Source organism: Streptomyces sp. NPDC050619, from assembly GCF_040654815.1.
GTDB lineage: Bacteria > Actinomycetota > Actinomycetes > Streptomycetales > Streptomycetaceae > Streptomyces.
Map to the genome: position 1 here is coordinate 1 of NZ_JBFAIR010000005.1, position 56,032 is coordinate 56,032.

General features: G+C 70.0%; 53 protein-coding genes and 2 pseudogenes (1 of these 55 cut by a window edge). 27 read left to right on the forward strand and 28 right to left on the reverse strand.

Going from position 1 to position 56,032, the window contains the following annotated elements:
* Positions 1 to 427: 427 nt before the first annotated feature.
* A complete protein-coding gene (locus AB0I77_RS10770; protein WP_363282092.1) occupies positions 428 to 1,069 on the reverse strand; it encodes a DNA-3-methyladenine glycosylase in 642 nt (213 codons plus the stop codon).
* 138 nt (positions 1,070 to 1,207) lie between these two features.
* Here AB0I77_RS10770 and AB0I77_RS10775 point away from each other — a divergent pair, with 138 nt between their 5' ends.
* The 3 genes from AB0I77_RS10775 (at position 1,208) to AB0I77_RS10785 (ending at position 3,224) form a co-directional block, all read left to right on the forward strand.
* A complete protein-coding gene (locus tag AB0I77_RS10775; RefSeq protein ID WP_363282093.1) occupies positions 1,208 to 1,990 on the forward strand; it encodes a sporulation protein in 783 nt (260 codons plus the stop codon).
* A 43-nt stretch (positions 1,991 to 2,033) separates the two neighbouring features.
* Positions 2,034 to 2,573, forward strand: a complete 540-nt coding sequence (locus AB0I77_RS10780) for a YbhB/YbcL family Raf kinase inhibitor-like protein (RefSeq protein ID WP_363282094.1) — start codon at positions 2,034 to 2,036, stop codon at positions 2,571 to 2,573.
* A gap of 144 nt (positions 2,574 to 2,717) precedes the next feature.
* Positions 2,718 to 3,224, forward strand: coding sequence for an HNH endonuclease (locus tag AB0I77_RS10785; protein WP_363282095.1), 507 nt, complete (start codon positions 2,718 to 2,720; stop codon positions 3,222 to 3,224).
* Between the two features lie 57 nt (positions 3,225 to 3,281).
* On the opposite strand, the gene AB0I77_RS10790 is transcribed toward AB0I77_RS10785, so the two are convergent.
* From AB0I77_RS10790 to AB0I77_RS10800, 3 genes are all read right to left on the reverse strand, one after another.
* Complete coding sequence (locus AB0I77_RS10790) at positions 3,282 to 4,214, reverse strand: SPFH domain-containing protein (RefSeq protein ID WP_363282096.1); 933 nt, start codon at positions 4,212 to 4,214, stop codon at positions 3,282 to 3,284.
* Positions 4,215 to 4,354: 140 nt separating this feature from the next.
* The gene (locus tag AB0I77_RS10795) at positions 4,355 to 4,786 is read right to left on the reverse strand and encodes an NfeD family protein (protein WP_363282097.1); all 432 of its coding nucleotides are present in this window, start codon (positions 4,784 to 4,786) and stop codon (positions 4,355 to 4,357) included.
* 83 nt (positions 4,787 to 4,869) lie between these two features.
* Positions 4,870 to 5,667, reverse strand: a complete 798-nt coding sequence (locus AB0I77_RS10800) for an ABC transporter ATP-binding protein (protein ID WP_363282098.1) — start codon at positions 5,665 to 5,667, stop codon at positions 4,870 to 4,872.
* Positions 5,668 to 5,817: 150 nt separating this feature from the next.
* Here AB0I77_RS10800 and AB0I77_RS10805 point away from each other — a divergent pair, with 150 nt between their 5' ends.
* Positions 5,818 to 6,606 carry a hypothetical protein gene (locus AB0I77_RS10805; RefSeq protein WP_363282100.1) on the forward strand — a complete coding sequence of 263 codons (789 nt, stop codon included), beginning with the start codon at positions 5,818 to 5,820 and terminating at the stop codon, positions 6,604 to 6,606.
* A 209-nt stretch (positions 6,607 to 6,815) separates the two neighbouring features.
* Here AB0I77_RS10805 and AB0I77_RS10810 read toward each other — a convergent pair whose 3' ends face one another.
* From AB0I77_RS10810 to AB0I77_RS10820, 3 genes and pseudogenes are all read right to left on the reverse strand, one after another.
* Positions 6,816 to 7,061 carry a chaplin gene (locus AB0I77_RS10810; RefSeq protein WP_363282102.1) on the reverse strand — a complete coding sequence of 82 codons (246 nt, stop codon included), beginning with the start codon at positions 7,059 to 7,061 and terminating at the stop codon, positions 6,816 to 6,818.
* A 157-nt stretch (positions 7,062 to 7,218) separates the two neighbouring features.
* Positions 7,219 to 7,860 (reverse strand): annotated as a pseudogene (locus AB0I77_RS10815) (response regulator transcription factor).
* Entirely contained in the window at positions 7,853 to 8,998 is a 1,146-nt protein-coding gene (locus tag AB0I77_RS10820; protein WP_363282103.1) for a GAF domain-containing sensor histidine kinase, read from the reverse strand. The pseudogene AB0I77_RS10815 and the gene AB0I77_RS10820 overlap by 8 nt, the downstream one beginning before the upstream one ends.
* A gap of 184 nt (positions 8,999 to 9,182) precedes the next feature.
* On the opposite strand from AB0I77_RS10820, the gene AB0I77_RS10825 reads away from it, so the two are divergent.
* The 3 genes from AB0I77_RS10825 to AB0I77_RS10835 all read left to right on the forward strand — a co-directional run bounded on the left by AB0I77_RS10825 (position 9,183) and on the right by AB0I77_RS10835 (position 12,040).
* Entirely contained in the window at positions 9,183 to 9,878 is a 696-nt protein-coding gene (locus tag AB0I77_RS10825) for an SDR family oxidoreductase (protein WP_363282104.1), read from the forward strand.
* Positions 9,875 to 10,963: an S-adenosylmethionine:tRNA ribosyltransferase-isomerase gene (locus AB0I77_RS10830; RefSeq protein ID WP_363282105.1), complete on the forward strand. Its 1,089-nt coding sequence runs from the start codon at positions 9,875 to 9,877 to the stop codon at positions 10,961 to 10,963. Before AB0I77_RS10825 ends, AB0I77_RS10830 begins: the two co-directional genes overlap by 4 nt.
* Before the next feature lie 297 nt (positions 10,964 to 11,260).
* On the forward strand, positions 11,261 to 12,040 hold the full coding sequence (locus AB0I77_RS10835; RefSeq protein WP_363282106.1) for a transglycosylase SLT domain-containing protein: 780 nt from the start codon (positions 11,261 to 11,263) through the stop codon (positions 12,038 to 12,040).
* A 104-nt stretch (positions 12,041 to 12,144) separates the two neighbouring features.
* Here AB0I77_RS10835 and AB0I77_RS10840 read toward each other — a convergent pair whose 3' ends face one another.
* Positions 12,145 to 14,670 carry an FHA domain-containing protein gene (locus tag AB0I77_RS10840; RefSeq protein ID WP_363282107.1) on the reverse strand — a complete coding sequence of 842 codons (2,526 nt, stop codon included), beginning with the start codon at positions 14,668 to 14,670 and terminating at the stop codon, positions 12,145 to 12,147.
* Between the two features lie 251 nt (positions 14,671 to 14,921).
* Between AB0I77_RS10840 and AB0I77_RS10845 the strand changes: the two genes are divergently transcribed.
* Positions 14,922 to 17,534 carry a streptophobe family protein gene (locus tag AB0I77_RS10845; protein ID WP_363282108.1) on the forward strand — a complete coding sequence of 871 codons (2,613 nt, stop codon included), beginning with the start codon at positions 14,922 to 14,924 and terminating at the stop codon, positions 17,532 to 17,534.
* Between the two features lie 145 nt (positions 17,535 to 17,679).
* Positions 17,680 to 18,894, forward strand: coding sequence for a phosphoserine phosphatase SerB (serB, locus tag AB0I77_RS10850; protein WP_363282109.1), 1,215 nt, complete (start codon positions 17,680 to 17,682; stop codon positions 18,892 to 18,894).
* Positions 18,895 to 18,955: 61 nt separating this feature from the next.
* Here serB and AB0I77_RS10855 read toward each other — a convergent pair whose 3' ends face one another.
* The 4 genes from AB0I77_RS10855 to AB0I77_RS10870 form a co-directional block, all read right to left on the reverse strand.
* On the reverse strand, positions 18,956 to 19,474 hold the full coding sequence (locus AB0I77_RS10855) for a histidine phosphatase family protein (RefSeq protein ID WP_363282110.1): 519 nt from the start codon (positions 19,472 to 19,474) through the stop codon (positions 18,956 to 18,958).
* Positions 19,475 to 19,539: 65 nt separating this feature from the next.
* Positions 19,540 to 19,746: a hypothetical protein gene (locus AB0I77_RS10860; RefSeq protein ID WP_363282111.1), complete on the reverse strand. Its 207-nt coding sequence runs from the start codon at positions 19,744 to 19,746 to the stop codon at positions 19,540 to 19,542.
* 183 nt (positions 19,747 to 19,929) lie between these two features.
* Positions 19,930 to 20,046, reverse strand: a complete 117-nt coding sequence (locus AB0I77_RS10865) for an SGM_5486 family transporter-associated protein (RefSeq protein ID WP_363282112.1) — start codon at positions 20,044 to 20,046, stop codon at positions 19,930 to 19,932.
* Between the two features lie 110 nt (positions 20,047 to 20,156).
* The gene (locus AB0I77_RS10870; RefSeq protein ID WP_363282394.1) at positions 20,157 to 21,752 is read right to left on the reverse strand and encodes an MFS transporter; all 1,596 of its coding nucleotides are present in this window, start codon (positions 21,750 to 21,752) and stop codon (positions 20,157 to 20,159) included.
* Positions 21,753 to 21,795: 43 nt separating this feature from the next.
* Here AB0I77_RS10870 and AB0I77_RS10875 point away from each other — a divergent pair, with 43 nt between their 5' ends.
* Positions 21,796 to 22,533 (forward strand): FadR/GntR family transcriptional regulator, encoded by a 738-nt coding sequence (locus AB0I77_RS10875; RefSeq protein WP_363282113.1) that lies wholly within the window; start codon positions 21,796 to 21,798, stop codon positions 22,531 to 22,533.
* A gap of 31 nt (positions 22,534 to 22,564) precedes the next feature.
* On the opposite strand, the gene AB0I77_RS10880 is transcribed toward AB0I77_RS10875, so the two are convergent.
* The 3 genes from AB0I77_RS10880 to fabG form a co-directional block, all read right to left on the reverse strand.
* On the reverse strand, positions 22,565 to 22,927 hold the full coding sequence (locus AB0I77_RS10880) for a hypothetical protein (RefSeq protein WP_363282114.1): 363 nt from the start codon (positions 22,925 to 22,927) through the stop codon (positions 22,565 to 22,567).
* Between the two features lie 189 nt (positions 22,928 to 23,116).
* A complete protein-coding gene (gene fabI / locus AB0I77_RS10885; protein WP_363282115.1) occupies positions 23,117 to 23,884 on the reverse strand; it encodes an enoyl-ACP reductase FabI in 768 nt (255 codons plus the stop codon).
* A gap of 5 nt (positions 23,885 to 23,889) precedes the next feature.
* On the reverse strand, positions 23,890 to 24,594 hold the full coding sequence (gene fabG / locus AB0I77_RS10890) for a 3-oxoacyl-[acyl-carrier-protein] reductase (RefSeq protein ID WP_363282116.1): 705 nt from the start codon (positions 24,592 to 24,594) through the stop codon (positions 23,890 to 23,892).
* A gap of 267 nt (positions 24,595 to 24,861) precedes the next feature.
* Between fabG and AB0I77_RS10895 the strand changes: the two genes are divergently transcribed.
* The gene (locus AB0I77_RS10895) at positions 24,862 to 26,388 is read left to right on the forward strand and encodes a TldD/PmbA family protein (RefSeq protein WP_363282117.1); all 1,527 of its coding nucleotides are present in this window, start codon (positions 24,862 to 24,864) and stop codon (positions 26,386 to 26,388) included.
* A 60-nt stretch (positions 26,389 to 26,448) separates the two neighbouring features.
* On the opposite strand, the gene AB0I77_RS10900 is transcribed toward AB0I77_RS10895, so the two are convergent.
* The 5 genes from AB0I77_RS10900 to AB0I77_RS10920 form a co-directional block, all read right to left on the reverse strand.
* The gene (locus AB0I77_RS10900; protein WP_363282118.1) at positions 26,449 to 27,576 is read right to left on the reverse strand and encodes a site-specific integrase; all 1,128 of its coding nucleotides are present in this window, start codon (positions 27,574 to 27,576) and stop codon (positions 26,449 to 26,451) included.
* A 167-nt stretch (positions 27,577 to 27,743) separates the two neighbouring features.
* Positions 27,744 to 27,905, reverse strand: a complete 162-nt coding sequence (locus AB0I77_RS10905; RefSeq protein ID WP_363282119.1) for a helix-turn-helix domain-containing protein — start codon at positions 27,903 to 27,905, stop codon at positions 27,744 to 27,746.
* Positions 27,906 to 27,925: 20 nt separating this feature from the next.
* Positions 27,926 to 29,419, reverse strand: a complete 1,494-nt coding sequence (locus AB0I77_RS10910; RefSeq protein WP_363282120.1) for a replication initiator — start codon at positions 29,417 to 29,419, stop codon at positions 27,926 to 27,928.
* A 1,091-nt stretch (positions 29,420 to 30,510) separates the two neighbouring features.
* Positions 30,511 to 30,792, reverse strand: coding sequence for a hypothetical protein (locus AB0I77_RS10915; protein WP_363282121.1), 282 nt, complete (start codon positions 30,790 to 30,792; stop codon positions 30,511 to 30,513).
* Positions 30,793 to 31,105: 313 nt separating this feature from the next.
* A complete protein-coding gene (locus AB0I77_RS10920; RefSeq protein WP_363282122.1) occupies positions 31,106 to 32,287 on the reverse strand; it encodes a helix-turn-helix transcriptional regulator in 1,182 nt (393 codons plus the stop codon).
* A gap of 339 nt (positions 32,288 to 32,626) precedes the next feature.
* On the opposite strand from AB0I77_RS10920, the pseudogene AB0I77_RS10925 reads away from it, so the two are divergent.
* The 3 genes and pseudogenes from AB0I77_RS10925 to tyrS form a co-directional block, all read left to right on the forward strand.
* Positions 32,627 to 32,893: pseudogene (locus tag AB0I77_RS10925) on the forward strand (metallopeptidase TldD-related protein); the annotation flags it as partial.
* Positions 32,890 to 34,284 carry a metallopeptidase TldD-related protein gene (locus tag AB0I77_RS10930; RefSeq protein ID WP_363282123.1) on the forward strand — a complete coding sequence of 465 codons (1,395 nt, stop codon included), beginning with the start codon at positions 32,890 to 32,892 and terminating at the stop codon, positions 34,282 to 34,284. The pseudogene AB0I77_RS10925 and the gene AB0I77_RS10930, both read left to right, overlap by 4 nt.
* Positions 34,285 to 34,341: 57 nt before the next feature.
* Positions 34,342 to 35,610 carry a tyrosine--tRNA ligase gene (gene tyrS, locus AB0I77_RS10935; protein ID WP_363282124.1) on the forward strand — a complete coding sequence of 423 codons (1,269 nt, stop codon included), beginning with the start codon at positions 34,342 to 34,344 and terminating at the stop codon, positions 35,608 to 35,610.
* Between the two features lie 114 nt (positions 35,611 to 35,724).
* Here tyrS and AB0I77_RS10940 read toward each other — a convergent pair whose 3' ends face one another.
* On the reverse strand, positions 35,725 to 36,000 hold the full coding sequence (locus AB0I77_RS10940; protein ID WP_363282395.1) for a GlsB/YeaQ/YmgE family stress response membrane protein: 276 nt from the start codon (positions 35,998 to 36,000) through the stop codon (positions 35,725 to 35,727).
* Positions 36,001 to 36,261: 261 nt separating this feature from the next.
* Here AB0I77_RS10940 and AB0I77_RS10945 point away from each other — a divergent pair, with 261 nt between their 5' ends.
* Both AB0I77_RS10945 and AB0I77_RS10950 read left to right on the forward strand, forming a co-directional pair.
* Positions 36,262 to 36,660: a DUF3099 domain-containing protein gene (locus AB0I77_RS10945; RefSeq protein WP_363282125.1), complete on the forward strand. Its 399-nt coding sequence runs from the start codon at positions 36,262 to 36,264 to the stop codon at positions 36,658 to 36,660.
* 246 nt (positions 36,661 to 36,906) lie between these two features.
* Positions 36,907 to 37,125 (forward strand): hypothetical protein, encoded by a 219-nt coding sequence (locus AB0I77_RS10950; protein WP_363282126.1) that lies wholly within the window; start codon positions 36,907 to 36,909, stop codon positions 37,123 to 37,125.
* 29 nt (positions 37,126 to 37,154) lie between these two features.
* Here AB0I77_RS10950 and moaA read toward each other — a convergent pair whose 3' ends face one another.
* From moaA to AB0I77_RS10965, 3 genes are all read right to left on the reverse strand, one after another.
* A complete protein-coding gene (moaA, locus tag AB0I77_RS10955; protein WP_363282127.1) occupies positions 37,155 to 38,144 on the reverse strand; it encodes a GTP 3',8-cyclase MoaA in 990 nt (329 codons plus the stop codon).
* A gap of 165 nt (positions 38,145 to 38,309) precedes the next feature.
* Positions 38,310 to 39,932 carry a cation acetate symporter gene (locus tag AB0I77_RS10960; RefSeq protein WP_363282128.1) on the reverse strand — a complete coding sequence of 541 codons (1,623 nt, stop codon included), beginning with the start codon at positions 39,930 to 39,932 and terminating at the stop codon, positions 38,310 to 38,312.
* Positions 39,929 to 40,285, reverse strand: coding sequence for a DUF485 domain-containing protein (locus tag AB0I77_RS10965; protein WP_363282129.1), 357 nt, complete (start codon positions 40,283 to 40,285; stop codon positions 39,929 to 39,931). The genes AB0I77_RS10960 and AB0I77_RS10965 overlap by 4 nt, the downstream gene beginning before the upstream one ends.
* A gap of 254 nt (positions 40,286 to 40,539) precedes the next feature.
* On the opposite strand from AB0I77_RS10965, the gene AB0I77_RS10970 reads away from it, so the two are divergent.
* The 7 genes from AB0I77_RS10970 (at position 40,540) to AB0I77_RS11000 (ending at position 48,749) form a co-directional block, all read left to right on the forward strand.
* Positions 40,540 to 42,069: a S8 family serine peptidase gene (locus AB0I77_RS10970; RefSeq protein ID WP_363282130.1), complete on the forward strand. Its 1,530-nt coding sequence runs from the start codon at positions 40,540 to 40,542 to the stop codon at positions 42,067 to 42,069.
* A gap of 93 nt (positions 42,070 to 42,162) precedes the next feature.
* Positions 42,163 to 43,740 (forward strand): S8 family serine peptidase, encoded by a 1,578-nt coding sequence (locus tag AB0I77_RS10975; protein WP_363282132.1) that lies wholly within the window; start codon positions 42,163 to 42,165, stop codon positions 43,738 to 43,740.
* 52 nt (positions 43,741 to 43,792) lie between these two features.
* Positions 43,793 to 45,181, forward strand: a complete 1,389-nt coding sequence (locus AB0I77_RS10980; RefSeq protein WP_363282133.1) for a CoA transferase — start codon at positions 43,793 to 43,795, stop codon at positions 45,179 to 45,181.
* Between the two features lie 128 nt (positions 45,182 to 45,309).
* Positions 45,310 to 46,296 (forward strand): CopD family protein, encoded by a 987-nt coding sequence (locus AB0I77_RS10985; protein ID WP_363282134.1) that lies wholly within the window; start codon positions 45,310 to 45,312, stop codon positions 46,294 to 46,296.
* A gap of 142 nt (positions 46,297 to 46,438) precedes the next feature.
* Positions 46,439 to 47,434, forward strand: coding sequence for a DEDDh family exonuclease (locus AB0I77_RS10990; RefSeq protein WP_363282396.1), 996 nt, complete (start codon positions 46,439 to 46,441; stop codon positions 47,432 to 47,434).
* Positions 47,435 to 47,513: 79 nt separating this feature from the next.
* On the forward strand, positions 47,514 to 47,747 hold the full coding sequence (locus tag AB0I77_RS10995; protein WP_363282135.1) for a hypothetical protein: 234 nt from the start codon (positions 47,514 to 47,516) through the stop codon (positions 47,745 to 47,747).
* Positions 47,748 to 47,951: 204 nt separating this feature from the next.
* Positions 47,952 to 48,749, forward strand: a complete 798-nt coding sequence (locus tag AB0I77_RS11000) for an SURF1 family protein (protein WP_363282136.1) — start codon at positions 47,952 to 47,954, stop codon at positions 48,747 to 48,749.
* 18 nt (positions 48,750 to 48,767) lie between these two features.
* On the opposite strand, the gene AB0I77_RS11005 is transcribed toward AB0I77_RS11000, so the two are convergent.
* The 4 genes from AB0I77_RS11005 to AB0I77_RS11020 form a co-directional block, all read right to left on the reverse strand.
* Positions 48,768 to 49,766 (reverse strand): hypothetical protein, encoded by a 999-nt coding sequence (locus AB0I77_RS11005; RefSeq protein ID WP_363282137.1) that lies wholly within the window; start codon positions 49,764 to 49,766, stop codon positions 48,768 to 48,770.
* A 141-nt stretch (positions 49,767 to 49,907) separates the two neighbouring features.
* Positions 49,908 to 50,117 (reverse strand): YbdD/YjiX family protein, encoded by a 210-nt coding sequence (locus AB0I77_RS11010; protein WP_363282138.1) that lies wholly within the window; start codon positions 50,115 to 50,117, stop codon positions 49,908 to 49,910.
* A complete protein-coding gene (locus AB0I77_RS11015) occupies positions 50,114 to 52,276 on the reverse strand; it encodes a carbon starvation CstA family protein (RefSeq protein ID WP_363282140.1) in 2,163 nt (720 codons plus the stop codon). The genes AB0I77_RS11010 and AB0I77_RS11015 overlap by 4 nt, the downstream gene beginning before the upstream one ends.
* 104 nt (positions 52,277 to 52,380) lie before the next feature.
* Entirely contained in the window at positions 52,381 to 52,599 is a 219-nt protein-coding gene (locus AB0I77_RS11020; protein ID WP_363282141.1) for a DUF3311 domain-containing protein, read from the reverse strand.
* Between the two features lie 164 nt (positions 52,600 to 52,763).
* On the opposite strand from AB0I77_RS11020, the gene AB0I77_RS11025 reads away from it, so the two are divergent.
* The 4 genes from AB0I77_RS11025 to AB0I77_RS11040 all read left to right on the forward strand — a co-directional run.
* A complete protein-coding gene (locus AB0I77_RS11025; RefSeq protein WP_363282142.1) occupies positions 52,764 to 54,326 on the forward strand; it encodes a sodium:solute symporter in 1,563 nt (520 codons plus the stop codon).
* Positions 54,327 to 54,397: 71 nt separating this feature from the next.
* Entirely contained in the window at positions 54,398 to 54,967 is a 570-nt protein-coding gene (locus AB0I77_RS11030) for a sigma-70 family RNA polymerase sigma factor (protein WP_363282397.1), read from the forward strand.
* The gene (locus AB0I77_RS11035) at positions 54,964 to 55,278 is read left to right on the forward strand and encodes a hypothetical protein (protein ID WP_363282143.1); all 315 of its coding nucleotides are present in this window, start codon (positions 54,964 to 54,966) and stop codon (positions 55,276 to 55,278) included. Before AB0I77_RS11030 ends, AB0I77_RS11035 begins: the two co-directional genes overlap by 4 nt.
* 33 nt (positions 55,279 to 55,311) lie before the next feature.
* Positions 55,312 to 56,032 carry the beginning of a glycoside hydrolase family 15 protein gene (locus tag AB0I77_RS11040; RefSeq protein WP_363282145.1) on the forward strand. Its footprint extends 1,067 nt past the window's final position, so only the first 721 of its 1,788 coding nucleotides appear in the window; the start codon lies at positions 55,312 to 55,314; its stop codon lies beyond the right edge, outside the window.

The window sequence follows — 56,032 nt, forward strand, 5'->3', positions numbered from 1 at the left end:
GACGGGAGAGACGGGGTATCAACATATCTGGCGTTGACTTTTGGCACGCTGTTGAGTTCTCAAGGAACGGACGCTTCCTTTGTACTCACCCGAGAAACTCTCTCGCGGCTTTCCTCCGGGCGCTTCCCTTCGGTTCTTGCGTTTCCGACTCTACCAGATCCTTTTCCGATCCGATTCCCTGTCGGCGGGATATACCGAAGACCCTTGGCTTTCGCCTGTCGGCCTTTCGACATTCACTACGTTAGCCGATTCCCCTCGCCAACTCATAATCGAGTCCCGCGAGTTCCGAATTCAGACATGCAAGCACGCCGAATAAGCCCCCGCTGAGGGGAAGTCGTAGGTAGTGGTTTGGCCGCTTCCGGCTGCTGGCGAACGCCGTACCCGGTTCAAGCGGCTCGGGCTACGTTACGCATCTTCCAAGAGCGAGTCAACTTGAGCGACGCCTGGGTACGTGAGCCCGATACGGGCTCACCGTCGGGTCGTTGGCGATCCAGTACCGCCATGGGTGGACGCCTCCGTCGCCGGCCACTCCGGTGCGTGGGCCGTTGTTCACCAGGTCGGAGGGCACGGATTCGCCGGTCAGGATCCGTAGGGGTGTGTCCTCGGCGGTACAGGCGTCCGTGCCGTCCAGGGCCCGGTCCACGCCCAGGGCCGTGGCCAGGCGGGCGGGGCCTTTGGCCAGTTCCTTGTCGTTTCGGGCCGAGAGCCGACGTTTGCGGGCCAGTTCGGCGCCTTCGACGATCTCCCCGGCGCGGAGCAGGACGGCGCTCGCCGTGCCCTCCGGGCCGCACACCAGGTTCATGCAGAACCACATGCCGTAGGTGAAGTAGACGTACACGTGCCCAGGCGGACCGAACATCACGCTGTTGCGGGCCGTGCGGCCGCGATAGGCGTGGGAGCCGGGGTCGTTCAGGCCGTCGTAGGCCTCGACCTCCGTGAGGCGCACCGCGATCGGACCGTCCGGCGTCGTGCGGACGAGGATGCGGCCGAGGAGGTCGGGGGCTACGTCCAGTACGGGGCGGTCGAAGAAGTCCCTGGGGAGTGGCATACGGTCCGGGGGCGCGATCATGGCGTCCGAGCGTAGTCCAGAGGGGTGCGTACCAAGGGGTGGTCAGGCTTCCTCCGGCTTGCCAGGGTGAGGGCGCGGAACCGGCCAGGGCCGGATCGCGTTTGTAGGGATCAAGGGTCCATCGGTAGAGGGAGAGACATGGCGTTCAAGAAGCTGCTCGCGAGCCTGGGGGCCGGCGGGGCTTCGGTGGAGACGGTGCTGACCGAGGTCAACGTCGTTCCGGGTGGTGTCGTCCAGGGTGAGGTGCGGATCCAGGGCGGGTCCGTCGACCAGCAGATCGAGGCGCTGTCGGTCGGGCTTCAGGCCAAGGTCGAGGTCGAGAGCGGCGACCAGGAGTACAAGCAGGACATCGAGTTCACGAAGGTGCCGCTCGGTGGGGCCTTCGAGTTGAAGGCGAATGCCGTGCACGCGGTGCCGTTCGGTCTTGAGATCCCGTGGGAGACGCCGATCACGATGATCGACGGGCGCGCGCTGCCCTCGATGCACATCGGTGTCAGCACGGAGCTGGCGATCGCCCGGGCCGTGGACTCCGGCGATCTGGACCCGGTCAACGTGCACCCGCTGCCCGCGCAGAAGGCGATCCTGGACGCGTTCATCCAGCTGGGCTTCCGGTTCAAGAACGCGGACATGGAGCGCGGCCACATCCGGGGTACACGGCAGAAGCTGCCGTTCTACCAGGAGATCGAGTTCCTGCCGCCGCAGCAGTACCGGGGTCTGAACCAGGTCGAGTTGAGCTTCGTCGCCGACGCGAACGCGATGGACGTCATCCTGGAGATGGACAAGAAGCCGGGTCTGTTCAGCGAGGGCAGTGACACCTTCCGCTCGTTCCAGGTGGGTCTGAACGACTTCCAGGGCACCGACTGGGTGGCCTACCTCAACCAGTGGCTGTCCGAGGTCGGCAGCAAGCGCAACTGGTTCTAGGCTCGGAACCACTGACTCCAGAACCGATCCAGGAGGTACCGAGGTGACCGAGCTCAAGCGGCGGCCGCTCCCGCACGACTTCCATCCGCCCGTGCCGTCGTTCACGGTGACGAGCGAGGACGTCGCGGAGGGTGCGACGCTCAAGGACGCTCAGGTCTACGCGGCCGGCAACACCTCGCCGCAGCTGCGGTGGGAGGGCTTCCCGCCTCAGACCAAGAGCTTCGCCGTGACCTGCTATGACCCCGATGCTCCGACGGGCAGTGGATTCTGGCACTGGGTGGTGTTCGACATCCCGGTCTCGGTCACCGAGCTGCCGGTGGGTGCGGGCAGCGGCAAGTTCGAGGGGCTGCCGGAGGGCGCGGTCCAGGCACGCAACGACTACGGGTCGAAGGAGTTCGGCGGTGCCGCTCCGCCGCCCGGGGACGGCCCGCACCGGTATGTGTTCACGGTGTACGCCGTGGACCAGGAGAAGCTCGGACCAGACTCCGATGCGACCCCTGCCTACGTGGGCTTCAACCTGCGGTTCCACACGCTGGCGCGCGCCCAGCTGATCGGTGAGTACGAGGTGCCCGCCGAAGCCTGACATTCATAGAACGTTTGCCCGCCTCTGGTCTTGGAATTGATCAGGGGCGGGCATTTTTATTGCGTTGTCCATCTCGGCGTGCCCGGCCAGAGTTGATCCAGCCCGCCACAGGGGTGGGCCGGTACGCACGGGAGGTGGGCTGACATGCGGGACACGCTGGTACTGAACGCGAGCTTCGAGCCGCTGTCCACGGTGACGTTGAACCGAGCCGTCGTTCTGGTGCTTCAGGACAAGGCCGTCGTCGAGCAGTCCCACCCCGAACTGCGTATGCGCGGAGCCGCGGTCGACATACCGGCGCCCCGGGTGATCAGGCTGTGCAGGTACGTACGGGTGCCCTTCCGAAGACAAGCCCCGTGGTCGAGGCGGGGTGTCCTGGTGCGGGACCGGCACAGGTGCGCGTACTGCGGCCGGCGGGCGACGACCGTGGACCACGTGGTGCCGCGGTCGCAGGGCGGTCAGGACACCTGGCTGAACACGGTGGCCTCGTGCGCGCAGGACAACCACCGCAAGGCGAACCGGACTCCGGAGCAGGCGGACATGCCGCTGCTTCGGCAGCCGTTCGAGCCGACACCGGCGGGCGCGATGCTGCTGTCGCTGGGCAATGACGACTTCCAGGCCCTGCCCAAGTGGCTGGCACAGCCGGCCGCCTAGTGCGTACGACGATGGGGCCCACCTCCGAGCGGAGGCGGGCCCCATCGTCGTATCCCGTCAGTCGGTGACGGAGGGCTTCTCGCGGCGCTCCGTGCCGCCGCCCGAATTGCCGCCCATGGGGCCGAAGTTGCCCATGGCGCCGCTCAGTCCCTTGAGCGCGTCGCCGATCTCGCTGGGCACGATCCAGAGCTTGTTGGCGTCGCCCTCGGCGATCTTCGGGAGCATCTGGAGGTACTGGTAGGCGAGGAGCTTCTGGTCCGCGTCTCCGGCGTGGATGGACTCGAAGACCGTACGGATGGCCTGGGCTTCGCCCTCGGCGCGCAGGGCGGCGGCCTTGGCCTCACCTTCGGCGCGGAGGATCTGCGACTGCTTCTCACCTTCGGCGGTGAGGATGGCGGCCTGGCGCGTACCTTCGGCGGTGAGGATCGCGGCGCGCTTGTCGCGGTCGGCGCGCATCTGCTTCTCCATCGAGTCCTGGATGGAGGTCGGCGGCTCGATGGCCTTCAGTTCCACGCGGTTGACGCGGATGCCCCACTTGCCGGTGGCTTCGTCGAGGACGCCACGCAGGGCGGCGTTGATCTCCTCGCGGGAGGTCAGGGTCCGCTCCAGGTCCATGCCGCCGATGATGTTGCGGAGCGTGGTGACGGTGAGCTGCTCGATCGCCTGGATGTAGCTGGCGACTTCGTAGGTCGCGGCCCGGGCGTCGGTCACCTGGTAGTAGATGACGGTGTCGATGTTCACGACCAGGTTGTCCTGGGTGATCACCGGCTGCGGCGGGAACGGCACGACCTGTTCACGCAGGTCGATGCGGTTGCGGATGGTGTCGATGAACGGGACGACGATGTTGAGGCCCGCGTTGAGCGTCCGCGTGTAGCGGCCGAAGCGCTCCACGATGGCTGCGCTCGCCTGCGGGATGACCTGGATCGTCTTGATCAGGGCGATGAAGACCAACACCACCAGGATGATCAAGACGATGATGACCGGTTCCATCGTGCTCCCCGTACCCTTCTCCGCCTCGGCGCTTTCGGAAGATCTTATGCCTGTTGAAGATCTTGCTGGTCGAGTGTGACAGACCGTCGCGTGCTCGTGGGGCGTTCCGTCCAGTTACGTCATGTCCCGAACCGGCAAGGTCACATGACGATCGCCGTGGCTCCCTCGATCTCCACAACATCCACTTCCTGGCCCACTTCGTAGGCGTGGTCGGTGTCGAGAGAGCGGGCCGACCAGACTTCTCCGGCGAGCTTGATCCGGCCGCCGGAGCCGTCCACGCGCTCCAGGACGACGGCTGGTCTGCCCTTCAAGGCGTCCACGCCGGAAAGGAGTTGGGGTCGCTGCGAGCGCTGCCGGGCGGCGATGGGCCGTACGACGGCGATGAGGGCGACCGAGACGACGGCGAAGACCAGCACCTGGACGACGAGGTCGCCGCCGATTGCGGCCGCGAGGGCGGCGGCCAGCGCGCCCACCGCGAGCATGCCCAGTTCCGGCATCGCGGTCACCACGAGCGGGATTCCGAGCGCCGCCGCGCCGACGAGCCACCACACCCATGCGTCGATGTCGTTCACATGGTCATGGTAGGTCCGCGGGTACCACCTCCGACAGGGCGCCGAGCCTGGAAACGGCCTTCTTGCCCGGGAGTTCGGCAAGTTCAGGACAGCGGCAGGCCCTGTGCGGTCCAGCGCTCGCCGTTCTGTTCGACGACGAGCGGGAGGCCGAAGCAGAGGGAGAGGTTGCGGGAGGTGAGTTCGAGCTCCAGCGGACCGGCGGCCATGACCTTGCCCTGGCGGATCATCAGGACGTGGGTGAAGCCGGGGGCGATCTCCTCGACATGGTGGGTGACCATGATCATCGAGGGGGCGATGGGGTCGCGGGCGAGGCGGCCGAGGCGGCGTACGAGGTCCTCGCGGCCGCCGAGGTCGAGGCCGGCGGCGGGCTCGTCGAGGAGCAGCAGCTCGGGGTCGGTCATCAGGGCGCGGGCGATGAGGGTGCGCTTGCGCTCGCCCTCGGAGAGCGTGCCGAACTTGCGCTCCAGGTAGTCGCTCATGCCGAGGCGGTCGAGGAAGGCGCGGGCGCGCTGCTCGTCGACCTCCTCGTACTCCTCCTGCCAGCCGGCGGTCATGCCGTACGCGGCGGTGAGTACCGTCTGTAGGACGGTCTGGCGCTTGGGGAGCTTGTCGGCCATGGCGATGCCGGCCATGCCGATACGGGGGCGCAGCTCGAAGACGTCGGTGCCGGGCTTGCCGAGGGTCTCGCCGAGGATCGTGGCCGTGCCCGTGCTGGGGTAGAGGTAGCTGGAAGCGACGTTCAGGAGGGTGGTCTTGCCGGCGCCGTTGGGGCCGAGGATGACCCAGCGCTCGCCCTCCTTGACCGACCAGGAGACCTGGTCCACCAGAGCCCGGCCCTCCCGGACCACGGATACGTCCTGAAGCTCCAGAACATCGCTCATGAGCGCGTTGTCTCCCCTTGCAGTCTGGCCGGTCTCGGTGTCGCGTTCGCCGGTGGCTCGATCCGCCGCGCCGGTGGGCGCAGCCCTCAAGGAAATCTACGCCACCGGTCGCCCGCTCCATTCCATCGGTCCGGTCCTTAGGGTGGAGGCATGCTTTCGGAACCACGTTCAGGACGCCTTGCCGCCTGGGGAAATGCCCTGTTGGTCGGACTTGTCTCGCCGGACGACGCCGTGCTCTCGATAGTCGGGGACGACGTGCTGCACCGGGTGGAGGGGCTGCCGGGTGAGTCGGCGCCCGTCGGTCTCACGCTCGCGCTGGGGCGGCTGCGGTCGCTCGGGGTGACGGGGCTGCGGGTCGCGCTGCCCGCGCCCGGGCACCCGCTGGGGCTGAGCGGGCCGCCGGAGTTCAACGCGCGGGCGCTGGACGCCGAGGAGGCCGTGATCTGTTACGGCGCCGCGCTCGGGTTGGTGCCCGAGGTGTACGAGGCCGGGCCGGACGGCGATGTGCATGTCGAGGTGGTGTGGCACTGCCTGGCGGTGCGGGAGGCGCCGCCCGCCGATGTGCCCTCGCTCGGGGAGGCCGAGCGGGAGCTGGCGGAGGCGCTCCGGGACGCGACCGAGGTGCTCACGCGGCTGGACGTGGCCGGGTCGGGGCCGGTGGCTCAGGCGGCGATCGATGCGTACCGGGCGCGGGCCGAGCGGGGGCAGGAGGTGTTGGCTCCGGGGTATCCGCCGCGGGCGGTGCGGGTGCTGGAGCTGGCGCAGCGGGTGCGGCTGCTGGTTTCCCTGGCGTACGAGAACGGGCACGGGGGTGCGGTGAGTTCCGCTGAGATGGCGGCCCGGGGGCAGGCGTTGCGGCCGGTGGAGCGGACGGCTCGGCGGGCGCAGGTGGCTGCGTACAACTCCGTTGTGGAGGAGCAGGAGAGGGGGGTGCGGTGAGCGTCGGTTGTGGTGGTGGACGGTGTGGGTGGGGGCGTGCCTGGGGGCTCTGCCCCCAGACCCCCGTTTCGGCCTGAACGGCCTCGTCCTCAAACGCCGGACGGGCTGAGATTGCCTGGACCGGCGCTGAAATGTTCACCAAGACGCCGACCGGCCTCCCGAGTGGGGGCCCGGGAGGCCGGAGGTCAGTGCCCGCTGGGCGACCGGTGTCAGTGGTTGATGCCGAGGTTGCCGAAGGCGGGGTTCAGCACGCCGATGACGTTCACGCTGTTGCCGACGTCGTTGATCGGGACGTGCACCGGGACCTGGGTGACGTTGCCCGAGACGACGCCCGGCGAGCCCACGGCCTTGCCGTCGGCGTGCGCACCGTCGGTGGCAGAGGCCATCCCGGCACCGGCGGCGACCAGCCCGCCGGCCACCATCGTCACGGCCGCTGCCTTCTTCAGCTTGTTCACTTCTGAGCCCTCCTAGCGATTGCCGCGGCAGTCGCCGCAGCACGCACTGGAGAACGGCGGAGGGCCACAAAGGATGCGCCATCCGGGGGACATTCCCACGACGGTATGAATCTCAGTCCGGAGCGGAACGCTCCGTATTGCCGAGGGCCAAGGCCTGTCAGCCCGTCACGCCATGGCGTACGGCCCACAGGGCGGCCTGGGTGCGGTCGGCGAGGTCGAGCTTCATCAGGATGTTCGAGACGTGCGTCTTGACGGTCTTCTCGGAGAGCACCAGCGCGCGGGCGATCTATCGGTTGGAGCGGCCGTCCGCTATCAGTCCGAGCACCTCGCGCTCCCGCTCGGTGAGCGAACCGCCTCTTCCCTGCCCGGAGTTGGTCATCTCCTGGGACAACAGGGCGCCCGCGACCTCGGCTTGGAGCAGGATGTGCCCCGCGTGGACGGAACGGATGGCGCCGGCCAGCGCGTCCGGGTCGACGTCCTTGTAGACGTATCCGGCGGCGCCCGCGCGCAGGGCCGGGACGACCGTGCGCTGCTCGGTGAAGCTGGTGACGATGAGCACGCGCGCGGGGTTGTTCAGTTCCCGGAGCTTGCGCAGGGCGTCGACGCCGTCCATGCCCGGCATCTTGACGTCCATCAGGACGACGTCGGGCTTCAGTTCCTCGGCGCGGGCGACGCCTTCGGCGCCGTCGGCCGCCTCGCCCACGACCTCGATGTCGTCCTGGACTTCGAGGAACGTGCGCAGTCCCCGGCGGACCACCTGGTGGTCGTCGACGAGCAGCACCTTGATTGCGTCAGCCACCGGGGACCTCCATCTCGATCGTGGTGCCCTTGGCGGGCGCCGATTCCACGGTCAGCGTGCCGCCGACCCCGTTCGTCCGGTCCCGCATGGAGACCAGGCCCAGGTGGCGTCCCGCGCGGCGTATCGACTGGGGGTCGAAGCCGCTGCCGTCGTCCGTCACCCGCAGGACGGCTCCGCTGCCGCGCCGGTCCAGGGTCACCTCGACGTGCTGCGCGCCCGAGTGGCGCAGAGCATTGTGCAGGGCCTCCTGGGCGACGCGCAGCACGGCCTCCTCCTGGGAGGCGGGCAGGGCGCGGACGCCACGGCCGGCGAAGGTCACGCGCGCGCTGTGGGCGCGGTCGAGGACCTGGATCTGGGTGCGGAGGGTCGCGACCAGGCCGTCCTCGTCCAGTGCCGCGGGGCGCAACTCGACGACTGCCGCGCGCAGTTCATCGGCGGCCTCGGCGGCGAGCGCGGCCACCTGCTGGAGTTCGCCCTTGGCGCGGGACGGGTCGCGGTCCACCAGGGTGGCGGCGGCCTGGGCGGTCAGGCGCAGCGAGAAGAGCTTCTGGCTGACCGCGTCGTGCAGCTCGTGCGCGAGGCGGGAGCGCTCCTCGGCGATCGTCAGCTCGCGGCTGCGTTCGTAGAGGCGGGCGTTGGTGAGGGCGATCGCGGCGTGCTGGGCGAGGATCGAGAGCAGTTCCTCGTCGTCCTCGGTGAAGCCGCAGGTGCCCTCGGGCTTGGGGCAGTTCTTGTTCGCGAGGAACAGCGCGCCGATGACCTCGTCGCCGTCGCGGATCGGCAGGCCCAGGAAGTCGGACATGTCGGGGTGGGCGGAGGGCCAGCCCTCGAAGCGGGGGTCCTGGCGCACGTCGGCGAGGCGCTCGACCCTGGCCTCGCGCAGCATCGCGGCGAGGATGCCGTGCTGGCGCGGGAGCGGGCCGATGGCCTTCCACTGCGCTTCGCTGACGCCGTCGACCACGAACTGGGCGAAGCCGCCGTGGTCGTCCGGGACACCGAGGGCGGCGTACCGCGCGTCGAGCAGCTCGCGGGCGGAGGCGACGATCGTCTTGAGGACGTCGCGCACCTCCAGGTGCCTGCTCATGGCCAGCAGCGCGGAGCTCACCGCGGCGAGGCCGGACCGGGGGCCTTGACTCATGCCCTCACGTTACCGGCGGGGTGTGACAACGCGGATCCGACCAGTGAGGGCCCTCTCCTAGGCCGGTGGGCCTAGGACGAAGGGCCTCGCCTCTTTGCGGCCCGCGTCCGAGGCGCCGCGGGCAGCCGTGTTCCTACGTTGGTGGCACGCCGATCGAGGCGTCGAGGACGAGGGGACGTGTGTCATGCCGGTAGCGATCATCACTGGGGCCTCCAAAGGACTGGGGCGGGCGCTGGCCGAGGCGCTGGCCGCCCGCGGCTGGGATCTGGTGCTGGACGCCAGAGGCGCTCAGGCCCTCACGGAGGCGGCGGCGGTCGTGTCGGCGCACGGCACGCGTGTGACGGCGTTGCCGGGGGACGTCACGGACGCCGGGCACCGGAGCGAGCTGGTGGCGGCCGCGTGGCGGCTCGGCGGGATCGACCTGCTGGTGAACAACGCGAGCGCGCTGGGCGCCGAGCCGCTGGTCCGGCTGGAGAAGCTGCCCCTGGAGGGGCTCAGGCGGGCGCTGGAGGTCAATGTGGTGGCCGCGCTGGGCCTGGTCCAGGAGGCGCTGCCGCTGTTGCGGGCCTCGGAGGCGGGCACGGTGATCGCGGTCAGCTCGGACGCGGCCGCCGAGGCGTACGAGACGTGGGGCGGCTACGGGGCGTCCAAGGCCGCCCTGGACCACCTGACGGCGGTGTTCGCCGCGGAGGAGCCCGGGCTGCGGGTCTGGGCGGTCGACCCCGGGGACATGGCGACGGAGCTGTACGCGGCGGCCGTACCGGAGGACGACGATCCGCGGCCGGAGCCGGCCGGTGTGGTCCCCGCGTTCCTGCGGCTGCTGGACGAGCGTCCCGTGAGCGGGCGCTACGGGGCGCCTTCCCTGCTGGAGTCGCGATGACGCTGGCAGTGCGCGTATCTGAGGAGCTGTCCGCGCGCGTACCGGCCGAGCAGCGCGGGCCCGGGCTCGACCGGGATGCCGTACGGCTGCTGGTGTCGCGTGGCACGGAGGTGTCACACCACGCGTTCGTCGAGCTGCCCCGGCTGCTGCGGGCGGGGGACCTGCTGGTCGTCAATACGTCTCCCACGCTGGCCGCCGCGGTCGACGGGCGGATCGGGCACGCGCGCGTGGTGGTGCACTTCTCCACGCGCGGGGACGACGGGCGGTGGGCGGTCGAGCTGCGGGATCCCGACGGGGAGGGCACCACGCGCGCGCGTGCGGGCGGTCCCGCGGGGACGGAAGTGCGGCTGCCGGGAAGGGGGCGGCTGGTTCTGGAGGAGCCGGTGAGCGCGGGGAGCGAGCGGCTGTGGTGGGCGCGAGTGCCCGGGGCGGGAGTCCTCGGGATGCTGCGGGCGTACGGGCGGCCGATTCGCTACTCCTATACGGAGCGGGACCAGCCGTTGTCCGTGTACCAGACGGTGTTCGCACTGCCGACGCCTGACGGGGCGGGCAGCGCGGAGATGCCGAGTGCGGGCCGGCCCTTCACCGCGCGGCTGGTGGCGGAGCTGGTGAGCCGGGGGGTGCAGTTCGCGCCGATCACGCTGCACACGGGGGTGGCCTCGGCTGAGGCGCACGAGCCGCCGTATCCGGAGCGGTTCGCGGTGCCGGAGGCGTCGGCTCGGCTGATCAACGCGGTCAGGGCCGATCAGGCAAGGCGGGTCATCGCCGTCGGTACGACGGCCGTGCGGGCCGTGGAGTCGGCGACGGGGGACGACGGGGTGGTGCGGGCGGCCGACGGCTGGACCGGTCTCGTGGTCACGCCGGAGAGGGGTGTACGTGTGGTCGACGGGCTGCTGACGGGGCTGCACGAGCCGGAGGCCTCGCATCTGCTGATGCTGGAGGCGATCGCGGGGCGGGCGGCTATCGACCGCAGCTACGAGGAGGCGCTGCGCGGGCTCTACCTGTGGCACGAGTTCGGGGACGTGCACCTCGTCCTCCCGGAGAAGGGGCCTCACACAGAGCATTGCGCCAGCAACTGTTGGTGAGACCAGCACCCGCCGGATGTGAGCCCGCACATAGGGCGCAGATCACGTACGAAGGGAGATAGGAGACAAAGGGTCCCACCCTGAACGGGGCAGACGTTCCGGTCTGTCCCGTTTTGCCCTTCCCTGATCCACTACCCAGCTTCGTACGTCACACCTTTGCCTGGGCATTTTGCGGCCGCTAAGAATGGCTCTCGTCGCTCAGCGCCGCGGGTTCCGACCGCGGCGTTTGTGCCGGAAATACGGCAGTCCCCACGGACGAAGAGCGACCTCCGCGCTATTCGAAGAGGTCCATTCGCCATGCCCAAGAACATCAAGTTTCGTGAACGTAGTCGCGCCCTGACCCGAACGCACAAGATCGCCATCGCGGGTGTCGCCACGCTCGGCGCCGCCGCCGTCGCGTTCTCCGCCGTCCCTGGCGGGCAGACGACCACGTCCCAGGCGGCCGGCGCCTCGGCCCCGGTGGCCTACGGCTCCGGGCAGCTCAAGGGCCTCCAGTCGGGCGTCTCCGAGCAGCTCGCCGGTGACAGCCTCCAGAGCAAGGCCACCGCGGTTCAGGAGAAGGCCAAGGCCGCCGAAGCGAAGGCCAAGGCCGAGGCGGCGGCGAAGAAGAAGGCCGCCGCCGAAACCGCCGCCAAGAAGAAGGCCGCCGCCGCAGCCGCCGCGAAGAAGAAGGCCCAGCAGGCGCGCGAGGCGAAGGAGGCCGCCAGCAGGTCCGCCAAGCGCACCCCGGTCAAGGCCGCCGCCGCGAAGACCTACACCAACAACCTCGACGGCTGGATCAAGCACTCGCTCGACATCATGAAGGCCAAGGGCATCCCGGGCAGCTACAACGGCCTGCACCGCAACATCATCCGGGAGTCCTCGGGCAACCCGAACGCCATCAACAACTGGGACATCAACGCCATCAACGGCATCCCCTCGAAGGGGCTGCTCCAGGTCATCCCGCCGACCTTCAAGGCGTACCACGTCCCGGGCACGTCCTGGAACATCTACGACCCGGTCGCCAACATCACCGCCGCCGCCAACTACGCGGCCGACAAGTACGGCTCTATGGACAACGTCAACAGCGCGTACTGAGGCCGCGCGGACCTCTTCCTACGCCGATTCCTACGCCGAAGGGCGGCACCCTCACCGGGGTGCCGCCCTTCACCGTCGTACGAGAGTCCGTCGTACGAGAGTGATCACTTGCGCATGACCTCGGGCTCGTGGCGGCGCAGGAAGCGGGCCACGAAGAAGCCGCAGATCACTCCGAGGACGATCAGGGCGGCCATGTCCATGCCCCAGGTGCCGACCGTGTGCTCCCACAGCGGGTCGGTGCCGCCGCCGTCCTTGGGCGGGCTGATCTTGTTGAAGTCCAGCGTGGCGCCCGCGGCGGCGACCGCCCATCGGGACGGCATCAGGTACGAGAACTCGTTGACCCCGACCGCGCCGTTCAGCGCGAACAGGCAGCCGGTGAACACGACCTGGATGATCGCGAACATGACCAGCAGCGGCATGGTCTTCTCGGCCGTCTTCACCAGCGAGGAGATGACCAGGCCGAACATCATCGAGGTGAAGCCCAGCGCCATGATCGGGATGGAGAGCTCGATCAGCGTCGCGCTGCCGAGGACCAGGCCCTCCTTCGGGATCTCCCGGCTCGCGAACCCGATGACGCCGACCATCAGGCCCTGAAGCACGGTGATCACGCCGAGCACGAACACCTTGGACATCAGGTACGCGGAGCGGGACAGGCCGGTCGCGCGCTCCCGCTCGTAGATGACCCGTTCCTTGATCAGCTCGCGGACCGAGTTGGCCGCGCCGGCGAAGCAGGCGCCGACCGCGAGGATCAGCAGGACCGTGGTGGCGGTGCCGTTCGGGATGATCCGGCCGGTCTTCGGGTTGGCCGGGTTGGGCAGCAGGCTGTTGCCCGAGTCGATGAGCAGGCTCACCGCGCCCAGGACGGCCGGCAGGATCACCGTCAGAGCCAGGAAGCCCTTGTCGGAGGCGATCACCGACGTGTAGCGGCGCACCAGCGTGACGAACTGCGACATCCAGCCCTGCGGCTTGGGCGGACGCATCGAATGCGGCGGAGGCATGTGTACGGACTGCGGCGCAACGGCGTCGATGTCCGCGGCGTACATCTGGTAGTGCTGCGAGCCCTTCCAGCGGCCCGCCCAGTCGTAGTCGCGGTAGTTCTCGAAGGCGGAGAAGACGTCGGCCCAGGTGTCGTAGCCGAAGAAGTTCAGCGCCTCCTCCGGCGGACCGAAGTAGGCGACCGCGCCGCCCGGCGCCATCACCAGGAGCTTGTCGCAGATCGCCAGTTCGGCCACGGAGTGGGTGACGACCAGGACCGTACGGCCGTCGTCGGCGAGGCCGCGCAGCAGCTGCATGACGTCGCGGTCCATGCCCGGGTCAAGGCCCGAGGTCGGCTCGTCCAGGAAGATCAGCGACGGCTTGGTCAGCAGCTCCAGGGCCACGGAGACGCGCTTGCGCTGGCCGCCGGAGAGGGAGGTGACCTTCTTCTCCTTGTGGATGTCCAGCTTCAGCTCACGCAGCACCTCGTCGATGCGCTGGTCGCGCTCCTCGGTGCTGGTGTCCGAGGGGAAGCGCAGCTTGGCCGCGTACTTGAGGGCCTTCTTGACGGTCAGTTCCTTGTGCAGGATGTCGTCCTGCGGGACCAGACCGATGCGCTGGCGCAGCTCGGCGAACTGCTTGTAGAGGTTCCGGTTGTCGTAGAGGACGTCGCCCTGGTTGGCGGGCCGGTAGCCGGTGAGCGCCTTGAGCAGGGTCGACTTGCCGGAACCGGACGGGCCGATGACCGCGATCAGCGACTTCTCCGGGACGCCGAAGGAGACGTCCTTGAGGATCTGCTTGCCGCCGTCGACCGTGACCGTCAGGTGACGGGCCGAGAAGGAGATCTCGCCGGTGTCGACGAACTCCTCGAGGCGGTCGCCGACCAGGCGGAACGTCGAGTGGCCGACGCCGACGATGTCGTTCGGGCCGAGCAGCGCCGAGCCGCCCTTGACGATCGGCTGACCGTTGACGTACGTGCCGTTGTGCGAACCGAGGTCGCGGATCTCGTAGCGGCCGTCGGGCGTGGCGTGGAACTCGGCGTGGTGCCGGGAGACCTGAAGGTCGGAGACGACCAGCTCGTTCTCCAGCGCGCGACCGATGCGCATGACGCGGCCGAGGGAGAACTGGTGGAACGTGGTCGGACTGCGGTCGCCGTAGACCGGCGGCGCCCCCGCGCCACCACCGGGGCCGTGCTGCTGCGGAATCTGCGGTGCGGCCTGCTGCGGCTGCTGCCAGCCGGCCTGCGGGGCCTGCTGTTGCGGGGCCTGCGGGGCCTGTTGGGCCGCTGCCCAGCCGGGGCTCGCGCCCTGGGCCGCGTACGGCTGCTGCTGTGGCTGAGCCTGCGGTGTGGCGACGGCGGCCGCGGCGCCGGCGACGGCGAGGCGCGGTCCGTCGGTCGCGTTGCCGAGGTGTACGGCCGAGCCGGGGCCGATCTCCATCTGATGGATCCGCTGCCCCTGCATGAATGTGCCGTTGGTGCTGCCGTGGTCCTCGATGACCCAACCGCGGCCGCTCCAGCTGATCGTGGCGTGACGCCAGGACACCCTGGCGTCGTCGAGCACGATGTCTCCCTGCGGATCCCGTCCGAGGGTGTATGACCTGGACGGGTCGATCGTCCAGGTACGTCCGTTCAATTCCAGTACGAGTTCCGGCACTCCAGCCCCACTGAGTAGTCCCCCGAGTTACCCCCATCACAGGGAGTCTAGGGATGTCGAACATCGTCGGGAACTATTTCAGGCTCGGCCCTCTGACCGAAAGTCGGGCCTTGTGAAGAAGGCGTTCGCCCGCTTCGGCTGTTTCCGTTGACGGGGTTGAAATCGGGCCGGAGAGTGGTAAATCACGTGAGGGGGACATGCGCGGCGACTGAGCCGCGCCGCGGATCGGGGGGTCTGCCATGAGTGCGTCCATGAGCGTCGAGACCGCGAAACACGGCACGAGGCTGCCGTGGGGCGACATCCTGCTGTCCGCGATCGCCTCCGTGAGCTGGGCGTTGATCGGGATGGCCGGCACGGCGGCGCTCGGTCTGCATCTGCTGGAGGCGGACGCGGCGGGCTCGCTCGGGCCGATGACCGCGGCGGTGGTGGCTCTTGGGGCGGGTGGTTCGGTCACACCGTCCGGCGATGTGTCCGCGTTCGGGCTCACGGGCGCGGAGGTGGCGACCGCCGTCGAGATCACGCCACTCGGCGTGAGCCTCGTCGGAGCACTGCTGTTGTCGTGGTTCTTCTTACGGTCCCTGCGCGCGGCCGGAGTTGTGATCGCGCCGTCCGAACTCCTCGCGCGGGCAGGCGCGGTGGTCGCGTTGTTCGTGGCGATGCTGGGCGGGCTGGTGTGGGCGGGGCACGACGTCATCACGATCGACGGGAGCTCGCTCGGGCTCGACGTCCTGCCCGGCGGTGGTGGGGGCGGTGGCATCGAGATTCCCGGGGTAGGTGACATCGGGGATATCGGGGACATCGGGGGGCTGCTGCCCGACCAGATCGGTGACCTCGTCGACGCGCGGGCGGCGGTCGGCTTCACGGTGGACACCGCGCCGACGCTGCTCGGCGGCCTCGGCTGGTCGGCCGGGATCCTGCTGATCGCGCTGCTGGCCTCGCGCCGCACGCCGCTGCCGCGGGGCTGGGAGGCCGTGCACCGGGTGGTACGGCCGGCCGCGTCCGCCCTCGTCACGGTTCTGCTGGTGGCGGTGGCCGCGGGGTTCGCCGCGGCGGGGTACGCGGCGATCGGCGACGACCATCCCAAGCGGATCGCGGGCGCGGCGCTGCTCGGCGCCCCCAACGGGACGTGGCTGGGCATTCCGATCGGCCTGTTCGTCCCATGGGACGGCAAGGCGACCGGCGAGCTGGGGCAGCTGCTCCCGGACCCGTTGGACGACCTGCTGAGGGCCGACTCCGACCAGCCGGTGACGCTGGGACGGCTGGCCGAGCTGGACGGGCGGGTGTGGCTGCTGGGGGTTGCGGCGGGGCTGATGATGCTGCTGGCGGGGGTGTTGATGGCCGTGCGGACGCCTGTGGGGGGTTGGGGGGCGGGGGGTGGCGGGGGTGCTTTGGGGGGCTTGGGTGCTTTGGGGGGCTTGGGTTATTCGGGGGGCTTGGGTTATTCGGGGGGCTTGGGCTATTCGGGGGGCTTGGGTTATGGGGGTGGCGGGGGTTATGGGGGGCGTGGGCTGGGGGCGGGGTTGGGGGCTGGCGGGGCGGGGGGTGGCGGTGCTGGGGGTGGGGGTACCGGGGCTGGAGGTACCGGGGGTGGGGGTACCGGGGCTCGGGGCAGTGCTGGATATGGGCGGGGTGCGGGAGCTGGGAGTGCGGGAGCTAGGGGCGTGGCGGGCGTGAGGGGCGAGGGTTCCGGGGGTGGGCAAGGCGGGGATTCCGGGTTCGTACGAGATCCAGGTGCCCTCGGTTTCGCCGGGCGCTGTGCGCTGCGGCTCGGGGTCGCGACGGCGCTGACACTGCCGCTGCTCGCCTGGCTGACGGAGGTGTCGGTGGACGCCTCGCTGTCCGTGCTCGGCTTCGACGCGTTCGGCGCCGGAATCGACTTGCACGGGCACGTCGGCATGGCGCTACTGCTCGGCGCGCTGTGGGGTGCGGGAGCGGGTGCGGTCGGCGCGCTGCTCGCCCGAGCGACCGGGGCGGCGGGACGAGCGGCGGCACCACTGGCACTCGGTGACGCGACGGGGATGCGGAGCACGGGGGCGGCGACGGCGCGAGGTGCCGGGGATCCGCGGTATGCGGGCATGGCGGGAGGGCCGTATGCCGACTCGGCGGAAGGGCCGTATACCGGTGAAGCGGGAAGGCCGTATACCGGCTCGGCGGAGGGATCGCCGTACAGCGACGGGGCGGGAGGACCGTACGGGGACCAGGGCGAGGTGCCCTTCGCTGGTGGAGCCGGAGGACCGTACGGGGACCAGAGCGAGGGGCCCTACGCCGGCGAGGCGGGAGCACGCTACCCGAGCCAGACCCAAGGACCCTACGCCCGCGAAACCGGAGGACCCTACACGCGGCAAACCGACGGACCCCACGCCGGCGAGGCGGGAGCGCCTGCCGCAGGCCCACACGCAGGCCAAACCCGTGAGCCCTCCCCCGCGGAAACCGGAGAACCGCCGCCCTACCGCGGCCAGACCGGGAAGCCGCACACGGGCGAAGCCGGGCCCTACTCCCCCGGTGCGTCGTACCGACCGCCGAACCCGGACACCAATCCGTACCTGCGGGTGCCGGAGGACGCTGGGCCCGCTGGTGCGGGGGCGGCGGCCGGAGGTGGGCGATCGGCTGGTGGAAGGTCGCCGGGGGAAGGAGCGGGGACGGCGGAGGGTGCGCGGTCGGCCGACGAGGTGGGGGAGCCCGGTGGTCCGCGGTCGCCCGGCGACGACGTGTACGGCGCCCCCACGGTGGCCCGCCCGATCGGCCCACCGCCCAGGTCACGGCCCGGAAACCGGCCGCCCTCCGGACCGGACGAGGGGCCTCCGCCCCCACCGCCGCCTCCGCCCCCGCCCCCTCCGCCCGGGAGGCCGAAACGGCGGCGGTGATCCGCTCGGGCCCCATCTCGGAGAATCGGAGAAGACGTGTTCCGCTCGTAGGGCCCATGTCATCGGCCCGCCGCCCAGTGTTTCCTGTCCGCTAGTCGGACCGCAGGAGCAGAGGGCACGGCGTGCCGGATACGGTGGGAACACCATGAGCGCTTCGCAGACCTCGACCTCTGACGTCCCCACCCTTCTCGTCAAGATCTTCGGGAAGGACAGGCCGGGCATCACGGCCGGACTCTTCGACACCCTCGCCGCCTACTCCGTCGAGGTGGTCGACATCGAGCAGGTCGTCACCCGTGGCCGGATCGTCCTGTGCGCGCTCGTGACCGTGCCGCCCCGCGGGCTGGACGGAAATCTCCGGGCGACCGTCCACAGCTGGGCGGAGTCGATGAAAATGCAGGCGGAGATCATCTCCGGCCTCGGTGACAACAGGCCGCGCGGGCTGGGGCGCTCCCTCGTCACCGTGCTCGGGCATCCGCTCACCGCACAGGCGACGGCGGCGATCGCCGCCCGTATCACCGGGACCGGCGGCAACATCGACCGTATCTTCCGGCTGGCCAAGTACCCCGTGACGGCGGTCGAGTTCGCGGTGTCCGGCGTGGAGACCGAACCCCTGCGCACCGCCCTGGTGACCGAGGCGGCGGCACTCGGTGTCGACGTCGCCGTCGTCGCGGCCGGACTGCACCGGCGCGCCCAGCGCCTGATCGTCATGGACGTCGACTCGACGCTCATCCAGGACGAGGTGATCGAGCTCTTCGCCGCCCACGCCGGCTGTGAGGCCGAGGTCGCTGAGGTGACGGCGGCCGCGATGCGCGGGGAGCTGGACTTCGAGCAGTCGCTGCACGCGCGCGTGGCGCTGCTCGAGGGGCTGGACGCCTCGGTGGTGGACAAGGTGCGCGCCGAGGTGCGGCTGACGCCGGGCGCGCGCACGCTGATCCGCACGCTGAAGCGGCTCGGCTATCAAGTGGGCGTCGTCTCGGGCGGATTCACGCAGGTCACGGATGATCTGAAGGAGCGGTTGGGGCTGGACTTCGCCCAGGCCAACACGCTGGAGATCGTCGACGGGAAGCTGACGGGCCGGGTCACCGGCGAGATCGTGGACCGGGCGGGCAAGGCGCGGCTGCTGCGCCGGTTCGCCGCCGAGGCGGGCGTACCGCTGGCCCAGACGGTGGCGATCGGCGACGGCGCCAATGACCTGGACATGCTCAACGCGGCCGGGCTCGGGGTCGCCTTCAACGCCAAGCCGGTGGTGCGCGAGGCCGCGCACACCGCGGTGAACTTCCCCTTCCTGGACACGGTCCTGTATCTGCTGGGCGTCACCCGCGAAGAGGTCGAGGCGGCGGACACGCACGACGAGAACTGAGCCGTCCGGAAGGAAGGGCCCGGCACCGCTGCGGTGCCGGGCCCTTGTCACGCGGGCCGGATCACTCGGTCGGTGCCCAGTAGTCGAGCAGGGTGGCCACGCCCGGCTCCAGGGCCTTCCAGGAGCCGTCGTACGACAGGACGACGAAGGCGGCGGCCGGGAAGCCGCGGCGGCTCATCCGGTCGCGGGCATCGCCCTCGGCCGAGCCGGCCAGGATGTCGGCGAGTCCCTGGACGCCCGGGTTGTGGCCGATGAGCACGACGTTCTGCGCCTCGTCGGGGGTTTCGTTGAGCACGGCGATCAGTTCGCCGGGTGAGGCCTCGTAGACCCGCTCCTCGTAGACCGTTTTCGGCCGCTGTGGGAATTCCTGGACGGCGAGCTTCCAGGTCTCGCGGGTCCGGACCGCGGTGGAGCACAGGGCCAGGTCGAAGGGGAGGCCGGTGTCGGCGAGCTTGCGTCCGGCGACTGCGGCGTCCTTGCGGCCCCGCTCAGCGAGCGGCCGCTCGTGGTCGGCTACCTGTGGCCAGTCGGCTTTCGCATGCCGGAAGAGGACAATCCTGCGGGGTTCTGCGACGCTCATAGGATCCAGCTTCGCATGAAACAGGCCATGGGGCGCAGGGAGTTGACGGGCGGCTCCGCACGTGTTCAGAGGCCTGTCAGCTGCTGTATGTGCTCGAAGAGACGGGTGACGGCGGGGTCACCGGCCGCCGCCTGCGCGTCCGTCGGGTTGAGAATCAAGGCCAGGAGCACGATGAAGGCGAGCGTCGGCAGGGCGAGCGCCCACCAGGGCAGCCGGATGTCGATGCGGCCCCGGGTCGCCGGGCGGGGGCGGGGGTATGTAGGGGCCGACATGGATGCCTCCGCGGGTCTTCGAGTGGTCCGTGGTCCGCCCTCTTGCGGTCACATCTCGAAGTTACGGAATTCTCGGCCCTCAACCCATCCGGTGATCCACCCAGTTGACCCTGACACTCGCCCCCTAGGGGATGGTGGTGGTAGCCCCACCACGCACCCGGCGGAAGAGCGCGCGGGGCGAGGTCACGGCGAGGCGATCGTCGCGATGATGGCGATGACCACGAAAATGGCGAAGAACGAGCCGAAGACGAGCAGCATCTTCCTCTGGCCGTTCTGGGGGTTCGGATCGAGCACTGGCATGCGGCAAGTCTCGCACCCGTCGCCGGCAGCGGATCCGCCGGGGTGAGGTCGACGGATCCCCCGAATCCGCCGGGTCCACCGGACCCCCCGGATCCGCCGGATCCCCGGAGTCAGCGGGCCGCCTCGTCCTCCACGGTGCGGTCGCGTCCGGCCAGGACGCCCACCACCATCTGGGGGATCATCAGGCAGGTCATCAGGGCGATCGGCAGGCCCCAGCCGCCGCTGCTCTGGTAGAGCACGCCTACCAGGAGCGGGCCCGGGATGGAGATCAGATAGCCGGTGCTCTGCGCGAAGGCCGACAGCTGGGCGACGCCGGCGCCGGTCCTGGCCCGCATTCCGACCATCGTGAGGGCGAGCGGGAAGGCGCAGTTGGAGACGCCGAGCAGCACGGCCCAGGCCCAGGCGCCACCGGCCGGGGCGAAGTAAATGCCGGCGTATCCCGCCAGGCCGCAGACGCCGAGCGCGATCACGATCGGGCCCTGGTGCGGCAGCCGGCTGGCGACGCGCGGGATGACGAAGGCCAGCGGCACGCCCAACACCATGATGACGGCGAGCAGCAGCCCGGCCGTGTCGGCGGCAACGCCCGCGTCGCGGAAGATCTGCGCCATCCAGCCCATCGTGATGTAGGCGGCGGTGGCCTGGAGCCCGAAGAAGACGGCGAGCGCCCAGGCGATACGGCTCCGGGTGATCCGCAAGGCAGCCGACGGCTCCTCGCGCGCGGCTTCCCCTTCCCGACGGGACGCGCCGATCGGCGCGCCGCTCCGGTCCGCAGCGCCCCGGTCTGCCGTATCCCCGTCCGCAGCGCCCCGGTCTGCCGTGTCACGGTCCGCAGCCCCCCGGTCTGCCGTGTCACGGTCCGCAGCGCCTCGATCCACAGCGCCCCTGTCCGCCGTATCCCCGTCCACAGCACCTCGATCCACAGCGCCCCTGTCCGCCGTATCCCGATCCGCAGCACCTCGATCCACAGCGCCCGGGTCCGCAACGCCTGGGTCCGCAGTGCCCCGGTCCCGTACATGCGGGATCCACGGGAGCACGGCCGCCGCCGCCGGCACGGACCACGCCGCGAGCCCGGACTGCCAGCTCCCGCCCAGCACGTTCGCCATGGGCACGGTCACGGCCGCCGCGGCCGCGGTGCCGAGGGCCATTGCCATCGAGTACAGGCCGGTCATGGAGCCGACCCGGTCGGGGAACCAGCGCTTGACGATGACCGGCATCAGGACGTTGCTGACCGCGATGCCCATGAGCGCGAGGGCGCTGGCGGCCAGGAAGCCTGCCGTGCCGACTGTGTCGCCCGCGTACGGCCGTATGAACAGGCCCGCGGCGATGGCGACCATGCCGGCGCAGACCACCGCGCCGGGTCCGAAGCGGCGGGCCAGACGGGGGGCCATGACGCCGAAGACGGCGAAACAGAGCGGGGGTACCGAGGTGAGGAGCCCGGCCACGCTGCCGCTCATGCCGAGGCCGTCGCGCACCTCTTCGAGGAGGGCGCCGAGGCTGGTGATGGCGGGGCGGAGGTTGAGGGCGGACAGCACGATGCCGACGACGACGAGTCGTGTCGCCCACGCGCGCGTGGCGGGTACCCGGGGAACCACCGCTCCCTGTGAGTCGGTCGCGGTCGAACCTCGTGCGGTCGTGGACTTCGTCGTCCGGGTTTCCTCACGCGCCATGCGGACCATCATAGAATCATAGGATGATTGGCTGTCCATCCCCTGGGGGCTCGCTTCCAGCCCGGCCGTGCGAAGGTGTGCCATGCCCCTGAGCCATCCCCGCCGGTCGGCACTGTCCGAGCAGGTCATCGCCGCACTGCGCAACCAGATCACCTCGGGCGAGTGGCCGGTCGGCTCCCGGATCCCCACGGAACCCGAGCTGGTCGAACAGCTCGGTGTCGCCCGCAACACCGTCCGCGAGGCCGTGCGCGCGCTCGCGCACAACGGCCTGCTGGACATCCGCCAGGGCTCGGGCACCTACGTCGTGGCGACCAGCGAGCTGGCGGGCGTGATGCACCGCCGCTTCGCCGACGCAGACCCGCGGCACATCGCCGAGCTGCGCGCCACACTGGAGTCGGCCGCCGCCCGGCTGGCCGCCGAGCGGCGCACGGAGAAGGACCTCAAGCAGCTCGACGCGCTCCTGGTCCGGCGTGAGGAGGTCTGGGAGTCGGGCGACGCGGAGGCCTTCGTGACGGCGGACGCGACCTTCCACCTGGCGGTGGTGGCCGCCTCGCACAACGACGTGATGACCGCGATGTACGCCGATCTGGGCGAGGTGCTGCGGGACTGGCTGCGCGACGACGTCGGCGGAGAGCTGACGCCGGAGACGCACATGGACCACGCGCGGCTCGTCGACGCGATCCGCGCGGGCGACGCGACGGCGGCGGCCACGGAAGCCGCCAGCTATCCCTTCCTGTGCCGTCCGGGCCGGTTCGACACCTCTGCCGCCCCTGCCGCTCCCACCGCCCCTACCGCCGGTGGCCCCGTGCCCCATTCCTGAAGATCCCGCTTCCCTTAGAGATCCCGCTCCCTTAGAGATCCCGCTTCCGGTGGCTGACCCACACCGAGCGGACCTCTTTCCAGCAGCGGCCGGTCAGGCGCACCGTCTGCGCGGGACCGGCCTCGACCGGGGCGCCGTCACTGTCGACGTCCCACCAGCGGGCGCACTCGATGTGCAGGCTGACGCCGTCGGTCCGCGGATACGGGTTGTGGCAGTACGCCGTCACATGGGAGCCGGTGATTCTGCTGCGACACGTGGCACCGAAGAGCTCCGGCTCGCCGGCCTGCCGTTCCTTCCGTGGCTCCACGCGCGTGTGCGGCGTCGCCTCGTACGGCAGGGACAGCACGAGAGAGACCGCGACGGTCACTGAGGCCAGGCAGCGGGACAGGCGCACAAGGGGACCTCCTCGGCCGGGCTGGGGAGGGAAGCGCGTGGTGAACGCGTACTCCAGAGTGCGCGGTTGTGGCTTCGCTCCGCCCGGCCGGATAGGCCGAACGGGCGACGCCCCGCTCCCCGCACACTGCGGGAAACGGGGCGCCGACGACGTACCGGAAGTACGGGAAGCGCGGGAAGCGCGGGAAGATCACGCGCCGATGGCGTGCAGACCACCGTCCACGTGGATGATCTCGCCCGTGGTCTTCGGGAACCAGTCGCTCAGCAGGGCGACGATGCCGCGGCCGGCCGGCTCGGGGTCCTTGAGGTCCCACTCCAGGGGGGCGCGGTCGTCCCAGACGGAGGCCAGCTCGCTGAAGCCCGGGATGGACTTGGCGGCCATGGAGCCGATGGGGCCCGCGGAGACGAGGTTGCAGCGGATGTTCTGCTTGCCCAGGTCGCGCGCCATGTAGCGGCTGGTGGCCTCCAGGGCGGCCTTGGCCGGGCCCATCCAGTCGTACTGCGGCCAGGCGAACTGGGCGTCGAAGGTGAGGCCGACGACGGAGCCGCCGTTCTGCATCAGCGGCAGGCAGGCCATGGTGAGCGACTTCAGGGAGTACGCCGAGACGTGCATGGCCGTGGCCACGGACTCGAACGACGTGTTGAGGAAGTTGCCGCCCATGGCATCCTGCGGCGCGAAGCCGATGGAGTGGACGACGCCGTCGAGGCCGCCGAGCTCCTCGCCGACGATGTCGGCGAGGCGGCCGAGGTGCTCGTCGTTGGTCACGTCCAGCTCGATGACCTTGGTGGGCTTCGGGAGCTTCTTGGCGATGCGCTCGGTCAGCGTGGGCCGCGGGAACGCGGTCAGGATGATCTCGGCGCCCTGCTCCTGGGCCAGCTTGGCGGCGTGGAAGGCGATGGAGGACTCCATCAGCACACCGGAGATCAGGACGCGCTTGCCCTCGAGAATTCCGCTCATGGTGATCAGTGACCCATTCCCAGTCCGCCGTCAACGGGAATGACGGCTCCAGTGATGTACGAGGCGTCTTCCGAGGCGAGGAACCGCACCGTCGCGGCGACCTCCTCGGGCTGCGCGTACCGGCCGAGCGGCACCTGCTTCACGATGCTCTCGCGCTGCTCGTCGGTGAGCACCTTGGTCATGTCGGTGTCGACGAAGCCGGGTGCGACGACGTTGAAGGTGATGTTGCGCGAGCCCAGCTCGCGGGCGAGGGAGCGGGCGAAGCCGACCAGGCCGGCCTTGGAGGCGGCGTAGTTCGCCTGGCCGGGACCGCCGTACAGACCGACGACCGACGAGATGAGGACGACCCGGCCCTTCCTGGCGCGCAGCATGCCGCGGTTGGCGCGCTTGACGACCCGGAAGGTGCCCGTGAGGTTGGTGTCGACCACCGAGGTGAAGTCCTCCTCGGACATGCGCATCAGGAGCTGGTCCTTGGTGATGCCGGCGTTGGCGATCAGCACCTCCACCGGGCCGTGCTCGGCCTCGATCTCCTTGTAGGCCTGCTCCACCTGCTCGGGGTCGGTGATGTCGCACTTGACGGCCAGGAAGCCGGCCGGCGGCTCACCCGAGCGGTACGTGATCGCGACCTTGTCGCCGGTGTCGGCGAATGCGCGGGCGATGGCGAGGCCGATGCCCCGGTTGCCTCCGGTGACGAGAACCGAGCGGCTCAACGGATCACCCTTTCGATAGCGGTATGACACACCCGCCCGAACACCTGGATGACAGGCGGCTTCCCCGAAAACCTATCGGTCCCGGCCCGTGTGCGGACAATCGGGCACCCACAGTGGCTTACGGGGCTGACTGTCGGGTCCCTACAGAAAGATGCGGACTCCAGGCGGAAACGTGTGGTCGTCGGACCGGCTCGCGCGACATGATCGGAGCAACCAAGGGTCACGACAACGGGTCACGACAACAAGGGACAACAAGGAGAGACCTCGGTGCCTCATACGATCGACGAAGCCTTTACGGCGCTTCCCCTACGCGCCCTGGCGGACGCCGCGCTCGCACGCGCGCGTGCCCTCGGCGCCGAGCACGCGGACTTCCGGTTCGAGCGGGTCCGCAGTGCGTCCTGGCGGCTGCGGGACGCCAAGCCCTCCGGGTCGTCGGACACCACCGACCTCGGGTACGCGGTGCGGGTCGTGCACGGCGGGACGTGGGGGTTCGCGTCCGGGGTGGATCTGAACCTCGACGCCGCCGCCAGGGTCGCGTCGCAGGCCGTCCAGATGGCCAAGCTCTCCGCCCAGGTGATCAAGGCGGCGGGATCGGACGAGCGAGTGGAGCTCGCGGACGAGCCCGTGCACGCCGAGAAGACGTGGATCTCCTCGTACGAGATCGATCCGTTCTCCGTGCCCGACGAGGAGAAGTCGGGACTGCTGGCGGACTGGAGCACACGCCTGCTGGCGGCCGACGGCGTCAACCACGTCGACGCCTCACTGCTCACCGTCCACGAGAACAAGTTCTACGCCGATACGGCCGGGACGGTGACCACGCAGCAGCGCGTCCGGCTGCACCCGCAGCTGACCGCCGTGTCCGTCGACGAGTCGAGCGGCGAGTTCGACTCCATGCGGACCGTAGCGCCGCCCGTGGGGCGCGGCTGGGAGTACCTCACCGGCACCGGCTGGGACTGGGCCGCGGAGCTGGCGCGGATCCCGGAGCTGCTCGCCGAGAAGATGCGGGCGCCGAGCGTCGAGGCGGGCGTCTACGACCTGGTCGTCGACCCCTCCAACCTGTGGCTGACCATCCACGAGTCCATCGGCCACGCCACCGAGCTGGACCGCGCGCTGGGCTACGAGGCCGCCTACGCCGGCACCTCCTTCGCCACCTTCGACCAGCTGGGCAAGCTCCGCTACGGCTCCGAGCTGATGAACGTCACCGGCGACCGCACCGCCGAGCACGGCCTGGCGACCATCGGGTACGACGACGAGGGCGTCGAGGGCCAGTCCTGGGACCTGGTGAAGAACGGCACGCTGGTCGGCTACCAGCTGGACCGGCGGATCGCGCGGCTGACCGGCTTCGAGCGGTCCAACGGGTGCGCGTTCGCCGACTCCCCCGGGCATGTGCCCGTGCAGCGCATGGCCAACGTGTCACTGCGGCCGGACCCGGCCGGGATGTCGACGGAGGACCTGATCGGCGGGGTCGACCGCGGGATCTACGTCGTCGGCGACCGCTCCTGGTCGATCGACATGCAGCGCTACAACTTCCAGTTTACGGGTCAGAGGGCATACACGATCCGGAACGGTCGCCTTACGGGGCAGCTCCGGGACTTTGCATATCAGGGGGTCACGCCCCAGTTCTGGGGCTCCATGGAGGCTGTGGGAGGACCCCAGACCTACGTGCTAGGAGGGGCTTTCAACTGCGGAAAAGCCCAGCCGGGGCAGGTCGCTTCCGTGTCTCACGGGTGTCCGTCCGCACTGTTTCGAGGTGTAAATATCCTGAACACTGCAAACGAGTCCGGCCGCGCCTGAGAGGGCGGTCGTTCCGACTCGAAGTCTGCACCAGGTCGACACGCGATCACAGCGAACCTCCTACGCCACGTCGTCCCAGTCCTCGATGTCGTCCTCGGAAGGCGTCAACGAGGGCGGGACGATGAGGCCCTTGAAGGGCTCCAGCTTCAGGCCCAGGCGGTTGTGCATGGTGCGGGCGCCTCGGTCCATGGCCCGGCGGACGAGGTGCCCGTAGACCAGCTCTGTCGTCCTGGTGGTCCGGTGCCCGACCCACGCCGCGATCTCGAAGAGCGGGATGTCGGCGTGGATCGCTTCGGAGACGAAGAAGTGCCGGAAGCTCTTCGGGGTGTACTGCGGAGTGCCCGCCAGCTTGGCCGCCGCCTTGAACTGGTCCAGGAACCAGTCATAGGACGGGTGGCGGTCGTTCAACCGAGGTGACTCGAAGAACCACCCCCGGTCCCCCCAGGTGCCGAACGCGTCGATGTGATCGTTGAAAATCTCGTTGATCGACTCGGGCACTGGCGTACGCCGCGCCTGATCGAACGTCCGGTGCTTCGTACCCCGCTTCACTCCGCGCCGGTAGCCGGAGATCTCCTGACAGCCGTAGGCCGAGACCTGGTGATCCACGGCGAGGATGCTGCGCTCCCAGTCCATGGACTCGTCGGCCAGCGCCAAGGACTCCCCCGGGCGTGTCCCACAGCCCGCCATGGCCCAGAAGCCAGCGCGGATCAGCTTGGGGGCTTCCGCGATGATCCCTAGCACCTCTTCCATGGTCGGAATGTCATCGTTGGCGACCGGGGTGAGTTGCTGGCCCGAACGCCTCCGGGGGTTCGCCTTCTTGCAAGGATTACGGCCGATGATCTCGGCCGCCACCGCGTAGTTGAAGACGGACGAGAGGACGTTCTTACGTCCGTTGATGCCGGTCTCCTTGTAGCCTCGTTCCTTCTGGTCCGCCTCCCATTCCTGGATGGTCGTCGGGGTGATGCTGGCGATCGGCTTGGCCCCGAAGAACGGGCCGTAGTGGTTGCCGTAGACGCTCTGGTAGTTCCTCTTCGAGGACTCTTCGAGCGTCCCCGCCTCAACCCACTCGTTCCAGATCTCGGCGAACGTCCGCTGCCCCGCCTTGGGGTTGATGTACGTCCCCAAGTCCTTGTCCCGCTCGACCTTGACCGCGAACGCCTCCGCGTCTTCGAGCTTCTTGAAGGACACCTGTCGAGGCTTGCCTGCCCTGCCCCCGGGCTCCCGGTACGTCACCCGGTACGGCTTGTGAGGGCACGTGGGTTTCTTGCGCCGGGGGCAGGAGCAGTCTTCCTTCTTGATGGTCGCCACGCTTGTTAACCCTCCACATGTTGATTGGTTAATGACTGATCGTCAGCCTAGTCGTGCTGCATACGCGCCTCAACCCAGTTGTGCAGATCGCGAGTTCGGAAACGGACGTGCTTGCCGACCTTGAGGTACGGGATGCCCCAGCGTCGGTACGAGTCCATGAGGACCCGCTTCGTGACACCGAGCTCTGCGGCTGCCTCATCCGGCGTCATGAGCAGGTTGCTGCCACCCCTCACAGCCACTCACCCCACTGCGCCGCGTCCTCCCGCGCCTCCCTGGCCAGTTGGCGACTCATGGCGTGATCTTCGGCGATACCGAGGACAAGGTCAGCCTCGGCGGGGGTGTAGCCGGAGCCGACGTAACGCCAGGTCGATTCCGTGACCACGTCCGGGCCGTCCGTGGGCTTGCTGTCGCCCTGGCGGTAGTCGGCCCGTTCCTCGCGAAGTGCGCCGTACGTGGTGGAGTAGCGGCGGGATTTGGTGAGGATGTGGCCCCGGTAGCCGAGGTTGTGAGCCCAAGGGCGGAGCCGGAGGTGTTCCAGTTCGGCGAGGCCGCCCAGGCGCCAGCAGGTACCCATCAGGGCACGTACGTGACTGTTGACGACCGCCGCGCGGATGTCCTCCAGGCTGGTGACCCGGTAGTCCTGTCCGGCGCCCGTGTCGGCCGCGCCCTTGGTGACGTACTTGGCCACGTACCCGGCGACGGCCGAACCTGACGGAACGTCACTCTCGGGGAGGGGATGGATGGGGTGGGCGTCGAACTGCCCTCCCCAGCCGACTCGTTCCGTGCCGTACGCCTCGGATTCGGGCACCGTGGCGAAGCTGGACGCGGCGGCATGCTCGACCGCATCCAACAGCGCACCTTCTGTCGCCCAGGCCGGGGCAGACGAGCCGGGACCGTCCGGGCCGTCCAGGCGCACGACGGCATGGAAGTGGATGGCCGCGCGCCGCTGGAACTCGGCGACCTTGGCGAACGACACCACCAGGTGCTCACCGAGCCTGGAACGCGGTATCCCACCAGCCGAGGCAAGGTGACGCCGTACGGCGGTCGTGAACCGGTTCCACAGCCGCCCGGCGTGCGCGTGCCACAGCACATGGCCCACGTAGTCGTAGCAGTCCGGGCACAGCGGCAGACCCACTTGCGGGTCATCCTCGGTGTGCACCAGGCCGCAGCCGAGGCGCCGCCCATGGTCGCAACGCGGATCATCCCGGCGAGGACGGCACCGCTCCCCGTCCAGCACACGGTGCACCGGCCCGAACGACGGAGCGGTCAAAGTGGCGAACAGCCGGGGATGATCCTTCACCGACTCGGGCACACCCTTGCCGCCCGACAGGCCCGCACGGACGAGCTGGAACGTGTCCCCGGCATGCAGGCGAGAGCACGGCTCACACACCGAGGCACGCCGGTTACGGCAGCGCACCGCCAGCCGCTCACCCGGCTCCCCGTCCGTCGAGTAAGACGAGATCACCTCACCTGTGGCGGCATCACTGATGACCGTGGAACCGGACAGGTAAATCGGATTTGCACAGCCACCGATGGCTTTGATCTGCTCCTTCCAGCGCGAGAAGAGCGGATCGTTGACGAGCCGTATAAGGTCACGGTCCGCCTCTGAGAGAGCTTGTAGACGTAGTTCGCGTGCCAGCACGCCGGAACGCTCGGCCAGAGCGGACGACGCGGCGGACGGGCTGAATGTGCGTGTGGCGCTGTTGCCGTATTCGGCAGACATGACGCGGCCTCCAAAGCCTCGAATCAGGAAGTAGGTAACGGGCGTTCATGGGCTTCTCTCCTTTGCGCTTACAGGGCGCGTATCTTGCATACGCCCTGGTCAGGCGCATCCAACTTGCCTTTGAATCATATGAGTTGACGCCAACAGCGGCCTGTGATTTATCCGTGATAAATACCACCGGCTCACTGGGAACTTCGCGAAAACCGCGCCGAAACCGGCCGGAGTTGGAACCGCATCAGCATGTGCCCATTCAGGGCGGGGGCAGCTTGTCAACCGAATTGCCGTCGGAGGAAGGGCATCTGAGGGCGTGTCCGGAGGGCGGCAGTCGCGCGGCTCCGGTAGCGGTGAACTGAGCTTGTCTGTCCGGCCGGTTGGGCAACGTGCCATGCGCCCATCGGGAGAGCGGGGGCGGTCATCGGTTGGGGGCGTGGCGTAATCTGGCTTTACTTTTTCCAGGGCGCGCCTTCGGCGCGCCGCCGGATGCGGCTTGCCGCACCCCGGCCCGGCATGCGGCCTTCGGCCGGTCCGGTCCGGGGCGCCGCCGCCCCGGCGCACACCAGGCGACACCGGAGACGTGCGCCAGCTCCAGCACGACCCACCTTGCCCGCCCCGATCCCGAGGACTGTGGCCCGAGGCTCACGGCCTCCAGCAGCTCAGCCACCGACCCGGACCACGACCCCCACACCGGCCAGCCCAAGAGCCCGTCCCGAGCACTGTCGGGCGGCTCGGCCCCGTTCTGAAGAGACGAGGCTGATGTTCACCCTCATGGGCTGGGGCCGACGGCCTGCGAGGATTTTAGGCAGCCACCATGGGGCGAGCCTCGAAGAACAGGGGGCCGATCGAGCTATTGCGGGCAGGTCCCAAAGACTGCCCGATCCGCTGGCGAGCGTAAGGCCCCCTGTTCACTCGCCCCATGGCAGCTCCAGCCCAAAATCCTCTCCGGTCGGCGGCGTGCCCACAGCGCGCCATCACCGCACCACAGGCCCAGACAGCAGTGAGCCCCGTCCATGGCCCCAGAGGGAGGGGGAGGAGCCATGGACGGGGCAGCCGACTCGCTGAGCCTTGATTCGCCGTCGCTCAGTGAGCCGGGGTCATTCGTCCCGTGTCACATGAGCGTGATCGGCCACGGCACGGCCGTCCGGCACGGTCTGAACGTGCGCAGGTGACGCCATCAGATGCGCCGCTACCTTCTGCACCACGTCAGCGTTCCACGTTCCCAAGGCCACCATCGGACGCCCGTCCGGCGCAACACGCGGAGCCAGCCAGCCAAGATCCCGCCTCGGAATCCCGATCGCCAGCAGCGCCTGACACAGCACCTCGTGCGCGTCAGCAGCGGCCTTCTTGCTGCTCCTGTAGATCTCCATGGGGATCACTGCCCCCCTCCTTGGGGGCGCAGGCCGTGTGCCAGTAGGCCACGACCGGAGACGAGTCCCGACGAGCCAGCATCCCCCTACGACAGCTCTCAAGGGACTTGATCGGCACACCGCATGCCGGGCACGTTTCACCGGCCGGGGCGTAGGTCGTGTACTCCCACTGACGCGCGTCGGCATCGACCGTGGTCATGCGCTCACGGACAGCTGTCTCTGCTGCTCTACCTTGGGTCGCCATGCATATGACGCTATGTAACGGCAGGAACACACCTCAATGGCACTTCGATGGATGACCAACCCGAAGTGCCACACCGAGTCACACCGGTACGCCGATCGCGTCAGCCAGGTCCCGCATCTCCTGCGTGAGGGTGCGCCGACGCGCGATCACTCGGCCGAAGATGTCCCGCGCGTAGCGTTGGTTGGGCAGCCACTGTGGAGCGTCCGCGCGGATGCCCTGCAAGACCTCAACCGTCTTCGCGTAGTCACGCGAGCGGGCATGCGCCTCTGCCACGTCCAGGAGGTGACGGTTGCGGTTGTTGGAGGTGGGCCGCATACCGCTGGTCGGGATGCGCTTCGAGAGCTTGAGTACCAGGTCAGGCTTATCGACGATCATGGCATTCTCAGCCCGCTTCAGAGCCACCGTGACCGGCCCGAACGCCTGCAAGAAGTCGTCGCGCGGAGCGAACTCCCGGCCCATCGCGACCGCCGCCGAGTTGGCGTACCGCAACGCGTCTTCGGCCTCCCCAGACCGGTTGTCCCGGATCGCAGCAGCGGAGGCCCGCAGCAGCAGCCAGCCCCAGGCGCTCAGCTCCGCCGGGGTCGCCCGCGAAATGCGAGGCTCGACCTCATCCGCCCACCGCGTCGCCAGCTCCCGCGCCTCAGACAGCCGACCGCGCCGCAGCAAGAGCCAGCACTGTGTGCTTACCGTCGCCGCCGCCTGAAGCCGATCCGACGACTCCTCTAGCGACCGGGACAGGGCGATGTCGGCCGCCTCGAACTGCCGAGTCTGTGTGAGCAGCCAGCCTGTGAGCTGTGAGAGCCGGACGCGCAAGGCCCGCCCCTCCGGACCACTCTCGGCGATCAGATCAGCGTCCCGCAGCAAGGGCGGAAGGATCACGCTCAGCTCTGCGAAACGATCACCGGAGAAGAGCGGCAGGGCTGAATCCAGCGCGTCCCGAACACCGCCCACGGTCGGCTCTTCCGTCGCACCGTCCGCCCGTACCGGCGCCACGAGCGCACGCCGGACAGCCTCCCAACGATCATCAGCGCCAGGCGCCGTCTCGGGATCGTCCTCATGATCAGCAATGAGGTTCGTCGTCGGCACCCGCAGGGTCTGCGCCAGCCGACGCGCAGTCTCCAGGCGCGTGTCAGCCCGCTCCCCTTGCTCCAGCTTCCGAATCAAGGACAGGGACACGCCTGACTCGCTCGCTAGCTGACGCTGCGTCATGCCGCGCCGCTTGCGTACATCCTGAAGCCGCTTGCCAATCTCGGCACTCATGATTCGAGCGTACGGCGCCCGCCGTCCGTCCGGGCAGCCTTCACCGCTCGTCACTCCCGCAGGCTGCCTTGTCATGCGGCTGGAGAGTCTGAGGTCAGGGCGATATCCGCATCCAAGTCCGGACCGCCGATGGGTAGTCTCTGATGCGATCTGGAGCCAGTCTCCGGGACCCGCCCCAGGTAGCCCCGAGGCGGGTCCCGGAGGTCGACACCAGGTCATCACCAGACCCCGTACCGTCCGGTTTCAACCCGTGTGAACAGGGATTGAGGGTAGACCGTGAATAACCGCCTGACCTGCACAAACGCCGATCAGAGAGGCATGCCCCCTGACCCTACGGAGAACTTCCAGTTCACCGGGCAGCGGTTCTTCAAGATCGAGAACGGGCGGATCACCGGGCAGCTGCGGGACGTCGCCTACCAGGCGACGACCACCGACTTCTGGGGCTCGATGGCCGCGGTGGGCGGTCCGCAGACGTACGTCCTGGGCGGCGCCTTCAACTGCGGCAAGGCCCAGCCGGGGCAGGTCGCGTCGGTCTCGCACGGCTGCCCGACCGCTCTCTTCAGGGGCGTCAACATCCTCAACACGACCCAGGAGGCCGGTCGATGAGTCCTCGTACGAACAAGCCGCACGAGATCGTCGAGCGTGCTCTCGAACTGTCCCGGGCCGACGGCTGCGTCGTGATCGCCGACGAGCAGTCGACCGCCAATCTGCGCTGGGCGGGCAACGCGCTCACCACGAACGGCGTCACACGCGGCCGTACGCTCACGGTCGTCGCGACCGTCGACGGGCAGGAGGGCACGGCCTCCGGTGTCGTGTCGAGGTCCGCCGTGACGCCGGAGGAACTGGAGCCGCTGGTCCGGGCCGCCGAGGCCGCCGCGCGCGGTGCCGGGTCCGCCGAGGACGCACGGCCGCTGGTCACGGACGTACCTCAGTCGCCCGACTTCACGGACGCGCCCGCCGAGACCTCGTCCGCCGTGTTCTCCGACTTCGCGCCGGCGCTCGGGGAGGCGTTCGCACGCGCGCGTGCGGGCGGCCGCGAACTGTACGGCTTCGCCAACCACGAACTGGTCACCAGCTATCTCGGTACGTCGACGGGGCTGCGGCTGCGCCACGACCAGCCCAACGGGACGCTGGAGCTCAACGCCAAGTCGCCGGACCGTACGCGCTCGGCGTGGGCGGGGCGCTCGACGCGGGACTTCAAGGACGTCGACCCCGCCGCGCTGGACGCCGAACTCGCCGTACGCCTCGGGTGGGCCCAGCGGCGGATCGAGCTGCCCGCAGGGCGGTACGAGACGCTGCTGCCGCCGACCGCCGTCGCGGACCTGCTGATCTACCAGATGTGGTCGGCCTCGGGCCGGGACGCGGTCGAGGGCCGCACGGTGTTCTCCAAGCCGGGCGGCGGCACGCGCGTGGGCGAGAAGCTCACCGAACTGCCGCTGACCCTGCGCAGCGATCCGAACGAACCGGGTCTGGAGTCCACGCCGTTCGTGCTCGTGCACTCCTCCGGGGGCGATCAGTCGGTGTTCGACAACGGGCTGCCGCTGGCCTCCACCGAGTGGGTCCGCCAGGGCGAGCTGAGTCACCTGCTGACCAGCCGGCACAGCGCGGACCTGACCGGGCTGCCGGTCGCGCCGGGGATCGACAACCTGATCCTGGACGGGGGCGAGGACCGCACCCTGGAGGAGATGGTCGCGAACACCGAGCGCGGACTGCTGCTGACCTGCCTGTGGTACATCCGCGAGGTCGATCCGGCGACGCTGCTGCTCACCGGGCTGACCAGGGACGGCGTCTACCTCGTCGAGAACGGCGAGGTGAGCGGCGAGGTCAACAACTTCCGGTTCAACGAGTCGCCGGTCGACCTGCTGGGCCGGGCGACGGAGGCCGGGCGCACGGAGAAGACGCTGCCGAGGGAGTGGAGCGACTGGTTCACCAGGGCCGCGATGCCGACGCTGCGGGTGCCGGACTTCAATATGAGCTCTGTCAGTCAGGGCGTATAACCTCGTAGCCGATAGTCACTCGACTACCCGAAGATCATCCAAGGAGATACGAGAACCGTGACGGACATCGTCGACGAGCTGAAGTGGCGGGGGCTGTTCGCCCTGTCCACTGACGAGGACGCTTTGCGCAAGGCGCTCGCGGACGGTCCCGTCACGTTCTATTGCGGTTTCGACCCGACGGCGGCCAGTCTGCACGTCGGCCACTTGGTGCAGGTCCTCACCATGAGCCGCCTCCAGCGGGCGGGCCTGCGTCCGCTGGCCCTGGTGGGCGGGGCGACCGGCCAGATCGGCGACCCGCGCCCCACGGCCGAGCGCACGCTGAACGACCCGGAGACGGTCGCGAACTGGGTGAACAGGCTGCGTGCGCAGATCGAGCCGTTCCTGTCCTTCGAGGGCGAGAACGCCGCGGTCATGGTGAACAACCTGGACTGGACGGCCGGCCTGTCGGCCATCGAGTTCCTGCGGGACATCGGCAAGCACTTCCGCGTCAACAAGATGCTGACCAAGGACTCGGTCGCCAGGCGGCTCGAGTCCCAGGAAGGCATCAGCTACACCGAGTTCAGCTACCAGCTGCTCCAGGGCATGGACTTCCTGGAGCTGTACCGCCGGTACGGCTGCACGCTCCAGCAGGGCGGCAGCGACCAGTGGGGCAACCTCACGGCGGGACTGGACCTGATCCACAAGCTGGAGCCCGACGCGGAGGTGCACTGTCTGGCGACGCCGCTGATGGTCAAGGCGGACGGCACCAAGTTCGGCAAGACCGAGGGCGGCGCCGTCTGGCTCGACCCGGAGATGACGACGCCGTACGCGTTCTACCAGTTCTGGCTGAACGTGGACGACCGGGACATCTCGACGTACATGCGCATCCTGTCCTTCCAGTCCCGCGAAGAACTGGAAGAGCTGGAGCGGCAGACCGAGGAGCGCCCCCAGGCCCGTGCAGCGCAGCGCGCGCTGGCGGAGGAGCTGACGACGCTGGTGCACGGCGCCGAGCAGACCGCCGCCGTGATCGCCGCGTCCAAGGCCCTCTTCGGCCAGGGCGAGCTGGCCGATCTGGACGAGAAGACGCTGGCCGCGGCCCTGACCGAGGTGCCGCACATCCAGGTCGCGGAGCTCGCTCCGGCCGTCGACCTGTTCGCCGAGGTCGGCCTGGTGGCCAGCAAGTCGGCCGCGCGCCGCACGGTCAAGGAGGGCGGCGCCTACGTGAACAACGCGAAGGTCGCCGCCGAGGACGCGGTCCCCGCCAAGGAGGATCTGCTGCACGGGCGCTGGCTGGTGCTGCGCCGGGGGAAGAAGAACCTGGCGGCGGTCGAGGTCACGGGCGGCTGAGCGGACGTAGGCACGCCGAAGGGGGCGGTCTCCCATCCCGGGAGGCCGCCCTCTTCGCCCTGACCGCTCTGACCGCTCTGACCGCTCTGACCGCTCTGACCGCTCTGACCGCCCTCAGGCTCGCTGCTTGTCGCTCCGGACCGCCGTGTACGCCATGTCGCCCACGAGGACGATGACGATCGCGGCCCCCAGCTGGAACACGTGCCGCGTCCAGTCGATGCCCGAGGTCGCGTCCACGCCGAACGCGCGGGCCAGGGCGTTGCCGACGATGGCGCCGAGCATGCCGAAGATGGTGGTCAGCCAGAGAGGGCTGTGCTGCTTGCCGGGGATGACCGCCTTCGCGAGCAGACCCAGCACGAATCCCACGATGATCGCCCACAACCAGCCCATGGCTGCCTCCTCGTACGGCTCCGACGTGAGCATTACGCCCAGTGTCGGTTCGTCCACGGTGCGACGCATGCCGGGTACGGCCGTCCGCGCTGTGGCGGTACGCGCCGCGGCCGAGGCCGTTCGTCCAGGTTGGAGGTGCCCCGGTCTCGTAGGCGGCGCAGGCGCGGCGTACCGTGGGAGCTGTCCGGGTCCCGTCCCCGACCGGGGGGCGGATCTGGTACGGGGCGGGGATGGTCCGATGCGGGCGGATGGTGGAATGTGATGCGGAAGCAGCATGCCGACGGCAGCGCCCAGGTGTTCCGGATCACCGGAGCCCGGACGGGCCTCCAGGAGGATGTACGCGGGCGGCAGCGCCGGTACATCATCTCGATGACAATCCGGACGGTGGCCGTGATTCTCGCGGCCACGCTGTGGAACGTCGAACGGCACGTCGCGATCGTCGCCCTGGTGCTCGGCGCGGTCATCCCCTACATCGCCGTGGTGATCGCCAACGCGGGGCGCGAGAACGCACCGTCACTGCCGTCGACGTTCGTCACCGCGCCGACCCGGCCGATGATCACGCCGCCGCTTGCCGAGGACGGCTTCGCGCAACCCGTCCCGGACGACGTCGTGGGCGATCCCGCGCCGGGCGCACGGAGCGAGCCGCGCGACCGGGCGTGATCATGACGCGGCCCCGGTGGGCGCCTCACAACCGGAAGTCACCCCCTCACCAAGCTCAAGAAAAGCTCAGATCAATCATGTTGTTCCGGTGCCAGGCGGCGGGTTACCCGTGACATACTTCGTAGGCGCTCCGCATCCCCCGTCGGAGCGACGGACCGACGCCGGGCAGCTCCCCCCGTGGCTGCTCGGCGTCGCCTTGTTTGCCGACTCTTTCCGCCGCGTTCACCGCGCTTGTGAGACGAACCTGTGAGTGACGAGACCCCGATCTGTTCCGCCAAGGGCTGCCGCGCCGACGCCGAGTGGGTCCTCGCGTGGAACAACCCGAAGATCCACACGCCGGAGCGGCGCAAGACCTGGCTCGCCTGTGAGGAACACCGGGAGCACCTGTCCCAGTTCCTGGGTGTGCGGGGGTTCCTCAAGGACGTCGTGAAGTTCGAGGACTGGGAAGCTCCCGAAGGGGCCTAGCCGTGGCTTAGACGTGGCTTGGCCGTGCCCTAGCCTCCGATCGCGGACATCGGCCGGTCCGGCTGGACGAATGACGGGTCGTCCAGGCCCGCGCCCGCCTTCTTGCCCCACATGGCCAGGCGCCAGATGCGGGCGATCTCCTCGTCGGGTGCGCCGGAGCGCAGGGCCGCGCGCAGGTCGGTCTCCTCCGTCGCGAACAGGCAGGTGCGTATCTGGCCGTCGGCGGTGAGGCGGGTGCGGTCGCAGGCCGCGCAGAACGGGCGGGTGACGGAGGCGATGACGCCGACGCGGTGCGGGCCGCCGTCGACGAGCCAGCGCTCGGCGGGGGCGGAGCCGCGCTCGGTGGAGCCCTCGGGGGTCAGCTCGAAGCGGGTGCGCAGGGAGGCCAGGATGTCTCCCGCCGTGACCATGCCCTCGCGCTTCCAGCCGTGCTGGGCGTCCAGGGGCATCTGCTCGATGAAGCGCAGTTCGTAGTCGTGTTCCACGGCCCAGGCCAGCAGGTCGGGGGCCTCGTCCTCGTTCAGCCCCGGCATCAGGACCGAGTTCACCTTGACCGGGGTCAGGCCCGCGTCGCGGGCGGCTTCCAGGCCGGCGACGACGTCCTTGTGGCGGTCCCGGCGGGTGAGGGTCTTGAAGGCATCCGGGCGGAGGGTGTCGAGGGAGACATTGACGCGGTCCAGGCCGGCCGCCTTCAGGGCCGTCGCCGTGCGCTTGAGGCCGATGCCGTTGGTGGTGAGGGACATCTGGGGGCGCGGCTGGAGCGCGGCGACCCGCTCGACGATGCCGACCAGGCCGGGGCGCAGCAGGGGTTCGCCGCCGGTGAAGCGGACCTCCTCGATGCCGAGGGAGGTCACGGCGATGTCGATCAGGCGAACGATCTCGTCGTCCGTCAGCAGGTCGGGCTTGGCCAGCCACTGCAGGCCTTCCTCGGGCATGCAGTAGGTGCAGCGCAGATTGCACCGGTCGGTCAGCGAGACCCTCAGGTCGGTGGCCACTCGGCCGTAGGTGTCGATGAGCACGTGGGCCCCCTCCCTCGTACGGACCAGACTCTTTACTCTTTCCATCTCCTGCGAGCCTACGTGACGCCACTGACAACAACAGGGCCCGATCCCACCATGCGCGACGCGGCCGCGTCGTGGGGATCTACGACGCGGCCGCGCGGGAGGGCGTACTTCGGGCGCTTGTCAGTGCGCTCCGGTGCCGGTCATGGACCGGACCTCCAGCTCCGCGTACTTGGCGGTGTCCGGCTCCTCCTTGGACAGGTAGGTGCCGACGATGCCGAGCAGGAAGCCGACCGGGATCGAGATGATGCCCGGGTTCTCCAGCGGGAACCAGTGGAAGTCGACGTCCGGGAACATCGAGGTCGCCTTGCCCGAGACGACCGGCGAGAACAGCACCAGGCCGACCGCGCTGACCAGGCCGCCGTAGATCGACCACAGGGCGCCCTGGGTGGTGAACCGCTTCCAGAAGAGGCTGTAGAGGATCGTGGGCAGGTTGGCGGAGGCGGCGACCGCGAAGGCCAGGGCCACCAGGCCGGCGACGTTCAGGTCACGGGCGAGGGCGCCCAGGAGGATGGAGACGGCGCCGATGCCGATGGTCGCGTAACGGGCCGCGCTGATCTCCTCCTTCTCGGTCGCCTGGCCCCGCTTGATGACGTTCGCGTAGATGTCGTGGGCGAACGACGAGGAGGAGGCCAGGGTCAGACCGGCGACGACCGCGAGGATCGTGGCGAAGGCGACCGCCGAGATGGTGGCGAGCAGGATGGCGCCCCAGTTGGAGTCGACGCCGCCCAGGTGCAGGGCGAGCAGGGGGGCGGCCGTATTGCCCGCCGGGTTGGAGTCGGTGATCTCCTTCGGTGTGATGAGCGCGGCGGCGCCGAAGCCGAGGGCGAGGGTCATCAGGTAGAAGGCGCCGATGAGGCCGATGGCCCAGAGAACCGACTTACGGGCGGCCTGCGCGGTGGGGACCGTGTAGAAGCGGATCAGGATGTGCGGCAGGCCCGCGGTGCCGAGGACCAGGGCGATGCCGAGCGAGATGAAGTCCAGCTTGGTGGTGCCGGTGGCGCCGTACTTCAGGCCGGGCTCCAGGAAGGCCGCGCCCTTGCCGCTCTGGTCGGCCGCGCTGCCGAGCAGATCCGAGATGTTGAAGTCGAACTTCAGCAGGACCAGGAAGGTGAGCAACAGGGCGCCGGTCATGAGCAGTACGGCCTTGACCATCTGCACCCAGGTAGTGCCCTTCATGCCGCCGATGGTGACGTACACGATCATCAGGACGCCGACCAGGGCGACGATGCCGATCTTGCCGCTGTCGCTGGTGATGCCGAGCAGCAGCGAGACCAGGACGCCCGCGCCCGCCATCTGCGCCAGCAGGTAGAAGATCGACACGACGATCGTCGACGTGCCGGCCGCCGTGCGGACCGGGCGCTGGCGCATCCGGTAGGCGAGGACGTCGCCCATCGTGTAGCGGCCGGAGTTGCGCAGCGGTTCGGCGACCAGGAGGAGGGCGATGAGCCAGGCGACCAGGAAGCCGATGGAGTAGAGGAAGCCGTCGTAGCCGAAGAGGGCGATGGCGCCGGCGATGCCGAGGAAGGACGCGGCGGACATGTAGTCGCCGGAGACGGCGAGTCCGTTCTGGAAGCCGGTGAACTGCCGTCCGCCCGCGTAGAAGTCGGCGGCGTCCTTGGTCTGCCGGCCCGCCCAGACCGTGATGACCAGGGTCGCGAGGACGAACACGGCGAACAGGCTGATGATCAGCGGCCGGTGCTCGCTCGCCTCGCCGGCGGCCAGGATCGTGTGTGCGGGGCTCATGCGCCGCCCTCCATCTTCGACTTGATCGCCTCGGCCTTGGGGTCGAACTTGGCGGCGGCGACGTGCGAGTACCACCAGGCGATGAGGAACGTGGACAGGAACTGGGCCAGACCGAAGACGAAGGCGATGTTGATGTTGCCGACGACCTTGGTGCCCATGAAGTCGCCGGCGTAGTTCGACAGCAGGACGTACAGCAGGTACCAGACGATGAAGCCGATGGTCAGCGGAAAGGCGAACGAGCGGTAGGAGCGGCGCAGTTCAGCGAACTCCGCGCTCTCCTGCACCTCGGTGAACTCCTCGGGGGAGGGGAGTTTGTGTTGCCCTTTCGAGGGGGGCGGTGCGTCGGTAGCCACGGAGTCTCCTCGCGTTGCGGATGCGGTTGGGCATGGGGATGGAGGCGAGTGTCCTCGCGCTCCCTGTCCAAGGTCACGGCGCCACGCGACGAGCGGTTCAACTCCGCCTGCTTCTTTCCGAAGTCACCTCGGGTAAGTCATTGCTGGCCAGCGACTGCGGGAGATAGCTTCGGGCCTGCACTACTAGTCATGTACCTGCCCGAGCACCATCTGTGCCTCGGGCCGGTTTCGTTTCCGGATGATGTGGAGACCCCATGCCTCATCTGCGTTCCAGACGCCGCCTCGCCCTCGCCGTGCCGGTCGTGCTGTCGCTGACCGCGTCGCTCGGCTTCCTCCCGACGGCCGCGTCGGCCGCCCCGCGCGTCGAAAGCGCCGCGCCCTCCGCGGACGCGCCCAGCCTGGCGTACGTCGTCAACACCAAGCTCGACCACCGCACCATCGAGGCGGTGAAGAAGGCGATCCCCGCGGCCGGCGGCACGGTGGTGACCACGTACGAGAAGATCGGCGTGATCGTCGTCCACTCGTCGAACCCCGACTTCGGCAAGGAGATACGCGCGGTCCGCGGAGTGCAGTCGGCGGGTGCCACGCGCACCACGCCGCTGACCGCCGCCGGGACGACGGACGAGGGCACAGCCCAGGTCCTGTCCAAGGAGCAGGCCGCGAAGGCCGCCGGTGTCTCCGCCGCCACGCCCGGCAGCGAGCCCCTCGAGGCCGACCAGTGGGACCTGCGCGCGATCGGCGCCGACAAGGCCGCGAAGATCAACCCGGGCAGCAGCAAGGTGACCGTCGCCGTGATCGACACCGGCGTCGACGACACCCACCCCGATCTCGCCCCGAACTTCTCCGCCTCCCAGTCGGCCAACTGCGTCGGCGGCATCCCGGACACCAGCGCGGGCGCCTGGCGCCCGTACACCGCGGAGGACTACCACGGCACGCACGTGGCCGGCGAGATCGCCGCCGCGCGCAACGGCATCGGGGTCGCCGGTGTCGCCCCGGGCGTCAAGGTCTCCGGCATCAAGGTGAGCGACCCGGACAACGGCCTCTTCTACCCGGAGAGCGTCGTGTGTGCCTTCGTGTTCGCCGCCGACCACGGTGTCGAGATCACGAACAACAGTTATTACGTTGACCCGTGGCTGTACAACTGCATGGACGATCCAGATCAGAGGGCGATCGTCGACGCGGTCAACAGGGCGCAGCTGTATGCACAGAAGAAGGGCCTGCTCAACGTCGCGTCGGCCGGCAACTCCAACCACGACCTGGACTCCGACTCCCTCGTCGACGACTCCAGCCCGGACGACTCCACGCCGGTCGAGCGGACCGTCGACCCGCACGAGTGCTTCGACGTGCCGACCCAGCTGCCGGGTGTCGTCACGGTCAGCGCGACGGGCGTCAAGAACCTCAAGTCGTACTACTCCTCGTACGGCAAGGGCGTCATCGACGTGGCCGCGCCGGGCGGTGACCGGCTCTACCAGATCCCGGACACCCCGTCGCAGAACGGCCGCATCCTGTCGACCATGCCGAACGGCGAGTACGGCTTCCTCCAAGGCACGTCGATGGCCTCGCCGCACGCCGCGGGTGTCGCCGCGCTGCTGAAGTCGAAGCACCCGTGGGCCAGCGGTTACCAGTTGCAGACCATGCTCAAGGCCCAGGCGGACAGCACCGCTTGCCCGGCGTCGTACGACCAGGACGGCGACGGTACGCAGGACGCGGTGTGCGAGGGCGACAAGCGTGTGAACGGCTTCTACGGGGCAGGCATCGTCAACGCGCTACGCGCGGTGAAGTAGCCCTGTGGCGCAGGGCATTTCGGGCCCGACCGCCCTTTTTGAACTTCCCGCACGGACTGCTCGCCACACGAACGAACTGGAGACACTGACACCATGACAGCGCCTCACCCGCGCTACCGCCGCGCGGTCGCGATCCCGCTCGGAATGGCCATGGCCACGGCCCTGGCGTTCCTGCCCACCTCCACGGCGTCCGCGGCCCCCGCGGCCGACGTGCCCGGCACCCTGGCCGGAGTCACCGGCGCGGTGAACGACCTGCTCGGCTCCGCCACGGCGCAGGACGCCACCGCGCTGAGCTACGTCGTCAACGTCCGCCCCGGGCACGCGCCTTCCGCCCAGATCAAGAAGGCCATCGCCGAGGCCGGCGGCACGATCGTGACGTCGTACGACCAGATCGGCGTGATCGTCGTCCACGCGTCGAACCCGGACTTCGCCAAGACCGTCCGCAAGGTGCCCGGGGTCGACTCGGCCGGCAACACCCGTAACGCTCCGCTGCCCGCGCAGTCGACGACCGACCTGGGCACGCCGAAGGCGCTCAGCGCGACGGAGGTCGCCGCCGCCGAGGCCAAGTCCTCCGCCGGGCAGGATCCCCTGGAGTCCCAGCAGTGGGACCTGCCCGCGATCAAGGCGGACAAGGCGCACGAGAAGTCCCTCGGCAGCAGCAAGGTGACCGTCGGTGTCATCGACACCGGCGTCGACGACACCCACCCCGACATCGCGCCGAACTTCGACCGTGCCGCGTCGGTCAACTGCGTCACGGGCAAGCCGGACACGGCCGACGGGGCGTGGCGGCCGAGCGCGTCGGAGAGCCCGCACGGCACGCACGTGGCCGGTGAGATCGCGGCCGCCAAGAACGGCGTCGGCATGACCGGTGTCGCGCCCGGCGTGAAGGTCTCCGGCATCAAGGTGTCGACCACCGAGGGCTACTTCTACACCGAGGCCGTGGTCTGCGGCTTCATGTGGGCGGCCACGCACGGCGTCGACGTCACCAACAACAGCTATTACACCGACCCCTGGTACTTCAACTGCAAGGCCGACCCGGACCAGAAGGCGCTCGTGGACGCCATCACCCGGGCCACGCGGTACGCGGAGAAGAAGGGCACGGTCAACGTCGCGGCGGCCGGCAACGAGAACTACGACCTCGCCGCCGACGAGATCACCGACCCGGTCTCGCCGAACGACGGGACGCCCTCGGACCGGGTGATCGACCCGTCCAAGTGCTACGACATACCGACCCAGCTGCCGGGTGTCGTGACGGTCGCGGCGACCGGCGCGAAGGGCATCAAGTCGTCCTTCTCCAACCAGGGTCTGGGAGTCATCGACGTCGCGGCGCCCGGCGGCGACTCGACGACCTACCAGAAGCCACAGGCGCCCGCGACGGACGGCCGGATCCTGGGCACACTGCCCGGCGGCAAGTGGGGCTACATGGCCGGTACGTCGATGGCGAGTCCGCACGTCGCGGCCGTCGCCGCCCTGATCAAGTCGACGCACCCGTACGCCTCGCCGAGCACGGTGAAGGCCCTGCTGTACGCCGAGGCAGACGCCACGCCGTGCACGGACCCCTACGACATCAACGGCGACGGCAAGGTCGACGCGGTGTGCGAGGGGTCGAAGAACCGCAACGGCTTCTACGGCTGGGGCATGGTGGACGCACTGGACGCGGTGACCAAGTAGGTCAACACCGCCGACCAGTATCTTGATTCAGTCAATACCGCATAGTGCAGTCATGACTGACATCAAGTTCGCCTGGTCCGCGTTGGGCGGCGATCCCGCCCTTCTCCCTCGTGTGTCGACCGTGGTGCGGGAGGGCGCTCTTCAGGGGCGCCTTCCCGTACGGGAGTTGGCGCGCGCCTGCGTGGGCGCGTGCGCGCTGGCCGCCGCCGAGCTGGGAGCGCGGCGGGCCGGACTGACCGACGTGCCCGCCGTCCGAGTGGACGACGGGTCCGTCGCCACGGCATTCGTCAGTGAACGGCATCTGTTGATCGACGGGCGGGCGCCGGTCACCTTCGCACCGCTGTCCCGGTTCTGGCGGACGGCGGACGGGTGGCTGCGTACCCACGCGAACTATCCCCATCACCGGGCGCGACTGGTGGGCGCGTTGGGCGTACCGGAGGATCCCGCATCGGTGGAGGCGGCACTCGCCGAGCGGTCCGCCCTCGAGGTCGAGGCGGCCGTGTACGCAGCCGGCGGCCTCGCCGTCGCGCTGCGCACGCCCAAGGAGTGGGCCGCGCACGAGCAGGGGGCGGCGGTGGCCGGACGGCCGCTGGTGGAGCGCGGGCGGCTGGATTCCGCGCACGCGCGCGTGCGCGCCCCGCTGGACTGTGACCGTGCCCCTCTGCTGCCCGCCGCCGGACTGCGCGTCCTGGATCTGACCCGGGTCATCGCGGGCCCGGTCGCCACCCGCACGCTCGCCCTGCTGGGCGCGGACGTGCTGCGCGTGGACGCCCCGCGGCTGCCCGAACTCCCCGACCAGCACGCCGACACGGGCTTCGGGAAGCGGTCGACGACCCTCGACCTGGTGGCCGACCGGCGCGCCTTCGAGGAACTGCTCGCGGCGGCGGACGTGGTCGTCACCGGGTACCGGCCGGGCGCCCTGGACCGGTTCGGGTTGTCGCCCGAGGCGCTGGCCGAGCGGCGGCCCGGGGTGGTCGTGGCGCAGTTGTCGGCGTGGGGCGCGTACGGCCCGTGGGCCGAGCGACGCGGTTTCGACAGCCTGGTGCAGGCAGCCACCGGGATCGCCTCGGTCGAGGGGACGGCGCAGCTGCCGGGTGCGCTGCCCGCGCAGGCCCTGGACCACGGGACGGGGTACCTGCTGGCGGCGGCGGTCCTGCGGGCCCTGACCGAGCAGTCGTACGAAGAGGGCAGCCGGTTCGTACGGCTGGCGCTGGCTCGGACGGCGGAGTGGCTGATCAACGGGATCGAGCGTGGCGGCGCGGGCGACTCGGGCGGCGCGGGTGACACGGCGTACGACGAGCCCGGTCCCTGGCTGTCCGAGACGGACAGCGCGCTCGGGCGCCTGCGGTACGCCCTGCCGCCGGTCTCCTTCGCGGGCGGCCCGGTCGACTGGACACGAGCACCAGGGCCTTGGGGGTCGGACTCCGCGCGCTGGATCTGAGTCACGGATCAGGCCGGAAACATACCTATGGGCAGATTGCGCTACCGCCCGCTGGTTTCCTGGACTTGCCCGGTTCCGTGAAGGCCGGTGAAGGCCTTGGGGTGACCTTGACAAGTCCCACACCCGGGATGTCCGACGCGAGCGAGCCCGTACCGCGTCCCGGTCCCGGGCGGGCCGTCGTCGTCCTGGTCCTGGTCCTGGTGGGGCCGGCCGCGCTGATACCGCTGCTCGGGCCGTCCGCCGCGCTGCACGACACCGGGGAGGCCGCCCCGCCCGGCGCCGGCGTCATCGCCCTGCTGCGCGCGGCGCTGTTCGCGGCGCTGTGCGTCCCGGTGGGCGAGCTGTTCGTGCGCCGGCTGGCCCGTTCCGTGCCCGGCGCTCCCCCGGCCGCGCCCCGCGGTTGGGCTCCGTACGCGGCCACCGCCGGATTCGTCGCCGCCCTCGGGCTCGCTTCGATCGTGGCGACCGGCAATCTGGTGCCGGGCAGCGTCGCCGAGATCGACGTCGGCGGCCTCTCCGAGTCCCGCGAGGGCAAACTCGCGCTGCTGGAGGTCAACGCGTTCCTCGCGGCCGGTCTGTGCGCCCTCTCACGCCGTCCGGCCACTCAGTTGTGGCCCCTGGCCGCGGTGATCGTGGCGGAAGCCCTGCGGGCGCATCCCGCGACCGAGCCCGGCGCGCTGCTCGGCTCCGGGCTGACGCTGGTTCACCTGACGTGCGCGGCACTGTGGACGGGCGGCCTCCTCCACGCGCTGCGCACGCTGCGGCACTGGGGCCGCGCGGAGGCGGGCGTGGCCCTGCTCGGGCTCTACGCGCGCGTGGCGGCCGTTCTGTTCGCCGCCATCACCGCGACCGGGGTGTGGAGTTCGCTGCGCCGCATGCCCTCGGACACGGTCCTGGAACAGCTGACGACGACGGCGTACGGGCGGGTCCTGCTCGCCAAGGTGCTCCTCGTGGCCGCTGTCGCCGCGCTGGCCCTGTGGGCACGGATCCGGCTCTGCCGGGCGGCCGACCCGCTGACCGCCTGCTCCCCCGCACGGGCGGAGGTCCTCGCGCTGGGAGTGGTGGTCGCGGCGTCGGGACTGCTGACCGCGCTGCCGCTGCCGATCCGCTGGTGAGAGCGTCCCGAGCCCGAACCCCGCACCGGCCGAGGGAACTTCGGCGGGGAGAACTTCAAAGAGTGACTTCAAGGCCGCCTTCAAGGGCTACTTCAAGGGTGCAGGACGGGACTGTCAGTCGCGGCCCGTATCCTCAATGACCATGCTCGAAGACCTCGCGACCGCAGCGTCCTCCCCCACCGCGTGGCCGGCCGCGTATCCCCAGGGATACGCGGTCGTTGACGTGGAGACCACGGGCCTGGCCCGGGACGACCGGATAATCTCCGCGGGCGTGTACCGACTTGACGCGCGCGGCGAGGTCGAGGACCACTGGTACACGCTGGTCAACCCGGAGCGGGACCCGGGCCCGGTGTGGATCCACGGTCTGACGAGCGACGTACTGGAAGGCGCGCCCCTCTTCAAGGACATCGCCGAGGAGTTCTCGGCCCGCCTGGAGGGCCGCGTGCTCGTCGCGCACAACGCGGTCTTCGACTGGCAGATGATCGCCCGGGAGTACGCGCGCGCGGAGTGCGAGGCGCCCGTGCGGCAGCGGCTGTGCACCATCGCGCTCTCCAAGGAGTTGGGCCTGCCGCTGCCCAACCACAAGCTGGAGACCCTGGCGGCGCACTTCGGCGTCGTACAGCAGCGGGCACACCACGCGCTGGACGACGCGCGCGTGCTCGCGGAGGCGTTCCGGCCGAGTCTGCGGGCCGCGGCGGCGGAGGGCGTACGGCTGCCGCTGCACGAGTGCCGGCCGCTGACCGAGTGGACGGACCAGGCCGCCACGCCCCGGATCGGACAGCAGTCGGGCGGCTACGGCAGCTATCGGGCGACCAACTGGCGCCCCTCCCGCAGAAGGCCCGCGTGCCCTTATCCCAACCCGGGGCGGTACGAAGAGGGCAGACAACTCAAACAGGGCATGCGCGTCGCGTTCTCCGGGGACACGTCCGTCGAGCGCGACCTGCTGGAGGACCGCGCGGTCGAAGCCGGCCTGCATGTCGCCACCAGCATCTCCCGGCTGACCAGCCTGCTCGTCACCAACGACCCGGAATCGGGCACCTCGAAGGTGGTCAAGGCCCGGCAGTTCGGGACGCCGGTCGTCGACGAGGCGGCGTTCGGGCAGCTCCTCGGGGACGTGGAGCCGGCGTCGGAGGGCTGAACGTACGGACGGGTGATTGCCGGGCGACTCGCCCGGCAGCGCCTCGCCCGCACCGGGCCGACGGCCCACCCTGTGGCGCATGGCGACCTGCGAAGTATGTGGCAACAACTACGGAATGACCTTCGAGGTGCACGCGCAGGGCGCGGTGCACGTCTTCGACTGCTTCTCGTGCGCGATCCACCGCATGGCACCGATCTGCGAGCACTGCCGGGTGCAGATCATCGGCCAGGGCGTCGAGGTCGAGGGCCACTGGTACTGCGGCGCGCACTGCGCCCGCGCGGAGGGGCAGGTGGGGATCGTCGACAAGGTGTGAGCCGAACCGTGACCACGGAGGCCAACCGCTCGTTGCACTTGGTGCCGCGACAGCACAACCATTGGTCCCCGTCGACGCGGGGGTGATCCGCGGTAGACCCCACGCCCGTACAACTCGGCTGTGTGCTCCCCGCCGCTGCGGGGGTTTGGCCCTCGGCAGGACCCTCCCGCCGAGGGCCGGTTCAGTGAGAGGTACCGTCGTGGGGTGTACCGCTTCCTGTTGTCCCGGCAGTGGGTGATCCTCACGCTGGTCGCCCTCCTTCTCATCCCCACGATGATCAGGCTGGGCATCTGGCAGATGCATCGCTACGAGCTGCGCACCGCCCGGAACCAGCTGGTCACCGAGGCGCTGACGGCCAAGCCGGTACCGGTGGAGACGCTGACCTCCCCCGGAAACACCGTCACCAACACCGAGCGGTACCGCACCGTGACCGCGAAGGGCCGTTTCGACACCGCCGACGAGGTCGTCGTCCGCCGCCGCACCAACTCCGACGACGAGGTCGGCTACCACGTCCTGACCCCGTTCGTCCTGACGGACGGCAAGGTGCTGCTGGTCAACCGGGGCTGGATCGCCTCGGACGGCCCGAGCCAGACCGCGTTCCCCAAGATCCCCGCCCCGCCCCGCGGCGAGATCACCGTCTCCGGGCGGCTCATGCCCGACGAGACGACCGCAGCGAGCGGCATCAAGAACCTCAAGGGACTGCCGGACCGGCAGGTCATGCTGATCAACAGTGCGCAGGAGGCGCGGCGCCTGGACGCCCGGGTGCTCGGCGGCTACATCGCGCAGACGGCGCCCGAGCCGAAGGGCGACGTCCCGGAGCTGGTCGGCAACGATCCCGGCAGTGAGGACGCGGCGCTGAACTACGCGTATGCCATCCAGTGGTGGCTGTTCTCCGCGGCCGTCCCGGTCGGCTGGGTGGTCCTGGTCCGGCGGGAGCTCCGCGACCGGAGGGCCGCGGCTGCCGAGAAGGAAACGTCTCAGAACGAACCGGCGACCGTGTAACCGTGTAGCGGCGCCCCCTCAGGTCCACCGGCCGCTCGGGCGGTCGCTCCGGCCGCTCCAGTAGCGGAAGGTGCGCTCCGGCTCGGGCAGGAGGTCCCAGGGGCGGGGCGTCATGTGGCGGCCGATGCGCCCGAAGACGGGGGCGGCCTCAACCGGGCGGTAGGCCTGGATCAGGGCGTAGGCGAGGACGTTGAGGTCGAGGAGTGCCTCGGCGTGCGGCGCGGTGCCGGCGTGGAACCAGCCGCTCAGAGCCGCGTCGATCTCGTCGGCGGCCCGCGGCTCGTTCCAGTGGCCGCGCGCCCCGACGTTCGTCTGCCCCAGGCGCCCGACGTTCGTCTGCCCCAGGCGGTGGGCGACGAGTTCCACGCGAGCCGCCACGGGCAGCAGGGCAAGAGGTGACCCGTGCGGCGCCCGGTCGGCGCCCTGCAGGGCGAAGTCCATCATGTCGGCGAGCGTTCCGTGCCCGCGCGGGGACAGGTAGCGCAGCAGGTCGTGGTAGGCGGTTCGGTTGCCCGGGGCGCGGGTGACGGCCTCGGTCCACACGGGCACGGCCTCCCCGACCGGCACGGCGAAGGAACGCATGAGTTCCAGAAGCGCCAGCCACGGGGTCGGGTCCTCGGGACAGGCGTCAGCGGCACGCAGACACGCCTGCTCGGCCCGCCGCGCCGCCGCCCGCCCCTGGGCCGCGGCGCGGACCGACTGGACGAAGGCGCGCAGCACCAGAGCGTCTCCGTCGCCGGGCCGGTCGGCGGCCCACCGTTCACAGACGGCGACCGGCAGCTGCCGTGCCAGTACGGAGACCCGGTGCACCCGGCGGTCCCAGTCTCGGCCCGTGGTGCGCAGCAGTGCGGCGGCCGGCTCCCACTGGGGGCGGCTGCGGCCCCCGCCGAGGCCGTGGAGCTGTGGTGCGGGGCGGAGTTCGGTGAGGGTCGAGTGCAGTGCGTGATCGTCGAGTTCGGGGCGGATCAACAGGGCGGTACGGCGTCTGAGCATCTCGTTCTCACGGCTCGGTCTCACGGCTCGGTCTCACGGCTCATTCTCACGGCTCATTCTCACGGCTCGTTCTCACGGCTCGGTCTCACAGGGGGTGCGGGGCGGGCGGCGGCGTCAAGGCCGGCAGGCGCGCCCGCCCCGCGGCGGCGGACCGACGGACCCGTGTCAGCAGCAGCGGCTCTGCGGGTGGGTCTCCCGGTGCCGGGTGCGCAGCACCTGGTACTCCCCCCGGGTCGGTACCGGGGTCTGCGGATGGTGGCGCCGGTGCCGCTCGCAGTGACGGTCGTACTCCGCCTCCCCGGTCAGCTCGCGCAGGTACCAGCGCACGGCCCTGGCCCAGCCCACGGCCCGAGGCCAGCGCAAAGCCGTCCTCACGAGCGGGCTCCCACCAGGGGTTCGCCCGACTGCCCGGGCTGCTCGGACAGTTCGATGCGGGACTCGACGTACGGTGCCTCGGTGGTCGCCGACCCGCCCGGCGAACGGACGGCCCGCACGCACACGACCGCCGCGTTGACGATCACCACGGCGACCAGCAGCAGGAACACGGCGATGAGCACGCCGTCGACCGTCGAGTTGGTCACCACGGTGCGCATGTCGTCCAGCGACTTCGCGGGCGGCAGGACCTGTCCGGCGTCGAGGGCGTCGGCGTACCGCGTCCGCTGGGCGAAGAAGCCGACCTTGGGATCGTCGGAGAAGATCTTCAGCCAGCCCGCGGTGAAGGTGACCGCGACCACCCAGGCCAGCGGGAGGCCCGTCACCCACGCCCAGCGCAGCCGCCCGGACTTGACCAGGACGGTCGTGCACACGGCCAGGGCGATGGCGGCGAGCAGCTGGTTGGCGATGCCGAACAGCGGGAAGAGCTGGTTGATTCCGCCGAGGGGGTCGGTGGCGCCGGAGTGGAGGAAGTAGCCCCAGGCCGCGACGACGAGTCCGCTGCACAGCCAGATGCCGGGCTTCCAGTTGACCCGGCCGACCGGCTTCCAGACGTTGCCGAGCATGTCCTGGAGCATGAACCGTCCGACCCGGGTGCCGGCGTCGACGGTCGTCAGGATGAACAGCGCCTCGAACATGATCGCGAAGTGGTACCAGAAGGCCTTCATCGCGGTGCCGCCGAAGACCCCGGAGAAGATCTCCGACATGCCGACGGCCAGGGTCGGGGCGCCGCCGGAGCGGGCGATGAGGCTCTGCTCCTCCACCGCCCGGGCCGCGTGCGTCAACTGATCGGGGGTGATGGTGAAGCCGAGGCCGGCGACCGCGTGGGACGCCGACTCCGCCGTCGCACCCAGGAGACCCGCCGGCGCGTTCATCGCGTAGTACAGGCCCGGCTCCAGGGTGGCCGCGGCGATCAGCGCCATGATCGCGACGAACGACTCCATCAGCATCGCGCCGTAGCCGATCATCCGGACCTGGGATTCCTTCTGGATCAGCTTCGGGGTGGTGCCGGAGGAGACCAGGGCGTGGAAGCCGGACAGCGCGCCGCAGGCGATGGTGATGAAGAGGAAGGGGAACAGGGAGCCGGCGAAGACGGGGCCCGCGCCTGAGGAGGCGAAGTCGCTCACCGCGTCTGCCCTGAGCACCGGGGCGGCCACGACCACTCCGACCGCGAGCAGCGCGATGGTGCCGATCTTCATGAAGGTGGAGAGGTAGTCGCGCGGCGCGAGCAGCATCCACACCGGCAGGACGGAGGCGACGAAGCCGTAGCCGATCAGACAGAAGACGAGGGTCGTCGGGCTCAGGGTGAAGGTGTCGGCCAGCGAGGAGTTCTGGACCCAGCTGCCGCCGACGATCGCCAGCAGCAGCAGCGCCACGCCGATGAGACTGGTCTCGACGACCCGGCCGGGCCGGATGCGGTGCAGCCAGAAGCCCATGAACAGGGCGATGGGCACGGTCATCGCGACCGAGAAGGTGCCCCACGGGGAGTGGGCCAGCGCGTTGACGACAACCAGAGCCAGCACGCCCAGCAGGATGATCATGATGGCGAAGACCGCGATCAGGGCCGCCGCGCCGCCCGCCCGGCCGATCTCGTCGCGGGCCATCTGCCCGAGCGACTTGCCGTCCCGCCGCATCGACAGGAACAGCACGACCATGTCCTGCACGGCCCCGGCGAAGATCACCCCGGCGACGATCCACAGAGTGCCGGGCAGGTATCCCATCTGGGCCGCCAGCACCGGTCCCACCAGCGGTCCCGCGCCGGCGATCGCGGCGAAGTGGTGACCGAGCAGCACCCGCCGGTCGGTGGGCTGGAAGTCGACGCCGTCCTCCAGCCGTTCGGCGGGGGTGGCTCGGCGGTCGTCGGGCTGCAGCACGCGCCGGACGACGAAGCGGGAGTAGAAGCGGTAGGCGATGGCGTACGAGCCGAGCGCGGCCACCACCAGCCAGACCGCGGAGATCTTCTCCCCTCGGGCGAGCGCCAGGACGCCCCAGGCGATCGCGCCGAGCAGGGCGACGGCGGTCCACAACAGGACCGACCGTGGGGAGGTCCGGGGCTTCTGTGGCGCCGGGAGACCGGATTCGGGCAACACGGATGTGGGCATGACGGCTCTTCACCTCGACTGTGTGACAGGTGCTGTGACAGGTGCTGTGACTGGTGCTGTGACAGGTGCTGTGACGGGTGGTGTGTGACGGACGTGCGCGTGGATCAGCGGTGAGGGTGGTCGCGCGTCAGCGCGTACGCGGCGAGCAGGCACAGACCGCAGCCCGGTACCCAGGCCAGCTGGTACCAGTAGAAGAACGGCGTCCCCGCAAGTCGCGGACCCGCACCGGCGTACAGGGGGACCCACAGCAGCCCCGCCGCGGGCGCCAGGAGCAGCAGGGCGACGGCGACGCGCCGTAGCCGGGGGTGTCCCGTCCGTGCCATGACCTGCGCTCCTCTCCCGCTCGCTGGTGGTCTGTGCAAGAGTTGCCCACCCGCCGGGACTGGTTGACAGGGAATTTCCAGAGGATTTCCCGCCGGTTCTCTGTCCTCCGATCCGGCCGCCCGCGCAACCAACGGTCGAGGGCACACACCAAGGACGGTGACCCATGGCCGACGGCGCCATGACCGCGACGTTCCTCGCCGTGATCGGCGGGGCGTCGCTGCTCGCCGTGACCGCACGCCGCCTGCGTCCGAACGACCGGCTGCCCTCGTTGGAGGGCTGGGCGCTGGCCGACCGCAGCCTCGGCCCGGTGTGGACCTGGTTGCTGCTCGGCGGCACGATCTTCACCGCGTACACCTTCACCGCCGTACCGGGGCTGGCGTACGGCAACGGCGGGGCCGCCTTCTTCGCGGTGCCGTACACGGTGATCGTCTGTCCGCTGGCCTTCGTCCTGCTGAGCCGGCTGTGGGCCGTGGCCCGCCGGCACGGCTACATCACCGCCGCCGACTTCGTGCGCGGACGGTACGGGTCGCCGCCGCTGGCCCTGGTGGTCGCCCTGACCGGGATCCTCGCGACGATGCCGTATCTGGCGCTGCAACTGCTCGGCATACGGGCGGTGCTGACGGCCGGGGGCATGTACCCGCGGGGCGCCGCCGGTGATCTGGTGATGGTGGCGCTGTTCGCGGGGCTCGCGGTGGCGACGTACCGCCACGGGCTGCGCGCGCCCGCGGTCATCTCGGCGCTGAAGGCGGTCGCGGTCTTCGTGTCGCTGACCGCCGTGTGCTGGCTGGTCCTTCAGCGGCTCGGCGGGCCCGGGGCCGTGTTCGACGGCGCGGCCCGGCGCCTCGGCGGCACGGACGCGGCCCACTCCCCCTTGCTCCTGTCCCCTGCGCAGCAGCCCGCGTACGCCACGCTCGCATTCGGCTCCGCGCTCGCCCTCCTGATGTACCCGCACGTGCTCACCGCAGGCTTCGCCGCCGACGGTCCGCGCACCCTGCGCAAGGTCTCCGTGGCCCTGCCCGCCTGGACGGCACTGCTGGCGCTGTTCGGCTTCCTCGGCATCGCGGCACTCGCCACCGGGGTGCGGGCCCCGCGGGGAAGCGCCGAGGCCGCCGTGCCGATGCTGGTCGACCGGCTCATGCCGGCGCCGCTGGCCGGGCTGGTGTTCGCCGCGATCACCGTCGGCGCGCTCGTTCCGGCCGCCGTGATGTCGATCGCCGCGGCGACGAGTTTCGTACGGAACGTATACGTCGAGTACGTCCACCCGACGGCCACCCCCAAGCGGCAGGTGCGCATCGCCAAGGCGGTGTCGCTCACCGCGAAGGTGGGGGCGGTGGCGTTCGTGTTCGGGCTGCGCGACCAGGACGCCGTCAACCTCCAGCTGCTGGGCGGGGTGTGGATCCTGCAGATCTTCCCCGCCGTGGCCGTCGGGCTGTTCACCGGGCGGCTGCACCCCCGGGCGCTGCTCGCCGGATGGGCCGTGGGCATGGTGGCCGGGACGTTCCTGGTGGTGCGCGAGGGGTTCTCGTCGATCGTGCCCCTCGACACCGGCGCCGGACCGCTGGAGATCTACGCCGGGCTCGCCGCCCTGCTGCTCAATCTGACCGTCGCGGTGGCCTGCACCGCGGCCTTCGAACGCCTCGGCGTCCCGCGCGGCGCCGACACGACCGACCTGCCGCCGCGTCTGACCGTGAGACGACGCCCCGAGACGGGAGCGAACCACCCGTGAGACGCAGACCGAACACTCCGGCCCCACTGCCACCGACCCCACTGCCACCGGTGCCGCTGCCACCGGTGCCGCTGCCCGCCGGCCCGGCCGAGCCGCTCGCCCGAGCCGAGCCGCTCGCCCCCGCGGTGAGCGACCCGGCCGACCTGGAGCGGGAGGCCGGCCTCGCCCGCCTCTTCGAGCTGCACTACTCCTCGATGCTGCGGCTGGCCGTGCTGCTCGGTGCCGACGACCCGGAGAACGTGGTGGCCGAGGCGTACTACCAGATCTACCGCAAGTGGCGGCGGCTGCGGGACGTTCAGGCGGCGGAGGCCTATCTGCGCTCCACCGTGTGCAATCTGACCCGGATGCGGATACGCCACCTCCAAGTCGCCCGCAGACACGTGGAGAACCCGCCGATGCTCCCCGACGAGGCCGTGGCCTCAGCCGAGAGCACGGCCTTGCTCCGCGACGACCAGCGCGTGCTGATCGGCGCGCTCCAGCATCTGCCGGCCCGGCAGCGCGAGGCGCTCGTGCTGCGGCACTGGCTCGGACTGAAGGAGAGCGAGATCGCCGCCGCGATGGGCATCTCCTCTGGTTCCGTCAAAACCCATACGGCACGCGGCCTCGCCGCTCTCACTCAGGCGATGGAGGCCCGGCGATGACGCATCGAGATGTGACTGGGTCGCGTGGCACCAGTCCGCAACGCACGGAACGGGAGCTGCGCGAAGCCCTGGAGGCGCTGGCCGGCGGGGTGCGGGCCGCCCCCGACGCCTATCGCACGGCCCGTGGCGAGTGGCTGCGCCGTGAACGCCGGCGCCGGCTCGTCCTCGCCGTGCTGATCACCGTCGTCTTCGCCCTGGCCACGCTGATCGGCCTGTGGGTCCTCAACCAGGCCCCGTCGGATCCGGGCGTGATCTTCTCGGGCGCCGGCGGCGGCGTGAGCCATGCGTCACTCGCCCGGCCCCACCCCTGATTGCCCCGTCGGCCCGCAGGGAACCCGCTCTGGGTGCATCCCCGTATCGAGGACTACGCCCTCATCGGCGACGAACAGACCGCGGCCCTGGTCGGCCGCGACGGCTCCGTCGACTGGCTCTGCCTGCCCCGCTTCGACTCGGCCGCCTGCTTCGCCCGGCTCCTCGGCGACGAGGAGAACGGCCACTGGCGGATCGCCCCCAAGGGCGCCGCGGGCCCCTGCACCCGCCGCGCCTACCGCCCCGACACGCTCGTCCTCGACACCGACTGGGAGACCGCCGAGGGCAGCGTGCGCGTCACCGACCTGATGCCGCAGCGCGACCGCGCCCCCGACCTCGTACGCGTCGTGGCAGGCCTCGGCGGCCGGGTCACCGTGCGCAGCACACTCCGGCTGCGTTTCGACTACGGCTCGGTCGTGCCGTGGGTGCGCAGAACCGACGGCCACCGGGTGGCCGTCGCGGGACCCGACTCGGCGTGGCTGCGCAGCGAGCCCGAGGTGCGCACCTGGGGCAAGGACATGGGCACGCACTCGGAGTTCACCGTGGCAGAGGGCGAGAAGGTCGCGTTCGTGCTCACCTGGCACCCGTCGCACGAGCCACGCCCGCCGCTGGTCGACCCGTACGAGGCACTGGAGACCAGCGTCGGAGACTGGCAGGCGTGGGCGTCCCGTTGCCGTTACGACGGCCCGCATCGGGACGCCGTCGTGCGCTCCCTGATCACTCTCAAGGCCCTCACCTACGCGCCCACCGGCGGCA

Coding starts and splice junctions, on each gene's coding strand:
- AB0I77_RS10865 (WP_363282112.1), bottom strand. CDS start 20,046: ATGCCAGTGCTCGATCCGAACCCCCAGAACGGCCAGAGGAAGATGCTG.
- AB0I77_RS10805 (WP_363282100.1), top strand. CDS start 5,818: ATGCTTTCGGAACCACGTTCAGGACGCCTTGCCGCCTGGGGAAATGCC.
- AB0I77_RS10870 (WP_363282394.1), bottom strand. CDS start 21,752: ATGGACAGCCAATCATCCTATGATTCTATGATGGTCCGCATGGCGCGT.
- AB0I77_RS10800 (WP_363282098.1), bottom strand. CDS start 5,667: ATGAGCGATGTTCTGGAGCTTCAGGACGTATCCGTGGTCCGGGAGGGC.
- AB0I77_RS10830 (WP_363282105.1), top strand. CDS start 9,875: ATGACGCTGGCAGTGCGCGTATCTGAGGAGCTGTCCGCGCGCGTACCG.
- AB0I77_RS10775 (WP_363282093.1), top strand. CDS start 1,208: ATGGCGTTCAAGAAGCTGCTCGCGAGCCTGGGGGCCGGCGGGGCTTCG.
- AB0I77_RS11025 (WP_363282142.1), top strand. CDS start 52,764: ATGGCCGACGGCGCCATGACCGCGACGTTCCTCGCCGTGATCGGCGGG.
- AB0I77_RS10995 (WP_363282135.1), top strand. CDS start 47,514: ATGGCGACCTGCGAAGTATGTGGCAACAACTACGGAATGACCTTCGAG.
- AB0I77_RS10920 (WP_363282122.1), bottom strand. CDS start 32,287: ATGAGTGCCGAGATTGGCAAGCGGCTTCAGGATGTACGCAAGCGGCGC.
- AB0I77_RS10770 (WP_363282092.1), bottom strand. CDS start 1,069: ATGATCGCGCCCCCGGACCGTATGCCACTCCCCAGGGACTTCTTCGAC.
- AB0I77_RS10835 (WP_363282106.1), top strand. CDS start 11,261: ATGCCCAAGAACATCAAGTTTCGTGAACGTAGTCGCGCCCTGACCCGA.
- AB0I77_RS10905 (WP_363282119.1), bottom strand. CDS start 27,905: ATGACGCCGGATGAGGCAGCCGCAGAGCTCGGTGTCACGAAGCGGGTC.
- AB0I77_RS10785 (WP_363282095.1), top strand. CDS start 2,718: ATGCGGGACACGCTGGTACTGAACGCGAGCTTCGAGCCGCTGTCCACG.
- AB0I77_RS10825 (WP_363282104.1), top strand. CDS start 9,183: ATGCCGGTAGCGATCATCACTGGGGCCTCCAAAGGACTGGGGCGGGCG.
- AB0I77_RS10910 (WP_363282120.1), bottom strand. CDS start 29,419: ATGTCTGCCGAATACGGCAACAGCGCCACACGCACATTCAGCCCGTCC.
- AB0I77_RS10960 (WP_363282128.1), bottom strand. CDS start 39,932: ATGAGCCCCGCACACACGATCCTGGCCGCCGGCGAGGCGAGCGAGCAC.
- serB (WP_363282109.1), top strand. CDS start 17,680: ATGAGCGCTTCGCAGACCTCGACCTCTGACGTCCCCACCCTTCTCGTC.
- AB0I77_RS10820 (WP_363282103.1), bottom strand. CDS start 8,998: ATGAGTCAAGGCCCCCGGTCCGGCCTCGCCGCGGTGAGCTCCGCGCTG.
- AB0I77_RS10990 (WP_363282396.1), top strand. CDS start 46,439: ATGCTCGAAGACCTCGCGACCGCAGCGTCCTCCCCCACCGCGTGGCCG.
- AB0I77_RS10855 (WP_363282110.1), bottom strand. CDS start 19,474: ATGAGCGTCGCAGAACCCCGCAGGATTGTCCTCTTCCGGCATGCGAAA.
- AB0I77_RS11020 (WP_363282141.1), bottom strand. CDS start 52,599: ATGGCACGGACGGGACACCCCCGGCTACGGCGCGTCGCCGTCGCCCTG.
- AB0I77_RS10930 (WP_363282123.1), top strand. CDS start 32,890: ATGAGTCCTCGTACGAACAAGCCGCACGAGATCGTCGAGCGTGCTCTC.
- AB0I77_RS10790 (WP_363282096.1), bottom strand. CDS start 4,214: ATGGAACCGGTCATCATCGTCTTGATCATCCTGGTGGTGTTGGTCTTC.
- fabI (WP_363282115.1), bottom strand. CDS start 23,884: ATGAGCGGAATTCTCGAGGGCAAGCGCGTCCTGATCTCCGGTGTGCTG.
- AB0I77_RS10875 (WP_363282113.1), top strand. CDS start 21,796: ATGCCCCTGAGCCATCCCCGCCGGTCGGCACTGTCCGAGCAGGTCATC.
- AB0I77_RS10860 (WP_363282111.1), bottom strand. CDS start 19,746: ATGTCGGCCCCTACATACCCCCGCCCCCGCCCGGCGACCCGGGGCCGC.
- AB0I77_RS10940 (WP_363282395.1), bottom strand. CDS start 36,000: ATGGGCTGGTTGTGGGCGATCATCGTGGGATTCGTGCTGGGTCTGCTC.
- AB0I77_RS10975 (WP_363282132.1), top strand. CDS start 42,163: ATGACAGCGCCTCACCCGCGCTACCGCCGCGCGGTCGCGATCCCGCTC.
- AB0I77_RS10970 (WP_363282130.1), top strand. CDS start 40,540: ATGCCTCATCTGCGTTCCAGACGCCGCCTCGCCCTCGCCGTGCCGGTC.
- AB0I77_RS10985 (WP_363282134.1), top strand. CDS start 45,310: ATGTCCGACGCGAGCGAGCCCGTACCGCGTCCCGGTCCCGGGCGGGCC.
- AB0I77_RS11015 (WP_363282140.1), bottom strand. CDS start 52,276: ATGCCCACATCCGTGTTGCCCGAATCCGGTCTCCCGGCGCCACAGAAG.
- AB0I77_RS11035 (WP_363282143.1), top strand. CDS start 54,964: ATGACGCATCGAGATGTGACTGGGTCGCGTGGCACCAGTCCGCAACGC.
- AB0I77_RS10845 (WP_363282108.1), top strand. CDS start 14,922: ATGAGCGTCGAGACCGCGAAACACGGCACGAGGCTGCCGTGGGGCGAC.
- AB0I77_RS10980 (WP_363282133.1), top strand. CDS start 43,793: ATGACTGACATCAAGTTCGCCTGGTCCGCGTTGGGCGGCGATCCCGCC.
- AB0I77_RS10945 (WP_363282125.1), top strand. CDS start 36,262: ATGCGGAAGCAGCATGCCGACGGCAGCGCCCAGGTGTTCCGGATCACC.